Here is a 55866-nt window from a genome sequence, read left to right as displayed (position 1 = left end):
CGCGGAGGCCCTCTCGCATCGCGTCGACAACGCCATCTGGCTCAGCGTCGGCAGCGAGGACAAGCTGCTGCCGTCGGCCGTTGTCAACGACCTGCTGTCGAAGAAATTGGCGCAGATCGAGGAAAAGGAAGGCCGTAAGCTCGGCGGCCGCGCGCGTAAGCGCCTGAAGGAAGACCTGGTGCACGAACTGCTGCCGCGCGCCTTCGTGCGACCCTCGCGCACCGACGCCATGCTCGATCTCGAACACGGGCTGTGCATCGTCGACACATCCTCGCGCAAGAACGCCGAAGCGGTGGTCTCCGACATCCGCCACGCGCTCGGCAGCTTCCCGGCGCTGCCGCTGAATGCGGAGATCGCGCCGCGCTCGGTGCTCACCGGCTGGATCGCCGGCGAGCCGCTGCCGCACGGCCTGTTGCTCGGTGAAGAATGCGAATTGAAGGACCCGGCCGAGCACGGCGCGGTGGTGAAGTGCCAGCACCAGGAGCTGCAGAGCGACGAGATCGCCAAGCACCTGGAAGCCGGCAAGCAGGTGACGCGGCTGGCGCTCACGCTCGATGATCACGTGTCCTTCGTCCTCGGCGAGGACCTGGTGATCCGCAAGCTGAAGTTCCTCGATGGCGCCGTCGATCAGCTCGAAGGCGGTGAACGCGAGGACGTGCGGGCCGAACTGGATGCGCGTTTCGTGCTGATGGCCGGCGAGCTGAAGCGGCTGTTCGAAGTGCTGGAGCCGGCGTTGAAGTTGTCAAAAGCTGAACAGTAAGCCGTCATCCCCGCGCAAGCGGGAACGGCGACGTTCGTTCTTTCGTCACAAATCCGACAGCAAAATTCGGCCGCTCCGGAAACGTGCAACAAGGATGCGAAACAAAGATGAGATTCCTTCGTCGCAACGCGAAGGTTAGGATATCGGCATGTCCGTTCTATCGCGCTTGCTGACGCGCCCACCTCGCAGCCTCGAACGCGATACCGTCCCCTTCGCTCTCGATGACGGCCGCACCGTCGAGGTCCTGCGCGTGCGCGATCCGCGCGCGCGGCGGCTGCGCTTGTCGGTCGACGAGCGCGGCGCACGGCTGACGTTGCCGGTGCGCGCCAGCCTGATCTCCGGTGAACGCTTCCTGCGCGAACATCGCGACTGGCTCGCCAAGCAGCTGGCCGTGCACATCGACGCCGTCCTGCCCCTGGTGCGCGGCGAATCGACATTCCTGCCGCTACGCGGCGAACAGGTGCCGCTGCGCTGGCAGGAAGGCCGCTTCGCGCGCGTGCAGCACGAGGACGGCGGGCTGGTACTGCAATTCCCGGAGCGCGCCACCGATGTCGCGCTGCGTCGCGCGCTGCGCGATTTCTTTGAAGCCGAGGCGCGCGCCGACGTGGGGCGCTGGCTGCCGCGCTATCTGCCGTCGCTGCCGCGCGGGCCTTCCCGCATCCGGCTCAAGACGATGTCCTCGCAGTGGGGATCGCTCGCGCCCAACGGCACGCTGGCGCTCGATCTGGCGCTGGTGCTGGGGCGGCCGGCGGCGTTCGAGTACGTGCTGGTGCATGAGCTCTGCCATCTGATCCATGCCGATCATTCGCGCGCGTTCTGGCGCGAGGTGGAGCATCGCTTCCCGGCCTGGCGCGAGCAGCGCGACTATTTCCACGCCGAGGGCCGCCGCCTCAAGGCCGGATTGCGGCAATTGCTGTCGGTGGCGTGACGTAGCGACCGGATCCTCAAGCCCGTCCTTCTCCGCGGGCGCCATGGGCGCCCGCGCATGTCACGGCGGCGTCGGCAACGCGTAGCGTTCGTTGCGATAGGCCCAGCTGGGCCACAGCGCGTGCGCCAGCGCGGTCTTGGCCAGGATCGGATCGACCGCGACCGGACTGAGTTTTTCGCCTTCGGGGTGATAGCGGAACTGCGCCGGCGCGCGCTCCGGCTGTAGTACCAACAGCTGGTCGCCCTTGAGGTAACCGTAGTTGTCGCCGTACTGCATGATCGCACGGCCGGGATCGCGTTGGGTCAGATCGGCGCCGAGCATCGGGTGGATGCCGCTGACGCCGATCAGCGACAGCAAGGTCGGCGCCAGATCGATCTGGCTGACGAGGCGCTCGTCGCGCCGCACCGGCACGCCGGCACCGAGGAACAGCGCCGGAACATGGAAATGCCGCACCGGCACCAGACTGGCGCCGAACACGCGCGAGTCATGGTCGGCGGCGACCAGGAATACCGTGCGGTTCCAGTATGGCGATTTTTTCGCCCGCGCGAAGAACCGGCCGAGCGACCAGTCCGCGTAACGCACGCTGTTCTCGACACTGGCCGCCGGCGCGCTGGCGCGGATGCGACCGGCCGGATATTCCCATGGCGTGTGGTTGGAAACGCTGAAAGCGAGCGTGAAGTTGGGCGTGTCGCCATCGCGCATCAGGCGATGGTGCAATTCGTTGAACATGTCCTCGTCGGACGCGCCCCAGGAGCCGACGAAGCCCGGTTTCACCGCGAACTTCGGCCGATCGATCACCTCGTCGAACCCGTTGCCGAGAAAGAACGCCTTCATGTTGTCGAAGTGCGCCTCGCCGCCGTAGATGAAGCGCGAGCGATAGCCGGAGCGACCGAGCAGGCTGGCGAGCGTGAAGAAGCCGCGCTGGCTGCGCGGCAGCTTCAGCACCGCTTCGGCCGGCGTCGGCAGGAAGCCCGTGTTGATCGCTTCCAGCCCGCGCGCCGAACGCGTGCCGGTGGCGTAGGCGCGCGCCAGCAGCCAGCCCTGCTCGCCGAGCGCATCCAGCTGCGGCGTGAGGTCGGCGCCGCCAAGGCTGCCGACGTACTGCGCGCCCAGGCTTTCTTCCACGATGATCACCACGTGCAGCGGACTGGCCGGCGTCACGGTCGCCTGCTGGCGATGCAGGCTCGGAAGGTTCGGATCGAGCATCGCGCCCTCGAAGCCGGCCGTCTCGCGCACGATGCGCTGCATCTCGGCCTCCGGCAGACCGCCGTATACCTCCGCCGCCGAACGCTCGCTGCTCATGCCGCGGATCGCGTGCGCCACGTTGTAGAGCGAATTCAGCGGCAGCGTGTTGATCATGCTGTCGCTGCAGAAAGCCACTTGCGCGGCGTTGAGCGGCCGATGCGCGAGCGTGCCGCGAATGGCCAGGAACAACAGCGCGAAAGCCAGCGCCGTCACCAGCGGACGTCCCCACAGCTTCAGCCTGGCGTCGAGCCGCTGCGTCGGCAGCAGGCGCAGACCGATCCAGCCCAGCACCGTCAGTGCGATGACCGCAACCAGCAGCTCGCCCTTGTAGCCCTGCCAGAGCATGGCCGAGATTTCGCGCGGGCTATCGAGGTACTCGACGTAGAGCCGGTTCGGGCGCGTGTCGTACTCGCGGATGAATTGCGGCGTGGAGATTTCCAGCAGCACGAACAACAGCCACCACAGCCGGTACCACCATGCCGTGAATCGCGTCGGCCAGGCCAGGTGTCCCAGCCACGGCGACAGCAGCGTCGGCAGCACGCAGACCATCGCCAGCAGGCTCAGATCGATGCGCCAGCCACCGGACACGACCGGCCAGAGCCCACCGGCATCGCTGACGCGCGGCCACAGCCATAGGCTCAGCGCGAGCCGGCTAAGGCTGAGAAAAATGAGGGTAAGCAGCAAAAACCGCCACGTCAGCTGTCGCAAGTGTCGATCCGGAATGGATTTGATAACACCGCAGCGGCTGTTGGCGGCGCCCGCGTAAACAGGTGGGTGCGCAACGGATGCGCGGCAGTCTAGCGTGCATTGCTTCGCATCCCGTTAATTGATTCGGCGCTGAAACGTTTACATCCCGTTTGCGGGCCCCGCGTTAGCCCTGAGCCTTGGGATGCGGAAAACGTTGCGCCTCGAGCCGCCGCTACTGGGGCGAGCTCAAACAAAGCGGTCGGCGCTAGGCCGGGCGGCTACGGCCCGGACGCCGTGGACTGCGGCGCGTCGATCCCCTGATCCAGACCGCTGTCGAACTCAGGGCCGACGCGAGTGAGGAAATCGCCGATCGCCGCCGCCACCACCGCCGGCTGTTCCATGTGCAGATGATGCGTGCCGGGCAGGATCACCCGTTCCCCGCGCGGCAGCAGCGCGACGTGCTCGCTGCGCAGCGGCTCTGGCAGGTAGGGCTGCGGCGGGTCGGCGTAGATCACTCGCGTCGGGCATTCGATGCCGGCGATCAGGTTCCGCACCTGTTCTTCGGTCATGCGCACCATGGTGGGCAGGGTGAGGCGCGGATCGCTGCTCCATTCGTAGCCGCCCGGCCCTTGTTCGGCATGCACGGCGCGCGCGCCGCGCTCGACCAGCAGCCGCGCCGCCATCTCGCTCACGCCGAGCGCGCCGGCCTGCATGCGCGCGCGCACCGCCGTCTCCAGGCTCGGGAACGTGCGCAGGCGCTTGCCCGCCAGCGCGCGCGTGGCCGCCACCGCCTCGCGCAGGCGCGTGACGGTGCGCTCGGGCGTTTCCGGCAGAGCGCCAAGCGCCTCGATGGCGAGGAAGCGCGTGATGCGCTGCGGACTGGCCGCCGCCACCAGGCTGGCGATGCCGGCGCCCATCGAATGACCGAGCAGGGCAAAACGGTCCCAGCCGAGCGCGTCGGCGATGTCGAGCACACTGTGCATCGCACCGGCGAACGAATAATCCGCGCCACGCGGCAGATGCACGCTGCCGCCGTGGCCGGGCAGGTCCGGCGCGACCAGTTCGATGCCCGACAGATGCGCCGACAACGGCACGAAGCTGGCGGCATTGTCGAGCCAGCCGTGCAGCGCCAGCACGCGCGCCGCGCCCGGCGCGGGCGTGCCGGTGCGCAGACCGGTGATGCGGCCTAGCGGGATGTCGAGGGAAAACTCTTGCATTAGCACCTGCCACAGCCCTTCGCATGGCCCAGGCCGGGAACCGATTGTTCCTGGCGCAAGGAAGAGCGAAGAAGTGTATGTCGATACACGCCTGAGCGATGACGCCGCGCCAGGAGCAAGCAGACCCGGCCTGGGCCATGCGAAGGGCTGCGGCGGGTGCTCATGTCCATGTTTCCAAATGGCGTTGCGCCAGCGCCGCGAGGGCATCGGCATGTTCCGGCACATCGTTGAGGCAGGGAATATAGGCGAGGCGTTCGCCGCCGGCCGCGCGGAAGATTTCCGCATTCTGCATCGCGATCTCTTCCAGCGTTTCCAGGCAATCCACCGGGAATCCGGGACAGACCACGTCCACGCGCTTCACGCCGTCCGCCGCCAGCTGGCGCAGCGTGGCGTCAGTGGCCGGTTGCAGCCAGCGATCGCGGCCGAAGCGCGACTGGAACGTGAGCGTCCAGGCATCCGGGGCGAGATCGAGCGCGTGCACCACCGCCTCGGCCGTGGCCCGGCACTGTCCGGCATAGGGATCGCCGCCATCGACCAGGCGCTGCGGGATGCCGTGGAAGGAGAACAGCAGCCGTTCGCCGCGACCATGCGCATTCCAATGCGTCCGGATCGAAGCGGCGAGGACGGCGATCACGCCGGTATCGGTGGCGTAGTGCTCGATCATGCGCAGCGGCGGCGCGAGCGCGCCTTGCGCCTTGGAGAAGGTGGTGAGCGCGTCGGCGACGGAGAGCGTCGTCGTCGTCGAATACTGCGGATACAGCGGCAGCACCAGCACGCGCGTGACGCCCTCCCGCGTCAGCGCATGCAAGGCATCCGACAGTTTCGGCGTGCCGTAGCGCATGCCGTGCGTCACCCGCAGCGACGGCAGCCGTGCCTGCAACGCCTCGGCCAGGCGTCGCGTGTACACGGCCAGCGGCGAGCCTTCGGCCATCCAGATCTGCGCATATTTGTGCGCCACGCGCGGGCTGCGCAGCGGCAGGATCAGCCCGTACAGCAGCGGCACCCACAGCCAGCGCGTGAGCTGCACCACGCGCCGGTCACTGAGGAATTCGGCGAGATAGCGCCGCACCGCCGATGCCGTGGGCGCATCGGGGGTCCCGAGATTGACGAGAAGGAGGGCGGTGCCGTCGTGGGGCGTTTCGCGGGCAGGAGCTGCTGGCATAGGCGCATAGGATGGCAGTCTTGCGGCCCTGCGTCCTTCACATCGCCACCGCGCAACAGGACCGGCGGCGCGCGCATCGCGATGTCACGGAACTTCGGGACGCCGGCCGAGTCCTGAAAATCAGGCAACGACCCGGCAGATCCCGCCGGCGAAGCCCTTTCGGCCCAAGACAACCCGGGATGCAAGACTCAGAATCGATTCACACCGGCACGCTTAGGGTCTCCCTGATCCCCGCAGGCGCTGCCACATCACGCCTATCCCGCTTACGGAGCCCGTCATGCCTCTTACGAACCGTCCGCTTTCGCTGCGACTCGCCCTGCTCGCCACCGCCCTGACCCTGTCGATGGGCGTGGTCACCTCGGCCTGGGCCGGGGCCGACGAGGACAAGCGCGCGCAGGACGCCACGCGCGTGCTCACCACGATCCAGCAGATTCCCGAATCCGGCATTCCGGACAAGCTGCTCGACGAGGGCCGCGCGATTGTCGTGGTGCCGGACGCACTGAAGATCGGCCTGGTGCTGGGCGGCCGCCGCGGCCACGGCCTGCTGTCGGTCAAGCGGCCTGACGGCACCTGGTCGAACCCCAGCTTCATCAAGCTCACCGGCGGCAGCATCGGCTTCCAGGCCGGCGTGCAGTCGGCCGACATCGTGCTGGTGTTCCGCAACGACCGCAGCCTGGAATCGATCGTCAACGGCAAGGTCACCCTCGGCGCCGATGCCGGCGTCGCCGCCGGCCCGGTCGGCCGCAATGCCGCCGCCGCCACCGACGGCCAGCTCAAGGCCGAGATCTGGTCGTGGTCGCGCGCCCGCGGCCTGTTCGCCGGCGTCGCCCTCGACGGCGCGGTGCTGTCGATCGACGATGCCGCCAACGAATCCGTCTACGGCCGCGACACCACCCCGCGCATGATCTTCGAAGGCCGCGAGCCGCAGCGTCCCTCCGACGCCGTGGTCGGCTTCCGTGATCGTCTCGAGGAGGCCAGCAACATCGCCCGCAATGCGCGCAACGCCCGCGCCAGCGACGAGGCCGCCCGCTACAACGCTCCCGCGCCCGCCGGATCGCAGCCTGCTGGATCACAGCCCGCCGGTGTCACCACCGCGCCCGGCACGGCCACCCAGCCTCTGAATGCGCCGGTGAATGCGCCGACCCAGCAGGGCACGACCACGCAGCCGGCACCGCAGGCCGATCCGCAACCGCAGCCCTTCCAGCCGGTGAACGACAACCCCGCGACCAGCGAGCCCTTGCCGGCCACCCACTGATTCCGCATCCGTGCGTCACAACGGCGCACGGGCGCTGGGGTATCCTGTAGCGACACATTCACCCACAGCGAGGTACGCCATGGGCGGCTTTAGCATCTGGCACTGGCTGGTCGTACTCGCGATCGTATTGCTCGTGTTCGGCACCAAACGTCTCACCAGCGGCGCCAAGGACCTTGGCAAGGCCGTGAACGAGTTCAAGAAAGGCATGCACGACGAGGACAAGCCGACCGGCCAGATCGGCGACCAATCGCGCCAGGACGACAGCAAGTCGGACAGCCAGCAGCGCAACGACAACAACGTTCCGCGCTGATTCGCTTTCCCTTCTCCCGCCGGGAGAAGGTGGCCCGGAGGGCCGGATGAGGGAGGGAAGGTTCTGCGCCTGGAAACTGCAGCAACCGGTCATTCTCCCGCCCTCACCCTACCTCAGCCGCCTGATGCGGCTTCGATCTCCCGGAGGGAGAGGGGGAGTCGGTGCCACGCGAGAGTCACTTCGATCAACCTTGCCGGCATCCGAACCTTCATTACACTCACTGGCTTCTGAATGTTTGGCATCGATTTCCCCGAATTCGTGGTCATCGCCGTGGTCGCGCTGATCGTGCTCGGCCCCGAGCGCCTGCCCAAGGCCGCGCGCTTCGCCGGCCTGTGGGTGCGCCGCGCGCGTGCGCAATGGTCGTCGGTGAAGAACGAGCTGGAGCGCGAGCTGGCCGCCGAGGAACTCAAGCGCAGCATGCGCGACACCGAAACCGCGATGCGCGACCTTGACGCGCGCGTGCGTTCCGTCGATGCCGAGGCGCGCAAGGAATTCGACGAGATCCGCAGCTCCGCCAGCCTCGACCCCGCACGCCCCGACGCGCATCCACCCGAGGAATCACCGGTGGCGGTGACGCCCACCGATCATCGCGATCCACCCGCCGAAACTCCGCTGCCGGAAACCAAAGACGATGTCCGGCACGCCTGAGATCGACGAGAGCGAAACCTCGCTGATCAGCCATCTGATCGAGTTGCGCGCGCGCCTGTTGCGTGGCGTCGTCGGTCTCGTGGTGATCTTGGTGGCGCTGCTGCCCTTCACCAGCAAGCTCTACACTTGGCTGGCCATGCCGCTGATCGCGCGCCTGCCCAACGGGCAGCAGATGATCGCGATGAACCCGGCCGGCGCCTTCTTCGCGCCGGTGAAGCTGACCTTCTTCGTCGCCCTGTTCGTGGCGATGCCGTGGCTGCTGTACCAGCTGTGGGCTTTCGTCGCGCCCGGCCTGTACCAGCGCGAGAAACGGCTGGCCATGCCGCTACTGGCCTCGTCGGTGACGCTGTTCTACGCCGGCTGCGCCTTCGCCTATTTCCTGGTGCTGCCGGCGGTGTTCACCTTCCTGCTGCACTTCAAGCCGGACATCGTTTCGATCACGCCGGACATCGGCGCGTATCTCGACTTCGTGCTGGTGATCTTCTTTGCTTTTGGTGCGAGCTTCGAGCTGCCGGTGGCGCTGGTGATCCTGGTCCTGCTCGGCTGGGTGACCCCGGCGCAGCTGAGCGAATGGCGCGGCTACGCCATCGTCGCGATCTTCGTGCTGGCGGCCGTGATCACGCCGCCGGACGTGGTGTCGCAGCTGTTGCTGGCGATCCCGATGATGCTGCTGTACGAAGCCGGGGTCATGGCCTCGCGTCTGGTGGCGCCGAAGTCCGACGCACCCGCAGACGAACGCGCCCACTGACCCGTCGCCGATGACGCCCGCAGGATTCTGGCGACGTTACGCGGCCTGGTCCCTCGATGCCGCGATCATTGGCGTGCCAACAGTGCTGCTGCTGTGGCGCAAGCTCGGCGCCGCCGCGTCGGCGGTGTCCGCCGACTACATCACCCTGCTGCATCAGATCGTGCGCAGCATGACCGACGCGATCGACGCCGGCGCGCCGCCCACGGAACTGGTCTCGCGCTGGCTCTTCGATCCCACGTTATGGGGCGCGATCCAGACGCTGCGGTACGACGTGTTCGCGCTGCTATGGCCGCCGATTCTCGTCTTCGCGGCGCTCGGCGCGCTGTATCACGTCGCCTTCGAGGCCTCCGCGCGCCAGGCCACGCCCGGGCAGCGCGCGCTGCGGCTGCAGGTCTCCGATGCTTCCGGATTGCGCATCGACGTGCCCCGCGCGCTCGGCCGCCATCTCGCAGGCAGCCTGTCCTGGCTCACGCTCAACCTCGGCCATGCCATGGCGGCACTGCCGCCGCGCTACCTCGCGCTGCATGACCGGATGTCCGCCACGCGCGTGGTGCAGCGGCATCGGGACATGCCGACGTGGGCGGCGCTGTGGATCGGTGCTCAACTCCTGGCATGTGTGCTGCTGACCGTCGCCTTGGTCATCGTGACCAATACGGTCTTTAACGCGGCGATCGAAAGCGCGCTCTAGCTAGACCTCGATTCCGATCGAGCCCCCGGGCCCACGCGCCGGTGGTGGCGCATCGTCCTGCTCACCGAACGTATCGCGCCAAGCGAAATATGCGGCGCCGGTCAGCACCACCAGCAGCACCATCCCCACGATGATCAGGATGACGACGCCAAGCAGACTGCCGAAGGCCGGATGCAGGAGACCGCCGATCCACACCGCGATCAGGACGAAGACCACCGCGAACATCCCCAGCAACAGGGAGCCTCCAAAAAACATCGCCCCTGCCAGGAAATTGGCCGGGAAATTCACCAGCGTGGCGCGCAGGGCCGCGCGCAAGGCCTCCGTCACCGGCAATTTCGAGAACAGGATGAGCGGAACTCCGAGCAGGGTGAGGGCGAAGCTGAAATAGTTGTAGACCATCTGCACCAGCGTCATCAGACCTGGATTGTTGGGCGCCGGCATGGTCTCCGGCATGGCGCCACCCGCAGCGGAACGCAGCGCGGCCAGATAGTTGGTCCAGTATTCACCGCCAGCCAATCCCACCACCAATGCAGTGCTCAGGACCGCCAGCAAGAGCTGGACGAAGCCGAGTAGCGCCAGCTGTCCGGCGCGCCCCTGGCGGAACGGTGCGAACAAGCCGCTCGCCTTCGCCTGGCGCCCGCTTTCGGCTTCGCGGATCACATGCATCAATCCGCCCAGCAACACCGGAAACAACAGGAACAAAACCACATACGCAGGCACCATCCAGGGCAGCACCGCATTGATATCGCTGCCGGCATTCAGCGTGAGCGAGACCGGCGACAGCAACAGCATGACCGACAGGTACAACACCCCCATCATCAACAATGCCGCGCCGAAGATGGCACGCGGACTGCGCGCACCGACATTGATCGCTTGCCGCATCCAGGCAATGGCCTGGGTGATCGGCTGTCTACGGACTTGCATGGAATCTCGTCTGATGTCGTGCGCGCGGCGGTTCAACCCGCGACGGCGAGCGCATGCGCTCGATGGAGGAAGCGCCGCAGCACGCGGCGCGCATGGGGGGTGGCGGAGATATTACGCGACACCGCCTGCGCATCGATGCCTTCGCGCCCCAGCGCATCCGCGCGCGCCCGCACGTAGCCGCGCATGTGCGTGGAACTGAATTCAGGGTGGAACTGCACACCCCAGACCCGATCGCCCCAGCGGAAGGCATGGCAACCATCCTGTTCGGACATCGCCAGCACCGCGGCGCCCTCCGGCGCGCGCAGCACGGTCTGCAGGTGCGTGGTCTGCGCCCGGAAGCGCGCCGGCAGGCCTGCGAACAGCGCGTCCTCGGGCGCCTGCGGCGACAGGCCGACCTCGACCGTGCCCATCTCGCGCCCTTTCGGGTTGTCGCCGACCTCGCCGCCCAGCGCATGCGCAAGCAGCTGATGGCCGTAGCAGATGCCGAAGATCGGCACACCCGCGTGCGCCGCCTCGCACAGCCAGTCAGCGCTGCGTTCACTCCAGTGGTGACGGTCGGTGACCATCGCGGCCGAGCCGGTGACGATCACGCCCGCGAACCCCTCCCGCGCCGGCAACGCGTCGCCACGCTCGACGTCGACCACCACCGCCCGGCCGCGTTCGAGACCCGCGGCGGTGCGGATCCAATGTGGGAAGCCGCCATGGCGGCGCATCGACGGCACAGGCTGGCCGGTTTCGAGGATCAGAAATGGGGCGGACATGGGGGAAATCCGGAAAGGCTTTCGTGATTGCGTCGCTATACTACCCGGCCGTCGTTTTGCGGCACCGCAGGCTATGCCCGGACCTACTTTCCAGGAACTGATCCTCAAGCTCAACGCCTACTGGGCCGCGCAGGGCTGCGTGCTGATCCAGCCGCTCGATCTGGAAGTCGGCGCCGGCACCTTCCATCCCGCCACCTTCCTGCGCGCGCTCGGGCCCGAGCCGTGGAACGCCGCCTACGTGCAGCCCTGCCGCCGTCCCACCGACGGCCGCTACGGCGACAACCCCAACCGGCTGCAGCGTTACTACCAATACCAGGTGGTGATGAAGCCGAACCCGGACAACATCGTCGACCTGTACTTCGACTCTCTCAAGGCACTCGGCATCGACCCGCAGGTCCACGACCTGCGGCTGGTCGAGGACAACTGGGAATCGCCCACCCTCGGCGCCTGGGGCCTGGGCTGGGAAGTGTGGTTGAACGGCATGGAAGTCACCCAGTTCACCTACTTCCAGCAGGCCGGCGGCCTGGAATGCCGACCGGTGCTGGGCGAGATCACCTACGGCCTCGAGCGCCTGTGCATGTACCTGCAGAACGTCGACAACGTCTTCGACCTGGTCTGGACCCACGGCCCGCAGGGCACGGTGACCTACCGCGACGTCTACCACCAGAACGAAGTCGAGCAGAGCGCCTACAACTTCGAACACGCCGACGTGCCCGAACTCTTCCATCGTTTCGACGCCTGCGAGCGCGAGGCCCAGAAACTGGTCGAACTCGGCCTGCCATTGCCGGCCTACGATCAGGTCTGCAAGGCCTCACACAGCTTCAACCTGCTCGACGCCCGCCGCGCCATCAGCGTGACCGAGCGCCAGCGCTACATCCTGCGCGTGCGCGCGCTGGCGCAGGCGGTGGCCAAGCTCTACGAGGGCAAGCGGCTGGAAGCGGTCGCCGCCAAGGAGGCCCGCGCATGAGCGCCAAGCGTCCTCTGTTGATCGAGCTCGGCACCGAAGAACTGCCGGTCAAGGCGCTGCCCGGACTGGCGCAGGCACTGTTCGACGGCGTGCTCGATGCGCTGAACAAGCGCGGCGTCGCCTGCGAACGCGGCGACGCCAAGCCGCTGTACAGCCCGCGCCGTCTCGCGGTGCAACTGCCCGCCGTCGCCGTCGAACAACCCGAACAGCGCTCGGAAGTACTCGGCCCTTACCTCAACGTCGCCCTCGATGCCGACGGCCAGCCGACCAAGGCGCTGCAAGGCTTCGCCGCGAAAGCCGGTGTGGAGTGGACGCAACTCGAACGCGTCAGCGACAACAAGGGCGAACGCTTCGTCCATCGCGCGCTCAAGCCCGGCGCTAAAACCGCCGAACTGCTGCCGGAAGTGCTGCGCGAAGCCATCGCCGCGATGCCGATCCCCAAGCCGATGCGCTGGGGCGATCACGACTATGCCTTCGCACGCCCCGTGCACTGGCTGGTGCTGCTGCTCGGCGACGACGTGGTCGAAGGCGAATTGTTCGGCGTGCGCGCCGGCCGCGACAGCCGTGGCCACCGCTTCCTGCACGAAGGCCCGGTCACCATCGCGCGGCCCGGCGACTATCTCGAAACCCTGCGCGCGGCCAAGGTCCTGGCCGATCCGGACGAACGCCGCACGCGCATCGCCGCCGAAGTCGAACAGGCCGCGCGCGCCGTCGGCGGACACGCCCGCATCGATGCCGACAACCTCGAACAGGTGAACTGCCTGGTCGAATGGCCAAAAGCGGTGACCTGCGCGTTTGAGCCGGAATTCCTGGCCGTCCCGCAGGAAGCGCTGATCGCCACGATGGAAGCCAACCAGAAATTCTTCCCCGTGCTGAGCGAGGGCGGCCGCCTGACCGAACACTTCATCGGCATCGCCAACATCGAATCGAAGAACCCCGAGGAAATCCGCAAGGGCTACGAGCGCGTGATCCGTCCGCGCTTCGCCGATGCCAAGTTCTTCTACGACGAAGATTTGAAGCAAGGGCTGAGCGCGATGAACGCCGGTCTCGCTTCCGTGACCTACCAGGCCAAGCTCGGCAGCGTGGCCGACAAGGCGGATCGCGTCGCTAAGCTGGCAGAAGTCATCGCGCCGCAGATCGGCGTCGATCCTGTGCTGGCACACCGCGCGGCGCTGCTCGCCAAGGCCGACCTGCAGTCGCGCATGGTCAACGAATTCCCGGAATTGCAGGGCATCGCCGGACGCTACTACGCCAGGCACGATGCCGCGCTCGTCGACTTGAACGCCGACGATCGCCAATCGCTCGCCAATGCCATCGACGAGGCCTATCAGCCGCGCTTCGCCGGTGACGACATCGCGCTGTCGCCGCTGGGCAAGACGCTGGCGATCGCCGAGCGGCTCGACACGCTGGCGGGCGGCTTTGCGGCCGGCCTGAAGCCGACGGGCAACAAGGATCCGTTCGCGCTGCGACGTAACGCGCTGGGTCTGGCCCGCTCCTTGATCGAAAGCGGGATCGATGTCGATCTGCACAACCTTCTGTCAGCCGCGGCACTGCAAGCCGTCCTTGCTGTTGCCTCCACGAGCCCGAAGGGCGTGGAGAAGCAAAAGGAACATTCAAAAGGCGTGGCGCCAGTCGCGACAGAGGCCACGGCGATTCGCAGCAGCTTCGCGGCCAAGTTTCTCCGCGACCATGCCGCCGACGAGGGACAGGTCGCCCACATCCTGAATGCCGACGCCATCGCCACGGAAGCTTACGATTTCATTCTCGACCGCCTTCGCGGCTACTACGCCGACAAAGGCGTCTCCGTGCAGCATTTCAATGCGGTGGCCGAGAAACAGCCCGCATCGCTCTACGACTTCGACCGCCGCATCGACGCCATCGGCACCTTCGCCACGCTGCCGGAAGCCGCCGCGCTGGCCGCGGCCAACAAGCGCATCGGCAACATCCTCAAGAAGGCCGAAGGCGACATTCCCGCCACCGTCGACGCCACGCTATTGAAGGAACCCGCGGAAAGCGCCCTCGCCGAAGCCGTCGAAGCCGTCTACGCCGAAACCGGCCACGCGCTCGCCCACGGCGACTACGTCAACGCACTCGCCCATCTCGCCCGCCTGCGTCCGCAGGTCGACGCCTTCTTCGATGGCGTGATGGTCAACGTCGACGACCTGCCGCTGCGCAACAACCGCCTGGCATTGCTAAAGCGCCTCGCCGATCGGCTCGGCAGCGTCGCCGCCATCGAGCACCTGTCTTCCTAAGTTTTCCCAGGCTTGAATAAAACGAAGCCCCGCTTTTCGAGCGGGGCTTCGTTTTTGCATCACTTTTTACGAAAATCAGTCTTTCTTCGCGCCGAACTTGTAGCGCATTTCCAGATACACGGCCCGCCCATAGGCGTCATACATCGCGCTGTTGTACGGCTCGCTTTCCAGCCCATTGAAGTTGTAGGCCTGGTCCGTTGGCATCTTGTTGAAGACGTTGTTGGCCAGCAGCGAGACCTCAAGCGCTTCGATCGGCCTGTAGTTCACACTCAGGTTGTAGGTGGTGTAAGCGTCCCACCAGCCAGCGCCCGGCGCTGTAATGTCGCGATTGGCATAGGCCTGATAGTTGGGCGTCTTGCCGATGCGATTGGCATACAACGTGGTCGTCCACTTGTCGATGTTCCAGCTCACAGAAAAATCCGTACGCGTCTTAGCGTAGGCATCGTAGATCCACATGTTGTACGGGTCGTTCATCAGATCGATTTCCGGCTCGTTCGGCAGCGGCTTGACCTTGTGGGTCAGCACGTTGCTGTACGAGGCCCGGAACAACAGATCGCCAAAACTGCCGATGTCGACTGCGTAATTCACATCAGCCTTGATGGCACTGAGTTTCTGCTGGGCGATATTGACCTTGGGCGTATAGACCTGTTGCAGCTCGCCGTTTTCGTCGCGAGTGATCCAGGACAAGGTTCTCTGGCACCCGGGCGAATTGATGTCCACCTGGCCGGAACGGCAGAAATACTCCGCCAACATCAACTGGTCGACACTCTGCACGTCGATTTCGTTGTTCAGCCCCCAGTGGAAATAATCCACCGACATCGACAGCTTCTCGTTCGGGGCAAAAACCACGCCGAAATTCCAGACATCGGCATTGATGGGCTTCAGCTCCTTGTTGCCTTCCTGCTGCCCAAAGAATTGCTCGTTGTCATAGCTGCAATCACTGGTGTTGCCCGGGAGATATCCATCCTGGGAGCATCGGTAGTAATCGGTCGTGGAGCTGTAATAGCCGCTCAACCCTTGGAACTGATCGGACAAGGTAGGCGCGCGGAAAGCGGTGCCGAACTTGCCGCGCAGCAGCAGGCTTTCCACCGGGCGCAGTTCCACGCCGATGCTGTAGGTGGATTTGTCGATGGTCTCGTCCTGGACATCAAAAGCATCGTAGCGTCCGGATGCGGTCACCGTGAGCCACTCCCAGACCGGAAGACGCAGTTCGGTCGTCAATGCATAGCGCGAACGATGGCCGGCACCGCTGACCGAGGTGAGCCCCCAGACATTCGATTCCAGCGTCACCGGATCAGGAACCAGATTGGCATCGGGCGAGTAATCCCAGCCCTGGCTGCCACCTTCCACCACCACGGCCAGGCCCGCATCGCCGCCAGGCAGGCTGAACAGCGAGGCATTGGTGACCTGCGCACGGAGCATGTTGTCCCAGGTCTTGCTCTTGTTGGTGACATGGCCCGTGAAGCTGGCGAAATCATCCGGGGAAATCGGCGTATAGAACGCCTCGTAATTCGGCGTGAAGACAGGATATGCGTCGAAATACGGATCCCACCCCTGTTGCGGCCCGAGTACGCGTTCTTCGAAGTAGTTGTTGATCGGGTCCTTCCAGCGCACGAAGCTCTTCTCGTCGAGACGATATTCGTTGCGTGTGAAGCTGACGTCGTAATCCCAGTTGCTGCTGCCGAACGTTCCCTTGCCACCAAAGGTCACGGCATACGAGCGATTGGTGTCCTCGCTGTTCGTGTCACCGAACCTTCCGCCGACGTCTTCCGGCGAGAAGGCACGCTGCAGGTTGACCAGATCATCCAGATTGGGATCGTAATAGGCACCCCACTTGCTGCCGGTTCCCCACCACAGGAAGTTCGCGCCCGAGTTGTACTCCACCTTCTCGCGCATGTAGAGCACATCGCTATAAAGCTGCAGGTTGTCGTTCACATCGAAGGACGCATGCGTATAGATCTGCGCGCTTTCCTTGCCATTCCTGAGAGTGCGATAGCCCGGCGTATAGAACGAGCCGCAATAATCACCGCGCCCTGCGCGGGTCTGCAGCCCCTCGGTGCCACGGAATTGCCCGGTCACATTGGCGCAATTGTTCGGGTCCATGAAATAGTACCCGCCCGTGATCGCCGAGTAGACCAGATAGTCACGGCTGGCCACTGGCGGCGAGTATTCCGCGATCTCCCTGCCGTTTTCGTCCCGGCTGTATTCCCTGCCCCGGATGTTGTATTGCTTGGTCAGATCGCGCTCCGATGCCCAGATCGGATTCCTGTGTTCGAATTGCACGCCAGCGAGCAGATTGAACCGACCATCGGCGCTGCTGAATCCATCGGCGATGCTGACGCGATAGCTCTCGCCGCCGCCCTCGGTGTAGGTGCCGACGCGAACATTGACGACTCCGCCGTCCATCTGCTTCTTCAAGATGATGTTCACCACGCCGGCGATCGCATCGGAACCGTACAGCGACGACTGGCCGCCTGGCAGGATTTCAATACGATCGACGAGATCGACCGGGATGCCGCTGATGTTGTTGAACGTATCGCTGCCGTTGTACAGGGCCGGATAATTCGCCATCGGACGGCCATCGATCAGATATTTGGTATAGGCGGGATCGAGACGGAACATGCTGACCGTCTCGGCACCTTGCGTGAAGCCGCCCGAAGCTTGTCCACCCTGCACACCGCCGGTGGAAAGGCTCGATTGCTGCAGGACGTCGGCAACGCTCGTGAAGCCGCGCGCCTTGATGTCTTCCGCCGAAATCGTTACCACCGGGGTTGCCGTTTCAAGTTGTGTTTGCGGGATCAGAGAACCCGTCACGACGACCTTATTGAGTTCCGTGGGCTGGGCCGGCTGCGTCGATTCCGCAGGCTGGTTCTGGGCTTGTTCTTGCGCGACAGCGTCGGCGACTGGGATCAGCCCCACTAAAACGGCGCAAATGGCCGTGGCCAAAAGTTTCTTCTTCGTCATGTTGTGATTCCCCAACCTATAGTGTGTAGATGCGCTCGCGCGCTTCGGAAAAGCAGTCGGTGGCAGCGGCCGCCCATCCACAAAAGATGAACCAGCGCTGCTTGCGCAGTACTTCGACGTCTTCTGTATTGCCCCTCGAATCACCGCGCCTTGACGCCGAATCTGCTTCGGATCAGGAGCGGCAAATTCGAAATTACGACTTCTTAACGGGCTATGCAAGTGACCGCCATTGTTCGTGACGGTTATCGAAACCGACCTTAGCCTTTATGCTTCACGGCAATGCGCCTTTCCCCCGTCCTCCTCACGCTCGCCGCCCTCACTGCGTCGCTTCCCGCAGGCGCAGCAAAAATTAACAAAGTAGACATCCATGGCCTCGACGAGGCGATGACCGCGAACGTCCGCGGCGCGCTGTCGCTGGAGGACGCCATCGGCAAGGAGATTCCGGGCCGGCGGCTGGGATATCTGATGCGTGTGGCCGAGGATGAGGCGCGCGAGGCCCTGGAGCCATTCGGCTACTACGCGCCTGAGATCAAGGTGGATCGCACCCGCGGTGACAACGGGACGGCGGTCACCATCACGGTGAAACCCGGCGAACCGGTGCGGGTACGCAATTCCGACATCGCGATCCTCGGCGCAGGCGGCGACGACCGCTATCTGAAGGAAGACCTCGCCGCCTTCACCCCGCACAAGGGCGACATCTTCAATCACGCGGTCTACGAGGCCAGCAAGACGCGGATCACGCGCCGGCTGGCCGAGCGCGGCTATTTCGACGCCGATTTCAACTCGCGCCGGGTCGAGGTGACGCGCGCCGACCACGCCGCCGACATCGATCTGGTCTGGACCAGCGGCGACCGCTACAACATGGGGCCGGTCAGCTTCTCGCAGACGCCGAAGCGGATCATCAGCGACAGTTTGCTGAACAAGCTCATCTACTGGAAGGAAGGCCAGTACTACCACCAAGGCCGTCTCGATCGCCTGCGCAAGTCGCTCTCGTCGCTGGACTACTTCAGCCGCATCGACATCGAGCCACAGACGGACAACGCGATCACCGGGCCGGAGGGCGACAAGCGCGTGCCGGTGCAGGTCACGCTGACGCCCGCCAAGCGCAGCATCTACACCGCCGGCGTGAGCTATGGCACCGACAGCGGCGCCGGTATCCGCCTGGGCGTGGAGCGCCGCTACCTGAACATGCGTGGCCACAAGGCGCTGGCCCAGGTCGACTGGGCGCAGAACCGCAAGACGGCGACGGTGCAGTACCGCATCCCGGCCTTCGCCTGGCTGGACGGCTGGTACACGATCAGCGCGCAGCTGGCCGACGAGCAGACCGACTACATCGACACGCGCCGCATCGAATTCGTCGGCAGCCGCAGCGGGCAGTACAGCCGCAATCTCAACCTGATCGCCTCGCTGCACCTGCTGCGCGAGCGCTGGGCCTACGCTACCGACGACGACGGTGACGACAGCACGCCGATCCAGTACCGCTACGCCACGTTCTTCTACCCGTCGCTGCGCGCCGAGTACGTCGACGTCGACGACCGCCTGTTCCCGCGCAAGGGCATCGGCGGCTTCCTGCTGCTGCGCTCGGGCGTGGAAGGCGTGGGCTCCGACGCCACCTTCGCGCAGCTGCATGCGCGCGCGTCGTGGTTCAAGGGGCTGGGCGATCGCAATCGCCTGATCGTGCGCGGCGAGTTCGGCCACACCTTCACCAACGCGCTGGTCGACATGCCGCCGAGCCTGCGCTTCTACGCCGGCGGCGACCGCAGCATCCGTGGTTACGAATATCGCGAGGTCGGGCCACGCCTCGAAAAGATCGAGATCACCAGCTCGGGCCGGCAACGCCGTGTCGACTCGTTCGCGCTCGGTGCCAAGAACGTGATCACCGGCAGCGTCGAGTTCGAACGCTACTTCACCGACACGCTGGGCGGCGCGGTGTTCGTCGACAGCGGCGATGCCTTCGACGGCACCACACCGGACTGGCGCACGGGCGTGGGCATCGGCGTGCGCTACAAGTCGCCGGTGGGGCCAATCCGTTTCGACATCGCGCGCGGCCTCAACGATCCGGACTCGTCGTTCACGATCGGCCTGAACATCGGAGCGGAGTTCTAACGGATGGTAGACACGCGCGAACCGACTCCAGAAGAACGCGACGCCCGCATCGCCGAGCTGCGCGCGCGACGGCGCGCGCGCATGCGCACGCTCGCGATCCGCAGCGCGCTCGGCACGCTGGCGCTGGTATTGCTGGCGGCCTTCGCCGTGTACTGGCTGCTGTGGACACTGGGCGGTCGCGATTTCCTGATGTCACAGATCGTCGCGCGCCTGCCCGCCGGCACGCGCCTGACTTGGGAAAAAGCCGAAGGCCCAGTCGTCGGCTCGCTGGTATTGAATGGTCTGCGTTTCGAGATGCAAAGCTGTCCCGACAAGGATGGCGAACCCGTGCCCTACGGCCAGTGCGCGAAGCCCGGCACGCTGGTGTTCACGGCCAAGCGCGTGATGATCGATCCAGACATCCGCCCGCTGCTCGGCAAGCTGCTGCGGCTGGATGCGCTCGACATCGAAGGCGCGACGCTGGAATTGCCCAAGAGCGACGAGCCATTCGAACTGCCGCGCTGGCCGGAAGTGCTGCCGAACATCGATCTGCCGCTGGCGATGCAGGCCGACAAGATCCGCATCGACGGCTTCAAGGTGTCGCAGGCGGGCGAATCGCTCATCGACATCCGCAGCGCGCGCGGCGGCGTCGATGCGCGCCAGGGCAAGCTGCACATCGAGCAGTTGGTCGTCGACAGCGATCGTGGCCACTTCAGCGTGCACGGCGATTACGTCCCGCGCGACGACTACCGCATGTCGCTCACCGCCAGTGCGCTGCTGCCGGCGCCACCGGCGCGCACAAGGCCGCGCATCGGCCTCGCCGCGCGCGGCGATCTGTCCAAGCTCGACATCGCCATCTCGGGCAACGTGCCGGACAAGCTGCGCGCTTTGCTCACGCTGCGTGGCAAGGACGATCCGCGCTGGCATTTCACCACCAGCACAACGGCGCTCGATCCAGGGTTGATCATCGGCAGCGGCGAGCCGGGAACACCGCTCGCCTTCGATCTCAAGGCCGACGGCATCGGCGGCGAAGCCAATCTGCAAGGCAAGCTGCGACAGGGCGATCTCGATGTCGTGCTGCAGCCGTCGAAAGTGAAACTCGAACAGCAGGTGCTGGAATTCAAGCCGCTGGCGGTGGACGTGTTCGGCGGACACATCATTGCGCGTGGACGCGGTGATTTCAGCAAGCCGGAAGACGCGAACTTCAAGTTCACGGTCAACGCTCGTGATCTTTCCTTCGGCGCCGATCCCAAGGCCGCCAACGCGAAAGATGCAGCCCCCGCGATCGGTGCCAACGCCGATTTCGACATCGCCGGCACCACGAAGGACTGGACCGCCGTGGGCAAGGCGACGCTCACCCGCGAACAACAACGCGCGAATGTGGATTTCGACGGGCGTGGCAACGCCGAGAAGCTCACGCTGAAGTCGCTGCGCGCGACGATGCCGACCGGCACGCTGAACGCAACGGGCGAAGTCGGCTGGACGCCGTCATTGTCGTGGACCATCGATGCGAAGCTCGCCGGCTTCGACCCCGGCTATTTCGCGCCCGACTGGAAGGGCGCGGTGAACGGCACGCTCGCCAGCCAAGGGCGCACGCGCGACGATGGCGGCCTGGAGATCGACGTCGATGCCGAACAACTCGGCGGCACGCTGCGCGGCCGCAAGCTCGCCGGTCGCGCTGTCTTCGCGATGCATGGCCCGGCCACCGGCAAGACGCAATCGAATTTCGATGGCGAAGTCGCGCTCAGCCTCGGCGAGAGCCGCATCGATGCCAAGGGCAAGGTCAGCGACGTGCTGGCGATCGATGCGAACCTGTCGCCGCTGCAACTCGCCGATCTGCTGCCAGGCGCAGCCGGCGCGCTGCACGGCACAATGCGATTGACCGGGGCGCGCACCGCGCCGAACGTCGAGGCCGATCTCACCGGCAGCGGCCTGAAGTACGACGACTACACGGCGGCGAGCCTGAGCGTGAAAGGCATGATGCCGTGGAAAGGCTCGAACGGTGCGATCGCCGTCACCGCGCAAGGCGTCAACGCCGGCATCGCGCTCGAAAGCCTGCAGGTGAACGCGCGCGGCGCGATCGAAAATCTGCAGCTCGAGGCCAGCACACGCGGTGAGATCGGCGCGCTCGATCTCGCCGGACATGCCGAACGCGATCGCAACGGCAACTGGCTGGGCACACTGGCCTCGCTGCATCTGGCGCCATCGAAAGGCGCGGCATGGCGGCTGCAGTCGCCCGCGCGTTTCGCGCAGAATGGCAGTCGCTGGACGCTCTCGGAAAGTTGCTTCTCCTCCGGAACATCCTCCTCTGGAGCCGGCGCGCTGTGCGCGAGCGCCGACTGGCCGCAACAAGGCCTGCGCATCCGCGGCAACGGCCTGCCGCTGACGCTGGCCACGCCCTACTTGCCCGAACGCGAGGATGGCCGTCCCTGGATCCTGCGCGGCGAGATTGCGCTCGAAGGCCAGGTACGTCCGGCCGGCAACGCTTACCAGGGCAATCTGAAGCTGACCTCCACCAGCGGCGGCCTGCGCATGAGCGAGCGTGCGCGCAACGACGTGATCAGCTATGACAACCTCGTGCTCAACGCCGACTTCGACGCGCGCCAGCTGCGCGCCACGCTTGGCAGCGCTTTCAACGGCGGCGGTCGCATCGATGCGAACATCGCGACCGGCTGGGATACGTATTCGCCGCTATCGGGCACGGTGTCGATCAATACCGAGGAACTCACCTGGCTGGAGCTGTTCTCGCCCGATATCGTCGAACCCACCGGCAAGCTCGACGGACGCATCACCCTGTCCGGCACGCGCTCGCAACCGGCGCTCGGCGGACAGGCGCAGCTGAGCAACTTCGGCACCGAACTGCCTTCGCTCGGTATCGTTCTGCAGGAAGGCAACGTGCGATTGAACGCACTCGCCGACGGCAGCGCGCGCATCGATGGCAGCATCCGTTCCGGCGAAGGCACGCTCAACATCAATGGCAGCCTCGGCTGGCAGGGCGAGGAGACGCCGCTGCAATTGCAGTTGCGCGGCAACAACGTGCTGGTGTCCGACACGCGCGATCTGCATGCGGTCGCCAATCCCGACATCACCGTGCGCTACGCCGCGAAGCAGCCGCTCAACGTGACCGGCTCGGTCACCGTGCCGAGCGCGACGATCGATCTGGAACGCCTCGATCAAGGCGTGTCCGCCTCGCCCGACGTGGTGGTGCTCGATCCCGAAGACCCGGAAGACACCGGCGATTCGCCGCTCGAACTCGACCTCACGCTGGTGATGGGCGATGACGTGAAACTGAAGGGCTTCGGCCTGGACGGCACCCTCGGCGGCCAACTGCGCGTGCGCGCACGGCCGGGGCGCGAGATGACCGGCAGCGGCCAGCTCGAGGTCGGCGGCAAGTACGCCGCCTACGGCCAGAAACTGCAGATCACGCGCGGCATGCTGTCGTGGTCGAACGGTCCTGTGTCGGATCCAATTCTCAACATCCGCGCCGAACGCAAGATCGAGGCCGAGAGCATCACCGCCGGCATCGACGTCACTGGTCGCGCATCGCAACCGCAGGCCAACGTGTGGACGGATCCGGCCACCGACGATTCCGAAGCGCTGTCGTACCTCGCGCTCGGCCGCTCCACCTCGCATCTTTCGAGCGACGAAAGCAATCAGCTCAGCGCCGCCTCGGCTGCGCTCAGCGCTGGCGGCAGCGTGCTGGCCTCGCAGATCGGCAGCAAGATCGGCCTCAGCGATGCCGGCATCAGCGAATCGCGCGCGCTTGGTGGCAGCGTGCTTGGTGTCGGCAAGCAGCTGTCGCCGCGGTTGTATGTCGGCTTCGGCGTGTCGCTGCTCGGTACCGGGCAGGTGCTCACGCTCAAATACTTGCTGAGCAAGGGCTTCGACATCGAGATCGAATCGAGCACGCTGGAGAACCGCGGCTCGATCAACTGGCGCAAGGAAAAGTAAGCCGATGCATGAGATGAGCGCACGCGAGCTGCTGCAATGGCGCCTGCATCGGCATGGCATCGCCGCGCCGCGCTTCGAACATGCCGCCGACGTCGTCGCCTGGATGGGTGCGATGCAGGCGCAGGACTACTACGGCTCGCTATGGGCGGTGGGCTTGCGCATGCGCGATGCGGCCGAGGCCGACATCGAGCGGGCGATCGCCGATCGCAGCCTGATTCGCACCTGGCCGATGCGCGGCACACTGCACCTGGTTGCGGCCAGCGATGTGCGCTGGTTGTTGCAGCTGACCGCCGTGCGCACCATCTCCGGCAATGCGAACCGCCTGGCGCGCGACTATGGACTCGACGATGCCGTGCTCAAGCGCTGCCGCAAGATCGTCGAGAAGACGCTGCGCGACGGCGCGGTGTTGCGCGGCGATCTGTATGCGGCATTCGAGAAGGCCGGTATTTCCACGTCTGGTCAGTGCGGTGTCAACCTTACCGGGCGTCTGGCACAGGAAGGACTGATCTGCTGCGGCCCGCGCGTGGGCAAGCAGCCGACCTTCGTCCTGCTCGACGCCTGGGCACCCGCCACGCCCGCGAAATCGCGCGAGGAGGCGCTGACCGAACTGGCCTGGCGCTATTTCAATGCCCGCGGGCCGGCGACCGCGCAGGATTTCGCCTGGTGGTCGGGATTGACGGTGAAGGATGCGCTGGCGGGACTGGCGATGAACGCGGACCGGTTATCGCAGATCAACTTCGATGGACGCCCGCACTGGCACGCGCGCGGCGATGCACCGGCGCTGGAGAAACGCCTGTTCCTGCTGCCGCCGTTCGACGAATATCTGGTGTCCTACAAGGACCGTGCCGCGGCGGTCGATCCCGCCAGCAATCGCCAGGTGATCGGCATCAACGGATTGGTCAACGCCAGTGTCGTCATCGACGGTCGTGTGGCCGCGCTGTGGAAGCGCGTTCTGGACAAGCGTGGCGCCACGCTCTCGTTGCAGGAACTGCGCACGCTTCGGAAAGGCGAAGCCACGCAGGTCCGCAAGATCGCCCGCGAGTACGCGCGCTTCCTGGGCATGGATGTCGCGATCGCTTGAGCGCGCGCGTTGCGTTCGCATCCTGTGAACGATCCGGTCCCCGCCGGGCGGGGATCGGATCCTCATCCAATCGCCTCAGCGCTGCGGACCACCTTGCTGCGCCGCCAGTTCCTGACCCTGCGGCTGGTTCTGCCGCAGCAGCGCCAGATTCTGCGACTGCGACTGTTGCGCCGCCTCGCCCTTGTCGATGTAGCTGCGAACAGTCGCGATGGAGGTCATCTCGCCCTGCAAGGCGATCAGGCCCTGGCCGTTCGTACTCTTCACCACCGAGTCGATACGGCTCAGACCATCGCCCTGCGCCTTCACCGCCATCGCCGCGGCAACCGCGCCAAGTTCCTCGCGACTCTTGATGCCGGAATCCGCGCCGAGCTTCTCCAGGGCAGTGACCGCCTGCGTGTAGAGCGGCGGGCCGGACAAGGGTTGCGGCGAAGCCTCGACGCGCTGACGCTTGTTGGACTCGGGCTCGACGCTCGCTTCGATCGGATGCTTCTTGGCGGCGGCATCGGTGTAAGGCAGCCCGGTATTAAGCACCGCCTTGTCGAGACCGAGCGATTTCAGATCGACCTGAATTACTGGCGCGACGGCCTTGGGATCAGCCTTCTTGGCCTCGGCTTGCACACGCTTCTCGATGGTGTCGATGCGCTTGAGCGCGTTGTCACCGTAATAGTTGGTGTAATCCTGATCCTTGTCCGGCCCGAACCCGTTGCCCGGCGTCTTCTTCTTGCCGAAGTAATACTTGCCCATGGCCTCGACGTTCTCTTTCGTCTCGGGCATGTGCTGGTCCTTGTCCACGCTCAGGCCGGCCTTGAGCGCATAGCTGAATTTCGGCGCGGTGCCGCTGCGCTCGATGAAATCCCCCATGCGGCCGGGATGGGCGTTGTAGAAATCCTCCAGCGTCGCCTTCGGTTTGTCTTTCTGCACCTGCGAGACGATCGCGTTGTATCCGCCGATGTGGGCGCTGGCCTCGTTCTTGCGGTAGCTGTCGATGTAGCCTCGCACCGCCTCCGTGTAGTCGTGTGGCGACGGGCCCTTGGCGATCGCCTCGACCTGCTTCGTGAAGGTTTCGGTGGTCTTGACGCTGGCATTGCGGTTGAAGGAATGCTGGATCTCGTGCCCCATCACGAAGATCAGCTCGGACGCGGCACCCTTGTCCTTGTCCGCCTTGTTCAAATAATGCATCGGCAGCTCGATGGTCTTGCTGCCGGCGTTGTAGGTGCCGCCCGCGCCGGTTCCCGCCGGAAGCGGATTGAATTTCTCGAGATTGCCCTTGTCGACCGAATCGAGGATGCGCTGCTTCAGATCGGGCGACTTGTCGAGCAGGTCGCGCAGCTTCTGTCCTGGATTTTCCTTATCCGTCTTGGTGCGAGACTCGAAGTCCTTGAGCATCGCATCCAGTTTTTCCTGTGGCGTGGACATATGCGTCTCCGTTACGCATTGATGATCAGGCTGGTCACGCAGGTGTGTCCGGCCTTGGCGTCGCTTTCACCGCGCACGTATACGTGCACCGAAACATCGCCGCGCGAGAAGTCCCAATAGCGCGTGCTGTTGCGCTCGCCTGGCGCCGGCTCGGACTTGAACCCGGCCTGCTTCAGCGCCTTGGCGTAGGCGTCGAAGTCGAGGCCGCAGATCGCCGACATGTCGGCATCGTCGTCGTGGTTCTGCTCGTCAAAGGAGAACATCAGCCGCGTCGGCTTGGAGCCGTCCGCCTCGGTCAGCGAGACGAGGTTGTACGACCACGTGTCGGTGAGCTTTCCGCCGAAGCCGTACTGGTTCTTGTCCGACGGATTGAAGTCGACCTTGATGCCGGTGACTTTCTCGATCTGCGTGGGCGCGATGTCGTCGGCGCTGCGGATGCTGTCGATCAGCTTCAGCACGCGTTTTCCGATGTCTTCGGCGGTGATGGATGTTGCGGTGGTCATGGGTCGCTCCTGCGAATCTGACAAAGTTGCTTGCGTAGCGGTAGCTTGGGCGGAGACGGCGGGCCGTTCAGCATGTTCGGAAGCCGCACAGCCACCGAGCGCGAGGCCGAAGCCCGCGATCAACGGCAACAGGAAGGCGCCCGGCGAAACGCGCACGGACGACACATCGCGGACGATGGCCGATCGCGGGCGTTCAATGACAACGGGCAAATGCGTAGAAGTCACTCGGCATCCTGTCCTTGGCGAGTGCACGAACATCTGGCTGGCCGGAAGGTCTCGGCCGTTGACTATATCCTTAGTCAACGCGATCAGTATCCTCTCACGCTTTCGTGAAAGGCAAGGGGCGAGAGCGCAAATATGGCGAATTTCCCGGCTTTTTACGCTTGTCCAGACCATAAACGCGGCAGCCTCGCTGTCCGCGCAGCGTTGCTAACCGGCCGCCTTGATTCGCGCGCCATGCAATTGCGGCACACCGTTGACGACGTCGGTCCACAACAGGAACGCCTCGCCGCTGCGCACGGCGAGCTTCGGGAATCCGGTGCCGCGACCGCGACCTTGCAACTTCGCGATTTCGATGCGCGCCAGTTCGCGCGACAGATCCGGTGCGTAGCGCGCCAGCCACAGCGACTGTCCCTTGGCGTCTTCGCGCAGCCAGGCCACCCATGCATGCCTGGCATCGAGCGCGACGTCGACACGGCCTTGCACCGCCTCGCCTTTGTCGACCACAACTGGTGCGGCGAAACTGTCGCCGGCATCCTGGCTGCGCGCGATCTGCAACAGCGGCATGTCGTTGGCGGCAGTGAACCAGGCCACCACCGCCTGTTCGCCCGCGGCGGCGACGGCGGGCCCGTTCACCGGACAGGCCGCGATCTTCCAGCCATCGGCGTGCACCGCCGCCGGCGTGCGCCAGGCGCCATCGTCGAAGCGCGTGGCGTAGATGTCACGGATCTCGTCCGCGGTGCGATCGCGATACACGAGCAGCGGGCCGCGCGCGGTCATCGCGACATCGGTGCCGCAGCAATCGCAGACCGACGCATCGGCCTCAACGGAATCCTGCACGCGCGAGGCCGCATCGATCGTGGCCGCGCGCAGCGACATCATCCCTGCGCCGTGCCCATCGTGGCCGGCGGCACCGCCACCTGCGATCGTGTTGCGTCCATCGAGCCAGGCGATGCCGATACGATCGCGCGCCGCCGGCCAGAACGATACGAAACCATGTTCGACCGGCTTGCCGTCATCGTGCGCACGCACCGGCGCGCTCCAGATCATGCCGTCGTCGCCGGAGCGGCTGACGATGACATCGTAGGAATGCCCTTCCCCGTCGGCACCGCGCGTCTTCTGCAGCCAGTGCGCCCACAAGGCACCATCGGCGGTGGCGGCGATGTGCGGCGTGTCGGCCCAGTTGATCACCATCGACGCGCCGACGGCGATCGTCTTCGGCGCCCATTGCCACTGCCCATTGCGGTCGAAGGTGGTGAACTGCAGCACGTAGCGGGACTTGTCGAACGGCTTCACCCAGCTGAGCAGCAATCGCCCGTCCGGCGCCAGGAACAGGTCCGGCTCGGCCGTGCCCGCGGCGGCGGGGACGCGCCATTCGGTCACGGTGTCGCCGCTGGCCTCGGAATGACTGGCCGGTGGCTCCACTTTCTGGCAGCCCCCCAGCAGGACGGCAGCGGCAAGCGCGGCCATGGGAACGGCGGCGGCAAGGGTGCTTTTCATGGCCGGAAGCGTACTCTAGGACGGGTTAATGCTATCCGAGCGGTACGCACGGCGCATATTTCCAGGCATGTTCACCACCATCGCCCACTACACCGATCCGATCGAAGCGCATCTGGCGCGCGGCCGGCTGTTGTCGGAAGGCATCGAGGCGCACCTGGACGACGAGCATCTGGCCTACGCCAATTGGGAATGGCGGCTGGCGACCGGTGGCGTGAAGCTGCGCGTGCTCCACATTCACGCCGAACGCGCCCGCGCGGTGCTGCGCGCGATGGAAGCGGGCGACTATGCGCTCGACGAGGACGGCGACGCGCAAGATCCCGGGCTGCAATCACCCTATCGCGAAAGCTGGTCGAGCCGGCTGGCCTGGCTGGCGCTGATGCTGTACGGCATTCCGCTGCCGTGGCGCCGCCGGCTCAATGACGAGGATGCGGCGCGCGTCGAGCGCAAGGTCTGAACGCAAGACAATCCCGCCGCGCTTGTCAACGGGTTTCGGGCACGCCGTCACATTGCGACAATCGGTGATTCGCGGCGATGGGCCGCACAGCTGACGGATGCAATGCAAGACCACAACGTCGTCGCGCTCACGCGCAAGATCGCCCACACCATCGCCGAGGAAATCGGCGCACGCGCCGAACAGACCACCGCCGCGATCGCGCTGCTCGACGAAGGCGCCACCGTGCCCTTCATCGCCCGCTACCGCAAGGAAGTCACCGGCGGCCTCGACGACACGCAGCTGCGCACGCTGGAAACCCGCCTGACCTATCTGCGCGAACTGGAAGACCGCCGCGCGGCGATCCTGGCCAGCATCGAGGAACAGGGCAAGCTCACCGACGAACTGCGCGGCGAGATCGAAGCGGCCGACAGCAAGGCACGACTGGAAGACCTCTACCTGCCCTACAAGCAGAAGCGCCGCACGCGCGCGCAGATCGCGCGCGAGGCCGGGCTGGAACCGCTGGCCGACGGGCTCCTCGCCGATCCGACGCAAGTGCCGGAGACCCTGGCGGCCACTTTCGTCGATGCCGAGAAAGGCATCGCCGACGTCAAGGCCGCGCTGGAAGGCGCGCGCGCGATCCTGATCGAACGCTGGAGCGAGGATGCCGCTCTGCTCGGCGAACTGCGCAACTGGCTGACCGACGTCGGCGTGATCCGCGCCCGCGTCACCGAAGGCAAGGAAGCGGCCGGCGAGAAATTCCGCGACTACTTCGATCATGCCGAACCGCTGGCGAAGATTCCGTCGCATCGTCTGCTGGCGCTGTTCCGCGGCCGTCGCGAGGAATTCCTGCAACTGGAACTGGACCCGGGCAGCGACGCCGACGCCGGCCATCTGCATGGCGAGGGCCGCGTCGCGCGCCACGCCGGCATCGAAGATCGCGGCCGTGCCGCCGACGCCTGGCTGAAGACCGCATGCAAATTGGCGTGGAAGGCCAAGCTGCATCTGCACCTGATGATCGATCTGTTTGCGCAGGCGCGCGAAAAGGCCGAGGCCGAAGCGATCGACGTGTTCGGCGACAACCTGAAAGACCTCCTGCTGGCCGCACCCGCCGGCCCCAAGACCGTGCTCGGTCTCGATCCCGGCATTCGCACCGGCTGCAAGATCGCCGTGGTCGACGCCACCGGCAAACTGGTGGCGACCGACACCATCTACCCGCACGAACCCAGACGCCAGTGGAACGAATCGCTGCAGACGCTGAAAGCCTTGTGCACCAAACACAAGGTCGAACTGATCGCCATCGGCAACGGCACCGCCAGCCGCGAAACCGACAAGCTCGCCGGCGAGGTGATCAAGGCCTGCCCTGAATTGAAGTTGCAGAAGATCGTCGTCAGCGAAGCCGGCGCTTCGGTGTATTCGGCATCCGAACTGGCGGCGAAAGAGTTCCCGGGGCTCGACGTGTCACTGCGCGGCGCGGTCTCCATTGCGCGCCGCTTGCAGGATCCATTGGCGGAGCTGGTGAAGATCGAACCCAAGGCGATCGGTGTCGGCCAGTACCAGCACGATGTCGACCAGTTCCGCCTCGCGCGCGCGCTCGACGCAAAGGTCGAGGATTGCGTCAACGCGGTCGGCGTCTACGTCAATACTGCCTCCAGCGCGCTGCTGGCGCGCGTGTCGGGCCTGTCACCGTCGGTGGCCGAAAACATCATCGTGCATCGCGATGCCAACGGCCCGTTCAAGTCGCGCAAGGATCTGCTCAAGGTGCCGCGCCTGGGCGAGAAGACGTTCGAACAGTGTGCCGGCTTCCTGCGCATCGCCGACGGCGAACAGCCGCTCGACGCTTCGGCCGTGCATCCGGAAGCCTATCCCGTGGTCGAGCGCATCCTCGCCAGCAGCGATCGCGACGTGAAGCAGCTCATCGGCGACGCCAGCTTCGTGCGCACCCTGAAGCCGGAACAGTTCACAGACGAGAAATTCGGTGTGCCCACCGTGCGCGACATCCTCAAGGAGCTGGAGAAACCCGGTCGCGACCCGCGCCCTGAATTCAAGGCGGCGCGATTTGCGGATGGCGTCGAGGACATCAAGGACCTGCGCGAAGGCATGATCCTGGAAGGCGTGGTCAGCAACGTCGCCGCGTTCGGCGCCTTCGTCGACATCGGCGTGCATCAGGATGGCCTGATTCACATCTCCGCGCTGTCGGACAAGTTCGTGAAGGACCCGCGTGACGTGGTCAAGGCCGGCGACATCGTCAAGGTGAAGGTGCTGGAGGTCGACGTCGCGCGCAAGCGCATCGCCCTCACGCGCCGGCTGGATGACGCGCCGGCACCGCGCGAGGAGCGCAATGCGCAACGCGCAAATCGCGACAACCGTGATGCGCGCCCGCGTCAGAACGCCCCGCAAGCACGCCCGGCACAACCGGCATTCAACAGCGCGCTTGCCGATGCCTTCGCCAAGGCGCGCGGCGGATCGTAACGGCACAGGCGGCGCCACTGGCGAAGTCGCGCCGCCCTTCGTTCACCACCAGACCATCAATGTGATGCGGATTCCTCCGGCAGGACCGTGAACTCCACCGCCTGCGCATCGATGACACGGTGCGTGGGATCGGCCAGCTCCAGCAACAGCTTATGCCTGCCGGACGCGAAGCCCCTGATCTGGATCGCCTCACTGGTGGTATGCACCCAGTGCCATGCCAGATCGTCGACGGTGACGTGCAAATGCCCGAGGCGAGGCCTTGCCTCCAACGCCTCGCGCCCGAAGATCGGCGACATCGTGATGTTCTCCACGCGGAACGCGACCACCGCGCCTTGCTTGGCCAGCGAACCAGGCGTCGGATCCATCACGATGATCCTGGGTTTCGGCTCGTCAGAGTTGGATGCCGGTGACGGTTTTGGTGGCTGCGCGAATGCCCACACCGCACCAAGAATAAAAGTAATGAACAAAACAAACGCCAGGAGGGGCTTCATCGAAGTCACTCCGGCGCTTTCTTCGACGCAACCCCCTGCGCAGCGGTTTCGATCAGGCGGACCACGTCGTCCGGATGCGCGAGCATGACCACGTGACTGCTGTCGACAGTGACCGGAGTGATCTTCGCGCGCTTGGCGGTCCAGGCCTGCAGTTCAGGACTGATCGAATGATCCTGTTGGGGGATGATGCTCCAGCTCGGCTTGCTCTTCCACGCGGGGGTGGTGATCTTGTCGCCTAGCGTCTTGCCGGCCAGCGGGCCTTGCGTGGCGGTGATCAGGGCCACCTTGTCCGCAGGAAGATCGGCCGCGAACGCATCCTTCAATCCGGCCGGATCGAGCCAGAAATAACCCGTGGCATCCGGTTGCAGGCTCTTGGCGCCGGAAGGCGGCGCGAACTGCTCCAGATGCAGCAGATCGCCAAGCGATTCACCCGCTTCAGGCTGCACGCTCGAAACATAGACCAGGCCGGCCACCTGTTCGGCGTTGCCTGCTTCGGTGATGACAACACCGCCCCAGGAATGCCCCACCAGGATCGTCGGGCCCTTGACCCGCGCCAGTGTGCGCGCGGTCGCGGCCACGTCATCGGCCAGCGACGACCGCGGCAATTGTGCAGCGAGCACTTCATATCCCTTTTTCTGCAATCGCGGAATCACCTCGCTCCAACTCGACCCGTCCGCCCATGCGCCATGAACGAGCACGATGCTGGGTTTCGCCGATACCGTCTTGTCCGTCATGGATTGCGCCTCCGCACGTGGATGGATTGCGATGCTCATCATCAGCACGAACGTCGCTGCGAGAAGCGGCTTCATTGTTTTTGTACGAACAATCTTCTTCATATCGATTCCTCCGGGCACCGCCATGCGGCTGCAAAGCAAATGGCAGCATCGACAACATGCTCGCGAGCGAGTCGCTTAAACGAATCCTCGCGAAGCGTTCAATTTCATCGATGACGTCATGCCAAATGTCGTATCTTCCCCGGCACTAGCGATGACGACGATCGATGCCGTCGTAACTTAGGGGGCGCTATGAAGAAGGTCCATGCTCGAAAAGACAGATTTCTTGCTCAGAACACCAATACAGCGATGGAGATGGACCTTCTCTCGCGCGTACTGCAGCTGGTGCGACTGAGCGGCTACAGAATTCACATCCGCGATCTGCACGAACACTCGGCACTGCAGCTGGAACCTGGCTTCGGATATTTCCATTACGTCGAGAAAGGCAATGCCTGGGTGTGGTATGGCGATTGCGATCCCATCGCGATGTCGGAGGGCGATCTGATCCTGTTGCCGCACAGCAAGGGACATTGCATCAGCGCTTGCGCGCAGCATCCTGCGGCCAAGCACGGTCTCGACGAGGAGACGCCCTCCGAAGCGAACAAAGGCAGGAAATCGCGAGAACGCGAGCCTGTCACGAAACTCAACACCGGCTTGTTCGGCGTCGACCCCAGCGCCGTCGCTTCGATCACGGGACGATTACCGGAGATCATCAACGTCCGAAAGAACGACGGTGATGCCAGCCAATGGCTCGATCTTCTCGTTCACTTCATCATGATCGAAGCGCATGACCCCAAGCCGGGCGCAACCTTGATGATCTCGCGGCTGATCGATGTCCTGGTCATCCGTGTGCTGCGTTTCTGGTCGCAGTATGAGCAGAAGGATGGAAAATGGCTGGCCGTGCTGCAGGATGAGCGCATCGGCAGGGCGCTCAGTGCCTTCTACGGCGACCCCGCCGGCTCATGGAGCGTGACGACGCTGGCGCGGATCGCGGGCATGTCGAAATCCGCATTCGCCGAACGCTTCACGCGTTTGATCGGAACATCACCGCAGAAATACCTCACGCACTGGAGGCTGCAACTGGCGGCGGATCTGCTGCGCAGCGGCAACCTCAAGGTTGGCGAGGTTGCCTATCGCGTCGGTTTCGCATCGGAAGCGGCATTCAGCCGGGCGTTCAAGCTTTCGATGGGCATTACGCCGCATCAGGCGAAGTCCGCCCCGTCATGAAGAGTGGTTCGACGGTTATGGCTGGGACGACAGCGCGCGACGCAAGAACGCATCGAGTTCATCCGGGTGGCCGATAGGGCCGCCCAGCTCGGGTGAAGCCGTTTCGAGTTCTGCCAAAGAACTTTCGAGAAAATCGCTGATCTCGGGAATTCTCGGGCCGTCCGCGACTTCGGCGCTGCGGCGTTTGACTTCCAGCAACCGGTCTATTGCTTCCCGAAGATCGCCCGACGGCAACAATCGCTCGAGCAGTTCCTCGAACGCCATTGGCGGTGGACTCGTGGATTGCCGTATCCATAAACAAGCCAGCACCGGCCGCAACACATACAAATATTTCTTGGTGCGCACCTGCTCTCCGCGCAGATAACCACGGAAATTCCCTTTCGCCATGCTCAGGTAGTGATACCAGGCGCCGATCGGCGAATAAAAACGCTCCACAAGCTGTCTGAGTTCTTCCGCCCATACATCGTCCTCACGATAGACGACGGGCGAACGCAGCCATTCATTGAGCGTCGGATTGGATTTCGACAACAAGCGCAGTGCTTTTCGGAGATCCCATCCGCTTATGTCGAGTTCGGCGTCGATCGGCACCTCGATGACGTCGCGCTGCGGCTGCCCCGGCCGCGTTCTCTCGTTGACGGTGAGATACCAGTCACGCCGATGCACGTAGACGAAGCGTGCGTCGTAGTCGCTGTCGGGAGAGGAGAATCCCCAGCCACGACTTCCGGATTCGCACGCGAATAGCACGCGCACGTCGTGGGCACGCTCGATGTCCTCCAATGCCGTCAACACTGCCTGGCGTTTTTCCGGGGCGATCGGATGGATGGTGTCGGAACCCACCGCCTCGCTCATGCCACCTGCGCCCGACGCGCGCGGGTGAGATGCACCAACAGCAGCGAGATCGCCGCCGGCGTCATGCCGGGAATGCGCTGCGCCTGGCCGATGGTCTGCGGGCGCACGCGTTCGAGTTTCTGCTGCACTTCGGCGGAGAGGCCGCGCACGCCGGCGTAGTCGAAATCCGCGGGAATCGCGGTGTCTTCGTGGCGTTGCTGGCGTGCGATTTCCTCGCGCTGCCGATTCAGATAGCCCGAGTACTTGGCTTCGATCTCCACTTGTTCGGCAACCGCGTCATCCACGCGCGAACCTTCTGGCGTGGGCACGAAGGCGGAGACCGTCATCAGCTTGGCGTAATCAAGTTCGGGACGGCGCAGCAGGTCGAGCACGTTGGTCTCGCGATTGAGCTCGATGCCGAGCGTGGCCACCGCTTCGCGACCGACGAGGTTGTTGGGCGCCGCCCACAGGCCGCGCAGGCGCTGGGTTTCGGCGGCGACGGCATCGCGCTTGCGCGCGAATGCGCGCCAGCGCGCTTCGTCGACCAGGCCGAGTTCGCGGCCGGTTTCGGTCAGACGCAGGTCGGCGTTGTCCTCGCGCAGTTGCAGCCGGTATTCGGCGCGCGAGGTGAACATGCGATACGGTTCGTTGGTGCCGTGGGTGATCAGGTCGTCAATCAGCACGCCGATGTAGGCCTGGTCGCGGCGCGGCGACCAGGCGTCGCGCTCCTGCGCATGGCGCGCAGCGTTCAGGCCGGCGATCAGGCCCTGCGCGGCCGCTTCCTCGTAACCGGTGGTGCCGTTGATCTGGCCGGCGAAGAACAGGCCGTTCACCGCCTTGGTCTCCAGCGAGGCCTTCAGGCCACGCGGGTCGAAGAAATCGTATTCGATGGCGTAGCCGGCGCGGGTGAGGTGCGCATGCTCGAAACCGCGGATCGAGCGCACCAGTTCCAGCTGCACATCGAACGGCAGCGAGGTGGAGATGCCGTTGGGGTAGATCTCCGCCACGTCGAGCCCTTCCGGCTCGACGAAGATCTGGTGGCTGGCCTTGTCGGCGAAGCGCACCACCTTGTCCTCGATCGAGGGGCAGTAGCGCGGGCCGATGCCTTCGATCTGGCCGCTGTACAGCGGCGAGCGATGCAGGGCGCCGCGGATGATCTCGTGGGTGCGCTCGGTGGTATGGGTGATCCAGCACGAGACCTGACGCGGATGGTCGGCGGTGCTGCCCAGGAAGGAGAACACCGGACGCGGATCGTCACCCGGCTGTTCGGCCATCACCGAGTAGTCGAGGGTGCGGCCATCGATGCGCGGCGGGGTGCCGGTCTTCAGACGATCGATGACGAATGCCGGGCGTTCGCGCAACCTGGCCGCCAGTGTCGCGGCCGGCGGATCGCCGGCGCGGCCCGCGGCGTACTGGGTTTCGCCGACGTGGATCTTGCCGGCGAGGAAGGTGCCGGCGGTGAGCACCACCGCGGGCGCTTCGAAGCGCAGGCCGGTCTGGGTGATGGCGCCGCACACGGTGTCGCCATCGATGATCAGGTCATCGACGGCTGACTGGAAGATGGTGAGGTTCGGCTGCGACTCCACCGCGCGACGGATGTAACCGCGATAGAGATTACGATCGGCCTGGCAGCGCGTGGCACGCACGGCCGGCCCCTTGGAGGCATTCAGGCGCCGCCACTGGATGCCGGCGGCATCCGCGGCCTTGGCCATGACGCCGCCAAGCGCGTCGATCTCCTTCACCAGGTGACCCTTGCCGATGCCGCCGATGGCCGGATTGCAGCTCATCGCGCCCACGGTTTCGATGTTGTGGGTGAGCAGCAGCGTGCGGCTGCCGGCGCGCGCGGATGCGAGCGCGGCCTCGGTGCCGGCGTGACCACCGCCGATCACGATGACGTCGTAATGGTGGAAAGAGTTCTTCATGTCAGTGACCAAAACGGCGCCTGCGTGAAGGCGCCGTCGTGAATTCTATTCGCTTCGCGCGGAACGGACCCAATGCGTCAGAAGTTGGCACGCTTCCTGCATGCTCTATCGATGCACCCGGTGTGGCAAGCGCACAAGGGGGCGCTGGCTGGGAATGGAACAGGGCCGGCCACGCGCACACTGGGGTAGCCACGGGGGCCGAATGTCGGGGGACATTCGGCCCCTATTCTTTTGCGCGCCGCCCTGGGCAAGGGGTTGACCGCGCACAGGCCTGGGGAAGGCCTTCCTGGCGTCAGTCCGAGGAGAGGCGCCGACGCCCGACGGGGAGCGGAACAGGGGGGATCCGGATTACCCCGCCGGGAGTCGACATAGATTGGCCCGATTGCGTCCAAACCCGACGCTCTCGGTCACAGACGTCTAGCTTGCGGCCATCCGGCCTCGGAAGCAAGCACCCTCAGCGCTCGAGATCGCGACCACGGTCGCGGAGTTGAATTCTGGGAGCCGCTCTAGGCGCGGCCGGCGGCCGTGGGGCGGCCTGAGGCGGCGCTACGGGGCGCGGACGCTCGATCCCGGGCATGGGGCGGCTCGGCATCGCCGGCATCGGACGACCGATTCCGTTGGAGACCGGTGGACGCTCCCCGCCCCGCCAGGGAGTGGGGCGCGACATGATCGGGGCCCGGCGGAACCCATCCGAACCACCCGGACGCGCCGGATTCCCCGGCAACGGCGGACGGACGCTCGGTGGCAGCTGGCCCGAGCTGGGCGGCCGGATCGGGCGGACGCCACGGTTCGGCGGCAACGGGTTGCTCATGATCGGTCCCGGACGCGAGGTCGTCGGTGGCGGGCGGTCCGGCCGATGCGGATGGTGGTGGCGCCAGTAGTACGGCGGGTAGTAGTACGACGGATAGCCGTAGTAATTGGGATAACCGTAATAGCCCCATCCGCGCGGGTAATAGCCGTAGCTGAGGCTGCCGTAGGGCGCGCCGCCGTAGTAGTAATCGTCGTAGCCGTAGTACTCGACAGAGGGGCGGCCGTAGTAATAGTCGCCCGCGCCGCTACGGTAACCGTAGTCGGTGACGCAGCCGCTGAGCGCAGCGGCGGCGAGCAGGGCGAGGGAAATTCGGCGAAGCATGGCACGTCCCCTGTGGACAACTGCGGCCAGCATCGTCTTCCCGTTTTGAATCCGTGCTTAATTGAACCGGCTTGGCACAGATTCGCGACACGGCGTTCCAGGCCGCGACAGATTCCGGCGAACGCAGGTTCATCTGCGCACCGCGCCTCCGGTGTCTGGACAGGCCACGCGGGCAGACGCCAAGCTGGACGCATGGATCCCACCACACTCACCTACCCCGATCTGCTCGCGGCCGCCGCGCGCATCGCCGGACATGCGCACGTCACGCCGATGCTGCATAGCGCTTCGCTCGATGCGATCGCCGGCGCCACGCTCTCGTTCAAGGCCGAACACCTGCAGCGCGCCGGCGCCTTCAAGTTCCGCGGCGCCTGCAACGCGGTGTGGTCGCTGTCCGAGGCGCAGGCCGCGCGCGGCGTGGTCACGCATTCTTCCGGCAACCACGGCGGCGCGCTGGCGCTGGCGGCGCGCACGCGCGGCATTCCCTGCCACGTGGTGGTGCCCGAAGGCGCGGTGCAGGCCAAGCTGGCGGCGATCGAAGCCTACGGCGCGATCCTGCATCGCTGCGCACCGAGCATCGCCGCGCGCGAGGCTGCCTGCGCGCGCGTGCAGGCGGAGACCGGCGCCGAACTGGTGCATCCCTACACCGATGCGCGCGTGATCGCGGGACAGGGCACGGCGACGCTGGAATTGCTCAACGCCGGCGGACCGTTCGACGCGCTGGTGGTGCCGGTCGGTGGCGGCGGTCTCGCCTCGGGCACCGCGCTGGCGCTGGAGGCGGTGTCGCCACGGACGCGGCTGTTCCTGGCCGAGCCGGCCGGTGCCGCCGAGACCGCGGCATCGCTTCGAAGTGGCGAGCGCGTCGTCGATTTCGTGCCCGACACGATCTGCGATGGCCTGCGTGGCACGCTCGGCGCGCCGAATTTCTCGCTGCTGCGCGCGGCGCGGGCGGAAGCGCTCGTTGTCGACGATGCCGCGACCACGGCCGCGATGCGCCTGCTGTGGCAGCGCGCGAAACAGCTGGTGGAGCCTTCCTCGGCGATCACGCTGGCCGCGGTGCTCGCGAATCGCGAACGCTTCGCGGGGCAGCGCGTCGGCCTGATCCTCTCGGGCGGCAACGTCGATCTCGACGCCTTGCCGTGGTCCATCGCCACGGCATGAAACCGAAGCGTTCGCTAGCGCGCCGTCTGTTCGGCTTCCTGCAGAAACTAATCATGCTAGCCGTGCTGTGGCTGGTCGGCGTCGCGGCGTGGATCATCTATGTCGGCGAACGCGATCAGGCCGCGCGATCCGACGTGCATGCCGATGCGGTCGTGGTGCTGGGCGCGGCCGCCTACGATGCCGTGCCCTCGCCCGTGCTGGCTTCGCGCGTGGATCACGGCATCGCGCTGTATCGCGCGGGCAATGCTCCCATGCTGATCTTCACCGGCGGTTTCGGCACCGGCGCGCGCTTCGCCGAATCGGAAGTATCGCGCCGCTATGCGATCAAGCACGGCGTGCCCGCGAACGCGATCCTGATCGAGAAGCGCTCGCGCACCACCTACGCCAATCTGGTCGAAACCCGCGCGCTGATGCGCGAGCACGATCTGCATCGCGCGATCATCGTCAGCGACCCGCTGCACATGGCGCGCGCGCTGCGCCTATGCCGCGAACTCGGCATCGATGCGCTCGGATCACCCACGCCGAGCAGCCGCTTCCGCAGCTTCCGCACGCGCTGGCAGTTCCTGTTGCGCGAGGTCTACTTCTTCCATCGCGATCTGCTGACGGACAAGCGCTAGCGCGGCGCGAGTTGCTGCAACCCTTCGTTGAGCATCAGGCGCGTCGCCGCGGCGCGCTGCGGCCGCGGCACGTCCTTGAGCGCATCGAGCATCCAGCCGAAGGAACGACAGCGCGCGTCGCGGCTGGGCTGGTCGGCACCGGAGGCGGTCATGCCAAGCATGAAATCGTCGTGCAGCAGCATCGCCGTGACGCCGGCCTGCTTGAGCGTCTTGGTGGCGGCCGCGGCATCGAAGGGCTGGCGCGGCGCCTGCAAGCCGACGGCGGCGATGTTGAGCAGGGCCGTGCCGAAGCGTTCGCGGCTGGCTTGTCCGAGCCGGTTGGCGGTGGCGGCCAGCGCCTCGAAGCTGCGATCGGCGTGCGGATCGAACAGCGCGCACAAGGTCGATGCGTCGCGCGGCGATTGCGAGGCCTGATGGGCGGCCTGGAACAGGTCGTCGATGGCGCTGTCCGGCGCGCGCATCAGCACGTCGCCGGCACTGGCCAGGATCGCGGTGGGGTCGACCTGCGAGAGATCGACCACGTAATTCTGCGCGGCGGCGGTCGCCGGGACCGCGCACGCGGCCAACAGAGCCCCCATCATTCGCAAGGATTTCCGCATCGCCGCGCCGCTCGTATCGACTGAAGACACGGCGAGTCTACGCAGACCTCGATGAACACACTTCGGCCGGCGCCGCGCCGATGCGTGGCGCCTCCGCTTACAGTTTTTCCACTTCCAGGTAGGCGTAGAGCACACTGCCGTCGGGCAGCGGCTGATGGGCCATGGTGACGCCGACGTAGCGCGGCCGCAGCATGCCGATCTTCCACACATCGACCGCGGTGAAACCGGGGATGTCCGGCTCGCCGTGCTCGTCGTATTCCGGCGAACCGCCCATCTTGTCCTGGACGTGATTGCTCACGAACTTGTCCAGGATCACCCACTTGGCCGGCGCCGGATAGACGAAGAAGCGCTGTCCCACGACCCGATACTTGCCCTGCCAGTGCTGTTCCAGCGCCTGGATCAATGCGGTCTTCTGTTCGGTGTACTGCCCTTCACCGATCGGGTTGCCCGCCGAGAAGAGAGGAATTTCGTCAATCAACATGGTGGTGTCCTTTGCCGTCGTACAACCTGCCGCGCACAGCAGCAGGGCTATCGCGATGCTCTGCCAGAAGAGGAGTCTCCGGCAGAAGAGGATCGGGCTGTTCTTCGTGGAACGGGTCATCTCAACTCCTCAAGCGCCCGGCGCATGAACGAACAATCGTTCACATACGCATCGCCGGTGTGGTTTGCGTCGGTGCCGGCTCGACCGGCTTCACTTCCGCTGCCTGCTGCTTGTCGGCTTGCGCGCGACCATCCGCGACGAACGCCTGGGCGTCGGCCGAGGCAGCCAGCGTTTTCATCGATTCCCTCATCGCCGCCGGATTGTCCAGGCTCGCCAGCATGGCATCGACGTGACGGTCGCCGGTCGACGCCTGTGCAAGGGTCGGCTTCTCGCTCGGCTTGGGCCCGATGTCGAACATCTCCAGGCCGCCGCCGTCGACGATGTCCTTCAGCTTCACCGTGATGCTCGCATTGGGCGTGTCGTGGCCTTCGCCGACGCCCGCGTTGCTGTTCCAGGGATTGCGCACCTGCACCTGCACGTCGCCGTTCGTATCCTTGTAGATCTTCTCGACCATGTAGACGTGGTTGTCGACGAGGCCGTCCTGCGGCGCATCCGTCCCGACCAGGCCGAAGAGGCTCGAGGTCTTTTCCGGATCCGTGGAGAGCGAGACCGGACGATGCTCCTTCATGGCGCCGTCGATCTTCTTCAGCGCTTCGTCCATGCCCATGCTGTCGATGCTGGAGGCGCTGACGGTTTCGCTCTTGATACCGGTGAGCGCGAAGTTGGCGTTGTAGGACTTGCCGCCTTCGATCGCATCGAAGCCTTCCTTCAAGCCGTCCTTCGGATCGCTGTCGTGCATCTTGGCAAAGGCGGTTTCCATCACCGCCGGCCAGATCGGGCCGTTGGTGCCGGGATTGTTGTCGACCGTGCTGCCGCCGCCGCGCTTGAGGTTGTATTCGAGTTCGGCCTGCGTCACTTCGATCTTGACCGGCTTCACCTCACTGCCGAACAGGCCGAGCGGACCGGTGCCCTCTTCCTTGTACAGCGTGACGGTGAAGGTGTTCTTGTCGGCGTTGTACTGGATCGCGTTCTCGACACGGCTGGGCTGCTGTTCGGCCAGCGCGCCGAGCGGCGCCACGAAATAACAGTCGCCGATCGAGTCCTGATTGATGTCCGACATGCGCGGATGCCCGGACGCGCCATACAGGGTTTTGTCGGTGAAACGGGGGTCTGCCATCGTTGCTCTCCTTAGTCTTAGTCGTTGGGTGATGACGGCGCGAATCGATCCTGAATGCGCACGGGGTGGATTTTAATCTTTTTCGACCTCGAAATACCCGAACAGGGTACCGCCGTCCGGCAGGGCCGTGTCGGCCATCGCCACGGCGACGCGGTGGGTGCGGAACGTGCCGATCTTCCAGACCACCGCCGCGGACACGCCGGGGAGGTTCTGCTCGTCGTATTCACGTTTGCCGCCAAGCTTGTCCTGCACGTGGTTGTCCACGAACTTGTCCAGCACCACCCACTTGGCCGGCGCCGCGTAGACGAACAGGCGCTGGCCGGTGATGCGGTACTTGCCCTGCCACTGCCGGCCCAAGGCGTCGACGAACGCGGCCTGCTGCTCGGCATGGTCCTGCGCGGATACCGGCTGCGCTACGGAGAAAGGCGGGATTTCGTTGATCGACATGGTGTCCTCTGCTGCTGGTGTGCAGCCTGCCGCGCACAGCAGCAGGAGCATCATGATGTTGTTTGCGGAACGCGGTTTGAATCCAGTCGCGGCGCTCCTCTGACCGATGTTCCGCGCCCGGCGCGGAACATCGGGAAGGAGGCGATGCGCAGCTTCAGCCATGCCTCATCGGACTGCGTGTCGCGTTCTGCGTCGCTTCGTCCGGCTGTACGGTAAGCGCGGCTTGCTGCTCGCGGTTCTGCTGTTCCTGGAACTGCTCGCGGCCGCTGGCAGCGAACTGCTGGCCCGCGGGCGAGGACGCCAGGTTCTGCATGGACTGCTTCAGCCCCGCCGGATCGCTCAGGCTCGCCAGCATCGTGTCGACCTGCGGGTCGCCGGTCTTCACGTCCGCCTGCGCGAGCGTGGGTTTCTGCGAGGGCGCCGGACCGATGTCGAAACGGCCCAGGCCGCCGCCATCCATGATGTCCTTCAGCTTGACGGTGAAGCTGGCATTGGGCGTGTCGTGGCCTTCGCCGATACCCATGTTGGTGCCCCAGGGGTTGCGCACCTGCACCTGCACGTCGCCGTTCTTGTCCTTGTAGACCTTCTCGACCATGTAGGCGTGGTTGTCGGCGAGACCGTCCTGCGGCGCATCCTTGCCGATCAGGCCGAAGAAGCTGGCCGTGTTTTCCGGCGTCGTGGACAGCATGACCGGGCGATGATCCGCCAGCGCGCCACCGAGCTTCTTGAGAGCGTCTTCGGTGCCCATGTCCTTCACGTCGGAGGCCATCACCGTCTCGCCCTTCACGCCGGTGAGCGTGAACAAGGCATCGCGCGGCCAGCCGCCATGACGGATCGCCTCGAAGCCTTCTTCCAGGCCGTTCTTCGCATTGGAGTCGTGCATCTTGGCAAAGGCGGTTTCCATGACAGCTGGCCAAACCGGGCCGTTGCTGCCTGGATTGTTGTCGACGGTGCTGCCGCCCTGGCGCTTGATGTTGTATTCGAGCTCGGCCTGCGTCACTTCAATGCTGACCGGCTTGGTCACCTTGTCTCCCAGCCCCAGGAAGCCAGTGCTCTCTTCCTTGTACAGGGTGACGGTGAAAGTGCCCTTGTCGGCGTTGTATTTGATCGCGTTTTCGAGCCGCCCCGGCTGCTGTTCGGCCAGCGAACCGAGCGGGGAAACGAAGTAGCAGTCACCGAGCTTATCCTGCTCGATGTCCACCGAGCGCGGGTGTCCACTCGCGCCATAGAGGGTTTTATCGGTAAAACGGGGCTCTGCCATCGTTACTCTCCTTAGTCTTTGGATGGTGGCGGCGGAATCTACTCCCGTTAACCGCGGGAAACAACCGATTTTCTCGGACTTTGGGATGAATACCGGATAATCTCGGCCACCGGACCGAGGGACTGGCGATGGATCAGGAATTTTCGACACTTGTAGAAACTGCCAAGCGGCTGGCCCTGCTGGCCGAAACCCTGGAGCGGCGCTCGGAAGCCACCGTCCAGGAGCACAAGCAGGCGGTGACGGCGCTGGAAGAGGCGATTTACCAGATTCGCCACGATGTTGACCAAGTGGTCAGCAATGCCGGCACCCGGGTCTCCCAGCTGGTGCAGGAAGGCATGGATTCGGCCATGACCGAGGGCACGGCCAAATACGACCAGGCCATCACCGCCGCCTCGTCCAAGCTCGGCAACGCGAGCAAGGCCATGGCCCAGAGCCAGGAAACCGCGGCCGCGCACGTGCGGCGGCTGATCTGGCTGGCGTATGCCGCCGTCGGCGGCGTGCTGGCGTTGCTGTTGCTCGGCGGCGGCCTGCTGACCTGGTTCCAGTGGCAGCAGTATCACGAAGCGCGCGAACGCGCCGCGGCGGTGCGCATGCAGGCGGAAGTGCTCGAGGCTTATTCGCGCGTGGGCATCACGTCCTGCGGCGGGCGTCCTTGCGTGAAACTGGATACGCAATCGCCGCATTGGGGCCGCGATGGCGAATATGTCCTGCTCGATACCAACACCGGCGATAAAAAAACCTCTCCCGAAAAAAAATAATACGGCAATGAATCGGGACAATGCCATTCCATATTTGGCTTTAGGATTTCTGATTGCTGCAGGTGGCTATTTGTGGCTCATTTCCGGTCAGCCTCGCATGACTGATGGCGTCCTTGCCGGCAGTGAAATGAACTTATGGGAAAAGGTTTTTGTCCTTGTTCTCCCTCTGCTCGTGTTTGCAACCATGTTTGTGGCGATGCGGCGCGCCTACTTTGCAGGCAGCTGGTTTTGGTTTTTGAGTTGCCTATTTGTATGGCCGATGGCGTTCACCTACACGCTACTGGTCAATCGCACCAACGAGCACTAACAGCCCGTCCAAACCACATCAGCGCCGCCGCACCGGAATACCGGATGCCGGCACCGACACCACGTCGTATCCGCCTTCGCGAATCGGCGCCCCCGGTTGTGGCGCCCAGGCCTGGGCGTAAATCACTTCCCAGGTCGCTGGCAGGCGGCCGTCATCGGTGCGCATCTCGTCGTAGGCGGCACTCGCCTTAGCGAAGCGCGATTTCCCGGTGAGCGTATGCCGGCGCGTGGCCAGCGCGTTGGTGGCGCCGATCGCGCGCAGCTCGCGCATCAGCGCGGGCAGATCGTCGTAGCCGCTGACGAAGTCGTCGCGATCGAGCACCGGATTGCGGAAGCCGGCGTGCATGAGCGCATCACCGAACTCCGCGATCGAGGCGAACGGACTGACATGCGGCACGGCGTCGGCCTGCGCGAAAGCCTCGCGCAGCTCGTACAGCGTGTCCGGGCCGAAGGTGGAGCACAGCAGCAGCCCGTCGGGCTTGAGCACGCGCCGGAAGCCTGCGAATACGGCGCCGAGATCGTCGACCCATTGCAGGCACAGATTGCAGAACAGCACGTCGACGCTGCCGTCCGCAAGCGGCAGCACGCGCACATCGGCGTTGATGCGATCGATGGGTTTCTGCAAGGGATTCCAACTGGTGCGCGGTTTCGCCTGCTGCAACATCGGCAGCGCGAGATCGATCGCGATCACGCGCGCACGCGGCCAGCGCTTGCGCATGTGCGCGGCCGCGCGCGCGGGGCCGCAGCCGAGATCGACGACGACCTCCGGGACGCGATCGTCGAGATAATCGAGCGATTCCAGCAACCGGCTCTCGACCTCGTGCTGCAACTGGGCGGCCGCGTCATAACTGGTCGAGGCGCGCGAAAAGGCGCGGCGGACGTGGCGGTGGTCGAAGACGTCGTTCATGGCTTTGCCCCCTCCCCACCTTCCCCTGCAATCGCAGGGCGAGGAGCGAAAAGCGATGCGCGCAGAAATTCTTCGATCAATGCCGCGACTTCATCGGCTTGAGTGAGGAACGGCGCATGTCCGCCATGCTCGATCTGCGTGAAGCGCGCGTGCGGCGCGAGTACGGCCGCCTCGCGCATCGCGCGCGGATCGACGAGACGATCGCGGCGACCGGCGATCCACAGGCTAGGTTGCGTCAGTCTCGGCAGTTCCGCGCGCAGATCGGCGGTTTCTAGCAGTTCGAGCCCATCGGCCAGGATGTGCGCCGCGGGCTCGCCGCGCGTGAACAGTTCCGCACGCAGCGCGCGCAGTTCACCCTTGGCGTCGGTGGAACCAAATGCCTCAAGCGCGATGAAGCGATCGAGCGTGCCGCGATAATCCTCGCGCAGACCGGTGGCGAAATCGCGGAAGATCTCCGGTGACATGCCGTAGCGCCAATTATCGCCAGATGTTTCTTCCGCACGCACAAAACGCGGACTTGCACACAACATCGCCAGCGCCGGCACCGAAGCCGCGCGCGTGGCCGCGGCATGCAGCGCCATCAGGCCGCCCAGCGACCAGCCGCACCAGGGCGCCACAGGCACCTGCTTGATGATCGCGGCGACGCAATCCTCCGGCGTCAATGGCACCGCACTGTCACGGCTGTTCCCATGCCCCGGCAGATCGACGATGTGCAGTGTGTAGTGTGCGCGCAGGCGCGCGACCAGCGGCGCAAACACGCCGCCGTGCATCGCCCATCCATGCAGCAGCACCAGCGGCGGGCCTTCGCCCGTGATTTCGATGTAAAGGGGCGCGCTCATGCCGATGTCCGCGCGGTGATCACCAGCGGCTCCAGCTTGTTCCACTGTTCCCGGACAAAACCGCGCATCGCCGGATACACATGCAACCATCGCAGCCACACCGGCCGCGACAGACGCCGCTCGATCCTCGCGGACAGCACGCCCTCATCGAAGCCGGCCCACTCGCCGGCGACCGAAAGCAAGTTGAAACACACCACCGGATGCACCTCGTTCTGCAGAATGTCCCGCAGCGTTTCCAGGGAATAGGGCGAACGCGCCAATGCGTCGGCGATGCTCGGATAATGCGCCTCGTTGTCGAGATACAACTCGGAGAACGCGAGCCAGGCCTTGCGCCGGACGGCGAGTTCGTTCTGATCGAATGACGAGCGCGACTGCATGGAAGAATCAGACCGCGTCGTGCTGCTGTAATTCCGCCAGGGCCGCCAAAGCTTCGTCGCGGCGTTCGGAGGGCACCAGCAGATGATCGTGATGAAAACCGGCGAGCACGTTGCACGCAATGCCGCGTGCGGCCAGCGCCGCCGACACCGCCGCGGTCAAACCGACGGCGTGCAGCGCGGAATGCACGCCGAGCGTGAGCCAGGCGGCGCGAAAATCGTAGGGCAGCCCGTGCGCGTCGGCATCGGCGCGCGACAGCACGTAGGCGACGCCCTCGTCTTCCCGCACGCTCGCCTGTGCCCGCGATGCCAGCGCCGCATCCGCGTCGGCGCGCGTGACGAAGACGTACTCGCCTTCACGCACGCGCACCTGCAAGCCGGCCAGCAGACGGGCGAGATCAGTTTCTGGCGACATCGTGTTCCGGGTGCCCTGCCATCCCGAGGCGCGTTGGCTCGGACGCGTCGCCGCTGATGTCGACACCGCGAACCGTATCGTTCGCGCGCGCCAGCGCCTCGACCAAACCTTCGATATCGGCAGTGGTATGCAGCGCGGACAAGGCGACGCGCAGGCGCGCGCGGCCTTCCGGCACCGTGGGCGGACGAATCGCGGCCACCCAATATCCCTGCGTTTCCAATGCCTGCGCCATCGCGACGGCGCGGGTGTCGCTGCCGCACAGCAGTGGCTGGATCGGCGTGTCGGAAGGCAGCAGTTCAAGGCCATGCCTGACGGCGAGACGGCGGAAGTGCGCGATGCCCGTTTGCAGTTTGTCGCGGCGCCAGTGTTCGGTGCGTGCGAGTTTCACCGCCGCCAGCGACGCCGCCGCCTGTGCCGGCGGCAGGGATGTGGTGTAGATGTAGGGGCGGGCGGTTTCGGCCAGATGTTCGATCACGTCCTGCGCGCCGAGCACCACCGCGCCGTAGCCGCCGAGCGCCTTGCCGAGCGTGGCCAGTTGCAGCACACCATCTTGGCCCTTGGACAGTTTCGCGTCGGCGACGCTGCCGCGTCCGTCCGGACCGAGCACACCGATGCCATGCGCGTCGTCGACGTAGAGCAAGGCGCGCTGCGTGCGCGCCACCAGCGACAGTTCGCGCAGCGGCGCGACATCGCCATCCATGCTGAAGACACCATCGGAGACCAGCATCGCCGCACCTTCCGGCACCGTGCGCAGTTGTCGCAACGCGCCTTCGGCATCCAGATGCGGATAGCGGCGCATCCGGCAACCCGACAGGCGCGCGGCATCGATCAGGCTGGCGTGGTTGAGGCGATCCTGCACGCAGACATCGTCCTCGCCGAGCAGCGCCTGCAGCACGCCGAGATTGGCGGTGTAGCCGCTCCCGAACAGCAGCGCGCGCGGTGCGCCGATCCAGTCGGCCAGTTCGCGTTCCAGCGCCTCATGCAGCGCGTGATGGCCGCAGACCAGGTGCGAGGCGGTGCCGCCGGCGCCGTGGCGCGAAGCGGCTTCCTGCAACGCGTTCACCACCGCGAAGTGTTGCGAGAGCCCGAGATAATCGTTGCTGCAGAAATTCACCAGCCAGCGCGACTTGCCATCGCGATCGAGCACTTCGCAGCGCACGCCGTCACGGCGCGCCACCGTGCGGCGGACGCGTTGACGGCCGGCGTCGATGCGCTGCGCGCGCGCCTGGGCAATGCGGGTGTGCAGGTCTGGCCGCGGCATGATCGGATCGGCTGGCTGAGCGGGAAGGTCAGTGTGTCATTCCGACCGTGACAGGGAGTTGTTCACGGTCGTAATTCGGAAGGCACGCCACCCAGTCGGTCACGCCGCGCAGGGGCGTGCCTTGGATTCAAGGGTGCTGGGTTCCAGGATCTCGAGTTCCAGGATCTCCGCATGCACCGTGCCGGCATGGTCATGGCCATCCGCGTCCACGGTCACCTGCATCGGCCGCAGGCCGAGGCGCGCGAACAGGGCGAGATCGCGCTCGGTGTCGGGATTGCCGGTGGTCAGCAGCTTCTCGCCGTAGAAGATCGAGTTGGCACCGGAGGCGAAGCACAGCGCCTGCAGTTCGTCGCTCATGCTTTCACGACCGGCCGACAGCCGCACCATCGACTTCGGCATCAGGATGCGGGCGATCGCGATCGTGCGCACGAACTCGAACGGATCCAGTTCCACCGTCCCGTGCAGCGGCGTGCCTTCCACCTGCACGAGGCGATTGATCGGCACCGAATCCGGATGCGCTGGCAGCGTCGCCAGCGTCTGCAGCAACCCGGCGCGCTGGCGGCGCGACTCGCCCATGCCGACGATGCCGCCGCAGCAGGTCTTCATGCCGGCGTCGCGCACGTGCGAGAGGGTGTCGAGACGATCCTGCATCTCGCGGGTGTGGATGATCGAACCGTAGTACTCGGGATCGGTGTCGATGTTGTGGTTGTAGTAGTCCAGGCCAGCGGCCTTCAACGCGCCCGCCTGTTCCTGGCTCAGCATGCCGAGCGTGGCACAGGTCTCCAGGCCCAGCGCCTTCACCTCGCGGATCATCGCGGCGACCTTGGGGATGTCGCGATCCTTCGGCGAACGCCAGGCCGCGCCCATGCAGAAGCGCGAGGCGCCGGCCGCCTTGGCCTGGCGCGCCTTCTCCAGCACGGTTTCCGTGCTCATCAGCTTCTGCGCCTCGACACCGGTGTGGTAGCGCTGCGCCTGCGGGCAGTAGGCGCAGTCTTCCGGGCAGCCGCCGGTCTTCACCGAGAGCAGCGTGCTGACCTGCACCTCGGCCGGGTCGAAATGCTGGCGGTGCACCGTCGCCGCGCGGTGCAGCAGTTCGGTGAAGGGCAGCTCGAACAGGGCCTCGACTTCGCTGCGGGTCCAGTCGTGGCGCAGCGCGCCCGCATGGTCAGGTTTGTGGTCGTGGCTGCTGGCGGCGTCGATGGCTGGCATGGGTGGGCGAGGCGATGGAACGAAGCCGGCAGTCTGGGAAGCGGGGATAGGGGCTGTCAACCTGAATGCCCCTGTCTAAGTTGACATCGCCGCGGCCAAGCCCCGCCTTCCGAGGGGATAGGCCACTTGCAAAAAGTCCCTATTGGGACTATAAATGCAACAGAGTGCTCATTTGGCACTTCTGGAGGATCGCATGAATGCGAACGCTGTCCACCTCTCCCTGCCGGCCCGCCGTGACCTGGCCGGCCCGGCCCTCAAGGCGTTCTTCAACATCGCCGATCGCTGGCGGCTGAGCGCCGAGCAGGAACGGCGATTGCTCGGCACTCCCGGCCGATCGACGTTCTTCCGCTGGAAGCGCGACCGTGCCGGCTCGGTGCCCGCCGACGTGCTCGAGCGGATCAGCTACCTGCTGGGCATCTACAAGGCCCTCCACATTCTCTTCCCGAATGACGATCAGGCCGATGCCTGGGTGCGTCGCGCCAACGCTGCGCCGCTGTTCGGCGGCACGACCGCGCTGGATCGCATGCTCGGCGGCCGCGTGTCGGACTTGTATGTGGTGCGCGAATACCTCGACGCGGAGCGAGGCTGGAACTGAATGCCGATCCCCCTCTCCGCCGTCGCCTGGCGGCCGAGCCATCGCATCGTGTCCAGTCGTTTTCCGGCGGTGGGTGTCTTCGACACCATCGCCGATCCCGAAGACATGGAGGCGCTCTACGAACTGGAGAGCATGACCAACCCCCGTCTTCGCGAGGCGTGGGGAGAAATCAGCCTGGTGCCGGCGAATCGTCGCATCGTCGGGCCCGGCACCACGCCGATCATGGCGGCGTTCACGCATCCGCATCGCGACGGATCGCGCTTCACCGACGGCACCTACGGTGTGTATTACGCGGCGCAGGAGCGGGATACCGCCATCGGCGAGACTGTCCACCATCGCAAGCGCTTCCTGGCCTACACGCAGGAACCCGCCTGCGTTCTGGAGATGCGTTGCTATCTGGCCGACATCGCGGGTGATTTTCACGATATTCGTGGCGGCTGGCAGGAACTCCACGACCCCGACAGCTACGTGGCCAGCCAGCGCACCGCCGTCGAGCTGCGCATCGGCGGCAGCAATGGGTTGGTGTACAACAGTGTCCGGAAAGCGGGAGGCCAATGCGTCGCGGTCTTTTATCCGGACCTGATCGCGCCGGCGCGACAAGGGCCGCATCTGCTCTACCACTGGAACGGCGAAACGATTACGCATGTGACAGTCGGGACCGAAGTGGTGAGGCCCACCGCCTGACGCGGGCGGTTTTTTCACTCGACTTTTTTCACTCGATGTCCGAGTGCGGAGTTCTCCGACACGCGGCCATCGAGTGCTCCGACAGACACCGTGATGCCGTGCCGGCACTCTGGGGACCATGTCCTTCGCCAACATATTGCACAGGCATTTCCGACTGGAAGGTGGCTTCATCGGCACTTTGCACCGCCTGTGGCCCGCGCATTGCCTGGTGTGCCGCGAACCCGCGCGCGCCGGCCGCGATCTATGCGCGGCCTGTACGGAGGCCCTGCCCTGGAACCGGCAGGCTTGTCCGCACTGCGCGATTCCCTTGCCATCGTCCACCGACATCTCCGCTCCCGCCTCGATCTGCGGCGATTGCCTGCGACACCCGCCGCCGCTGCATGCCGCGCGCGCCGCATGCCGCTATGACTTTCCACTCGATCGCCTGCTGCCGCGCTTCAAGTTCCACGGCGATCTCGCCGCCGGCCGCCTGCTCGCGCAACTCATGCACGAAGCGTTCGCGCAGGCCGAACGGCCGGATGCGCTGATCGCCATCCCGCTGCATCGCACACGCCTGCGCCAACGCGGTTACGACCAGTCGCTGGAACTGGCGAAGCCGCTGGCCCGCGCACTGCGATTGCCGCTGTTGCCTGGCCTTCTCGCCCGCCACCGCGACACCGCGCCGCAATCGCGACTCGACGCGGCGCAACGCCGACGCAATCTGCGCCACGCCTTCACCGTCACCGCGAAATCCGAACCGCCGGCGCACGTCACCCTGATCGATGACGTCATGACCACCGGCGCCACGCTGCACGCCGCGGCGCACGCCCTGCACCGCGCCGGCGTCGCGCGCGTGGACGCCTGGGTCTGTGCGCGCGTGCCGGCTCCCTGATCGGAACCGATGTCAGGTTTCCTGCGTTTCCTTCGATCTTCTTGATGCCCGCCTGCGCACGGAAGTGATCCGCATGCGCGCAAGCGATTCCGGATCCCAACAAGTCAGGAGAGACTTTCATGTTCGCGTACAAATCTTCTTCCGCCCACGCCTGCGCGGGCATCTGCGCACTGGCGCTGTCCGGCCAGGCCGCGGCGCTCGATCGCTCACAGGGCGTGTACCGCATTCCCTACACCAACGGCACCGAGGTCGAAGTCAGCAACGACCACATCGATCACAACCCGCCCGGCCGCATCGACATGCATGGCGAGAGCGGTGGTCCGTACAAGATCGTGGCCGCCGCCGACGGCGTCGTCCGTTTCGTCGTCGACGGTTTCGACAAACGCCTGGACTGCGATGACCTCGCGGCCAGCGAGAAGAAGAACAACTACGTCTGGATCGAACATCCCAACGGCGAGTGGACCAAGTACACGCACATGCGCAAGGGTTCCTCCAGCAATAAGGCCAAGCTGTTCGCGGGCAAGTCGGTCAAGGCCGGCGACTATCTCGGCGACGAGGGCGAAGTCGGATGCGCCAGCGGCGAGCATCTGCATTTCGAGGTCGGCGTGCCCAAGAACAGCACCGCGATCACCACGGTCGGCGGCTATCTCACCGACAACGCGGGGAGCAAGCGCAATCGCATTCCGCGCATCTGCGGCATCGCGGGCGGCATCTTCGTCAGCGACGAAAGCTACACCGCGCGCAAGGTGCCCGGCCGCATCGAACCCGGTTCCGGCGAAGTGGCGCGCCATGGCGTGCCGGCGCGCGACTACCAGTGCCTGTTCGATCAGGCCATCAATGGCGGCTACATGCCCGACTGGATCGACGGCTTCGACGTCGACGGCAAGATCTACTACAACGTGGTCTTCCGCCCGAACACGGGCGTTGCCTGGCAGGCGTTCCATGGCGTCACCGCGACGCAATACCAGCAGCGCTTCGACGAATACACCGACAAGGGCTATCGCCCGTACCTGGTCGAAAGTTATCGCGGCGACGATGGCGTGCGCTATGCCGCGATCTTTCGCAAGGAATCCGGGCCTTCGTATTCGGCGTATCACGGGCTGACGGCCACCGAGCATCAGAACCGCATGGATACGCTCAGCGAAAGCGGTTTCCGGCCGCGCAACGTCTCGGTCGTTTCCGTCGATGGCCAGCGCCGCTACACCGCACTGTACGAAAAGAAGGACATCGGCAGCTGGCAATCGAAATCGCAAATGACTACGAGCCAATACCAGCAGCTGTTCGACACTAATGCGCAGGCCGGCCGCCAGGTGGTCTATCTCAACGCCTATCGCCACGACGGCCAGGCGTACTACTCGGCGATCTGGAGCTCGAAGGCGAGCGGCGCATGGAGAGCGCGTCACGGCCTCACCAGCGCGCAGTATCAGACCGAATGGGAAAGCGCGACCGGCGCGGGCCTGTCGACGCGCAACGTCACCGCCTACGGACAAGGCGACAGCGCGCGCTACGCCGGAATCTGGCGCTGAACCCAAAAATCCCGCAGCCGGAATGTGCCGGCTGCGGGACTTCGCCTTTACATCAGGTCGCTGGCTGCGCCGCCTCGCGCTTGCGTCCCACGAACCACAGCGCACCACCGACCACGATCAGGCCGACACGGATCGCGATGCCGACCGTCGGCCCCCAACTGTCGATCCAGCTCAACAGCTTGAATTCCATGCTCATCAGATTCAGCAAGAACGAGCCGACTCCGAGAATGAACAACAGACCGCCGAAAGATTTCATGCGTATCTCCCCTAAAAAAGAAAAATAGTTGTAAGCCGGTTCCCCTCCGGCCCGGGGAGTCTAGCAAGCCATCGCAGTGCAGCAGGGCCTAGGGCATGACCGGCGGCTGGTAGGTCAGCGTCAGCCCCAGCAGCCATAGCAATCCCAGCACCAGCGGGATGTGCACCAGCAACTGCAGGAAGGTGAAGCCGACGATGTCGCGCGCCTTCAACCCCAGCACGCCCAGCAACGGCAGCATCCAGAACGGATTGATCAGGTTCGGCAGCGCCTCGGCTGCGTTGTAGATCTGTACCGCCCAGCCCAGATGCACCTTCAACTCGTTGGCCGCCTGCATCACATAGGGCGCCTCAATGATCCACTTGCCGCCGCCCGACGGCACGAAGAAACCCAGCACCGCCGAGTACGTCCCCATCACGATGGCGAACGTGTCGGTGGAAGCGACATGCACGAACAGGCTGGACAACCGGTGCGCCAACGTTTGTCCGTCGCTGCCCGCCGCCTTGGTCAGCATCAGCGCGATGCCGCCGTAGAGCGGGAACTGGATCAGCACACCTGTGGTGCTCGGCACCGCCTTCGCCACCGCGTCGAGGAAGCTGCGCGGCCGCCAGTGCAGCAGCAACCCGAGCGAGAGGAACAGGAAGTTGTAGGTATTGAGACTGGCGATGGCCACCACCGCCGGCTTGGACGCGAATTCCGAGAACAGCCAGCCGAAGGCGAGCAGCGACAGCAGCACGGTCAGCAGCGGGCTGTATTCCAGCCACTCGCCCGGCCGGCTGCGCGGCGGCAAGATGTGGGCGCGATCCTCGCCGACGTCGACGAACTCCGCCGCCTTGCGCGCCGCGCCACCCGAGGGCGCGGTGAGGAAGGCGATCAGCAGCGACACCGCGATCAGGACCGCTGTCAACGCGATCGACTGCCACAGCAAGATCGTCTGCGAGAACGGCAGCACGCCGGTGATCTCGACCAACCCCGGCGGCATGCTCGCCGGATTGGCCTGCAACTGCGCCGCCGAAGACGACAATCCCATCGCCCAGACCGCGCCGAGGCCGAGATACGCGGCGGCGCCCGCGGCGCGATAGTCCATGTCCAATTCTTCGCGGCGCGCCAGCGCCCTCACCAGCAGACCGCCGAACACCAGCGAGAAGCCCCAGCTCAACAACGAGGTCAACATGCTCACCAAGCCGACGTAGCACACCGCGCCGCGTCCCGTGCGCGGCGCGCGCGCGAGGAAGTCGATGAAGCGCGCCATCACCGGCGCGGTCGCCACCACGTAGCCGCCGATCACCACGAACGCCATCTGCATGGTGAAGGGGATCAGGCTCCAGAACCCTTCGCCGAACGTCGCCGCCGTCGTCTTCGGCCCGGCACCGGCCGCCATCGCGCACACAGCCACGACCACCACGCCGAGCACGGCGAAGACATAGGCATCGGGAAACCAGCGTTCGGCGAATGCGGCGCAGCGCAACGCGGCACGCACGGGCCAGGACTGAGGGGCGGAACGCACGGCGTCGTTCATGGACCGATCTCCGGCATGAAAGTCGGCATTGTGGCGGCGTTGCCATCGCCGCGGCAGCTATCCCTTGGTCTAGGCCCGCGCTAGGCCCCCGCTCCCAGCAGGTAATCGAGCGCGATGCCCGCGAAGATCGCCAGCCCCACCCAATGGTTGTGCAGGAACGCACGGAAGCAGGCTTCGCGATCGCGATGACGCACCAGCACGAACTCGTAAACGACCAGCCCCGCGGCGACGGCGAGACCGATCCAGAAATACAGCCCCAGCTCCGCGCGCCAGCCCACCAGCGCCAGCGCCAGGAAAACCAGCGCGTACAGCACGCCCTGGATGACCAGATCGAATCTGCCGAACAGGATCGCCGTCGACTTCGCGCCCGCGCGCAGATCGTCCTCACGATCCACCATCGCATACCAGGTGTCGTAAGCCGTCGACCACAGAATGTTGGCCGCGTACAGCACCCACGCCACCGCCGGCACCGTTCCCTGCACCGCAGCGAACGCCATTGGAATGCCCCAGCCGAACGACATCCCGAGATAGACCTGCGGCAGATGCGTGTAACGCTTCAGATACGGATAGCTCGCCGCCAGGAACACACCGACGAAACTCATCCAGATCGTCAGCCGGTTCATCGTCAGCACCAGTGCGAACGCCGCCAGCATCAGCACCGCGAACACCGCCAGCGCCTCGCGCCCGCGCACCGCGCCGGTCGCCAGCGGGCGCCCGCGCGTGCGCTCGACCTGCGGATCCAGCCAGCGGTCCGCGTAATCGTTGATCACGCACCCGGCCGAACGCGTCAGCCACACCCCGGCGCTGAATACGAACAGCGTCCACAGCGGCGGAATCCCGTCCGCGGCAATCCACAGCCCCCACCAGGTCGGCCACAGCAGCAGCAGCCACCCGATCGGGCGGTCACCGCGTACCAGTTTCCAGTACTGCCCCAGGCGTTCGCGCCAGCGCGGCTGCACCAAAGGGGGCTGCGACAAGGGGAGATGACGTTCGTGGGGCATCC

Annotated in this window: 52 protein-coding genes (1 of these 52 cut by a window edge); 24 read left to right on the top strand and 28 right to left on the bottom strand. The window is 65.4% G+C overall.

Features of this window, described 5'->3' with window-relative positions; all coding sequences use genetic code 11:
- Together AC1RNP_RS02690 and AC1RNP_RS02685 are read left to right on the top strand one after the other, a co-directional pair.
- Positions 1-760 carry the 3' portion of a recombination-associated protein RdgC gene (locus AC1RNP_RS02690; RefSeq protein ID WP_493049691.1) on the top strand. It extends 146 nt beyond the left edge of the window, so the window shows 760 of its 906 coding nt (coding positions 147-906); the start codon falls outside the window, past its left edge; the stop codon is at positions 758-760.
- 148 nt (positions 761-908) lie between these two features.
- A complete protein-coding gene (locus tag AC1RNP_RS02685) occupies positions 909-1688 on the top strand; it encodes a M48 family metallopeptidase (RefSeq protein WP_493049689.1) in 780 nt (259 codons plus the stop codon).
- A 60-nt stretch (positions 1689-1748) separates the two neighbouring features.
- Here the strand turns inward: AC1RNP_RS02685 and AC1RNP_RS02680 are convergent, their stop codons facing one another.
- From AC1RNP_RS02680 to hemH, 3 genes are all read right to left on the bottom strand, one after another.
- Positions 1749-3641 (bottom strand): LTA synthase family protein, encoded by a 1893-nt coding sequence (locus tag AC1RNP_RS02680; protein ID WP_493049688.1) that lies wholly within the window; start codon positions 3639-3641, stop codon positions 1749-1751.
- 257 nt (positions 3642-3898) lie between these two features.
- Positions 3899-4837, bottom strand: coding sequence for an alpha/beta fold hydrolase (locus AC1RNP_RS02675; protein ID WP_493049687.1), 939 nt, complete (start codon positions 4835-4837; stop codon positions 3899-3901).
- Between the two features lie 160 nt (positions 4838-4997).
- Positions 4998-5999 (bottom strand): ferrochelatase, encoded by a 1002-nt coding sequence (gene hemH / locus AC1RNP_RS02670; protein ID WP_493049685.1) that lies wholly within the window; start codon positions 5997-5999, stop codon positions 4998-5000.
- 277 nt (positions 6000-6276) lie between these two features.
- Between hemH and AC1RNP_RS02665 the strand changes: the two genes are divergently transcribed.
- From AC1RNP_RS02665 to AC1RNP_RS02645, 5 genes are all read left to right on the top strand, one after another.
- Positions 6277-7254, top strand: coding sequence for a lipid-binding SYLF domain-containing protein (locus AC1RNP_RS02665; RefSeq protein ID WP_493049683.1), 978 nt, complete (start codon positions 6277-6279; stop codon positions 7252-7254).
- Between the two features lie 79 nt (positions 7255-7333).
- Positions 7334-7564: a Sec-independent protein translocase subunit TatA gene (gene tatA / locus AC1RNP_RS02660; RefSeq protein WP_226467241.1), complete on the top strand. Its 231-nt coding sequence runs from the start codon at positions 7334-7336 to the stop codon at positions 7562-7564.
- A 231-nt stretch (positions 7565-7795) separates the two neighbouring features.
- Positions 7796-8212 carry a Sec-independent protein translocase protein TatB gene (tatB, locus tag AC1RNP_RS02655; RefSeq protein WP_493049682.1) on the top strand — a complete coding sequence of 139 codons (417 nt, stop codon included), beginning with the start codon at positions 7796-7798 and terminating at the stop codon, positions 8210-8212.
- Positions 8196-8960, top strand: coding sequence for a twin-arginine translocase subunit TatC (gene tatC / locus AC1RNP_RS02650; RefSeq protein ID WP_226467243.1), 765 nt, complete (start codon positions 8196-8198; stop codon positions 8958-8960). The genes tatB and tatC overlap by 17 nt, the downstream gene beginning before the upstream one ends.
- 10 nt (positions 8961-8970) lie before the next feature.
- On the top strand, positions 8971-9648 hold the full coding sequence (locus tag AC1RNP_RS02645; RefSeq protein ID WP_493049681.1) for an RDD family protein: 678 nt from the start codon (positions 8971-8973) through the stop codon (positions 9646-9648).
- Here AC1RNP_RS02645 and AC1RNP_RS02640 read toward each other — a convergent pair whose 3' ends face one another.
- Together AC1RNP_RS02640 and AC1RNP_RS02635 are read right to left on the bottom strand one after the other, a co-directional pair.
- Positions 9649-10572 (bottom strand): hypothetical protein, encoded by a 924-nt coding sequence (locus AC1RNP_RS02640; protein ID WP_493049680.1) that lies wholly within the window; start codon positions 10570-10572, stop codon positions 9649-9651.
- A 32-nt stretch (positions 10573-10604) separates the two neighbouring features.
- Positions 10605-11333: a glutamine amidotransferase gene (locus AC1RNP_RS02635; RefSeq protein ID WP_493049679.1), complete on the bottom strand. Its 729-nt coding sequence runs from the start codon at positions 11331-11333 to the stop codon at positions 10605-10607.
- A 73-nt stretch (positions 11334-11406) separates the two neighbouring features.
- On the opposite strand from AC1RNP_RS02635, the gene glyQ reads away from it, so the two are divergent.
- Both glyQ and glyS read left to right on the top strand, forming a co-directional pair.
- Complete coding sequence (glyQ, locus tag AC1RNP_RS02630) at positions 11407-12300, top strand: glycine--tRNA ligase subunit alpha (RefSeq protein WP_493049677.1); 894 nt, start codon at positions 11407-11409, stop codon at positions 12298-12300.
- Positions 12297-14552: a glycine--tRNA ligase subunit beta gene (glyS, locus tag AC1RNP_RS02625; protein ID WP_493049676.1), complete on the top strand. Its 2256-nt coding sequence runs from the start codon at positions 12297-12299 to the stop codon at positions 14550-14552. The genes glyQ and glyS overlap by 4 nt, the downstream gene beginning before the upstream one ends.
- 75 nt (positions 14553-14627) lie before the next feature.
- On the opposite strand, the gene AC1RNP_RS02620 is transcribed toward glyS, so the two are convergent.
- The gene (locus tag AC1RNP_RS02620) at positions 14628-17516 is read right to left on the bottom strand and encodes a TonB-dependent receptor plug domain-containing protein (RefSeq protein ID WP_493049674.1); all 2889 of its coding nucleotides are present in this window, start codon (positions 17514-17516) and stop codon (positions 14628-14630) included.
- Positions 17517-17545: 29 nt separating this feature from the next.
- On the opposite strand from AC1RNP_RS02620, the gene AC1RNP_RS02615 reads away from it, so the two are divergent.
- Genes AC1RNP_RS02615 through AC1RNP_RS02600 form a run of 4 tightly spaced genes read left to right on the top strand, consistent with a single transcriptional unit; the run spans position 17546 to position 24633 of the window.
- Positions 17546-17755: a hypothetical protein gene (locus AC1RNP_RS02615; RefSeq protein ID WP_493049673.1), complete on the top strand. Its 210-nt coding sequence runs from the start codon at positions 17546-17548 to the stop codon at positions 17753-17755.
- Between the two features lie 40 nt (positions 17756-17795).
- Complete coding sequence (locus tag AC1RNP_RS02610; protein ID WP_493049672.1) at positions 17796-19622, top strand: autotransporter assembly complex protein TamA; 1827 nt, start codon at positions 17796-17798, stop codon at positions 19620-19622.
- 3 nt (positions 19623-19625) lie between these two features.
- A complete protein-coding gene (locus AC1RNP_RS02605; protein WP_493049671.1) occupies positions 19626-23552 on the top strand; it encodes a translocation/assembly module TamB domain-containing protein in 3927 nt (1308 codons plus the stop codon).
- Between the two features lie 13 nt (positions 23553-23565).
- Positions 23566-24633 (top strand): winged helix DNA-binding domain-containing protein, encoded by a 1068-nt coding sequence (locus tag AC1RNP_RS02600; protein ID WP_493049669.1) that lies wholly within the window; start codon positions 23566-23568, stop codon positions 24631-24633.
- A 75-nt stretch (positions 24634-24708) separates the two neighbouring features.
- Here the strand turns inward: AC1RNP_RS02600 and AC1RNP_RS02595 are convergent, their stop codons facing one another.
- From AC1RNP_RS02595 to AC1RNP_RS02585, 3 genes are all read right to left on the bottom strand, one after another.
- Positions 24709-26049, bottom strand: coding sequence for an XVIPCD domain-containing protein (locus tag AC1RNP_RS02595; RefSeq protein ID WP_493049668.1), 1341 nt, complete (start codon positions 26047-26049; stop codon positions 24709-24711).
- 11 nt (positions 26050-26060) lie between these two features.
- A complete protein-coding gene (locus tag AC1RNP_RS02590; protein WP_493049666.1) occupies positions 26061-26552 on the bottom strand; it encodes a hypothetical protein in 492 nt (163 codons plus the stop codon).
- Between the two features lie 429 nt (positions 26553-26981).
- Positions 26982-28271, bottom strand: coding sequence for a hypothetical protein (locus AC1RNP_RS02585; protein WP_493049665.1), 1290 nt, complete (start codon positions 28269-28271; stop codon positions 26982-26984).
- Between the two features lie 28 nt (positions 28272-28299).
- On the opposite strand from AC1RNP_RS02585, the gene AC1RNP_RS02580 reads away from it, so the two are divergent.
- Both AC1RNP_RS02580 and AC1RNP_RS02575 read left to right on the top strand, forming a co-directional pair.
- Positions 28300-28725 carry a putative signal transducing protein gene (locus AC1RNP_RS02580; RefSeq protein WP_493049664.1) on the top strand — a complete coding sequence of 142 codons (426 nt, stop codon included), beginning with the start codon at positions 28300-28302 and terminating at the stop codon, positions 28723-28725.
- Between the two features lie 102 nt (positions 28726-28827).
- Positions 28828-31173, top strand: a complete 2346-nt coding sequence (locus AC1RNP_RS02575; protein WP_493049663.1) for a Tex family protein — start codon at positions 28828-28830, stop codon at positions 31171-31173.
- 56 nt (positions 31174-31229) lie between these two features.
- Here AC1RNP_RS02575 and AC1RNP_RS02570 read toward each other — a convergent pair whose 3' ends face one another.
- Both AC1RNP_RS02570 and AC1RNP_RS02565 read right to left on the bottom strand, forming a co-directional pair.
- On the bottom strand, positions 31230-31664 hold the full coding sequence (locus AC1RNP_RS02570) for a DUF6130 family protein (protein ID WP_493049661.1): 435 nt from the start codon (positions 31662-31664) through the stop codon (positions 31230-31232).
- A 5-nt stretch (positions 31665-31669) separates the two neighbouring features.
- On the bottom strand, positions 31670-32398 hold the full coding sequence (locus AC1RNP_RS02565; protein ID WP_493049660.1) for an alpha/beta fold hydrolase: 729 nt from the start codon (positions 32396-32398) through the stop codon (positions 31670-31672).
- A 348-nt stretch (positions 32399-32746) separates the two neighbouring features.
- Between AC1RNP_RS02565 and AC1RNP_RS02560 the strand changes: the two genes are divergently transcribed.
- Positions 32747-33664, top strand: a complete 918-nt coding sequence (locus AC1RNP_RS02560; protein WP_493049659.1) for an AraC family transcriptional regulator — start codon at positions 32747-32749, stop codon at positions 33662-33664.
- 15 nt (positions 33665-33679) lie between these two features.
- Here the strand turns inward: AC1RNP_RS02560 and AC1RNP_RS02555 are convergent, their stop codons facing one another.
- The 3 genes from AC1RNP_RS02555 to AC1RNP_RS02545 form a co-directional block, all read right to left on the bottom strand.
- Complete coding sequence (locus AC1RNP_RS02555; RefSeq protein WP_493049658.1) at positions 33680-34513, bottom strand: nucleotidyltransferase domain-containing protein; 834 nt, start codon at positions 34511-34513, stop codon at positions 33680-33682.
- Positions 34510-36414 carry a tRNA uridine-5-carboxymethylaminomethyl(34) synthesis enzyme MnmG gene (gene mnmG, locus AC1RNP_RS02550; protein ID WP_493049657.1) on the bottom strand — a complete coding sequence of 635 codons (1905 nt, stop codon included), beginning with the start codon at positions 36412-36414 and terminating at the stop codon, positions 34510-34512. The genes AC1RNP_RS02555 and mnmG overlap by 4 nt, the downstream gene beginning before the upstream one ends.
- Positions 36415-36868: 454 nt before the next feature.
- Positions 36869-37546, bottom strand: a complete 678-nt coding sequence (locus AC1RNP_RS02545) for a hypothetical protein (RefSeq protein ID WP_493049656.1) — start codon at positions 37544-37546, stop codon at positions 36869-36871.
- Positions 37547-37738: 192 nt separating this feature from the next.
- Between AC1RNP_RS02545 and AC1RNP_RS02540 the strand changes: the two genes are divergently transcribed.
- Positions 37739-38704 (top strand): pyridoxal-phosphate dependent enzyme, encoded by a 966-nt coding sequence (locus tag AC1RNP_RS02540; protein WP_493049655.1) that lies wholly within the window; start codon positions 37739-37741, stop codon positions 38702-38704.
- On the top strand, positions 38701-39321 hold the full coding sequence (locus tag AC1RNP_RS02535) for a YdcF family protein (RefSeq protein ID WP_493049654.1): 621 nt from the start codon (positions 38701-38703) through the stop codon (positions 39319-39321). Before AC1RNP_RS02540 ends, AC1RNP_RS02535 begins: the two co-directional genes overlap by 4 nt.
- Here AC1RNP_RS02535 and AC1RNP_RS02530 read toward each other — a convergent pair.
- The 5 genes from AC1RNP_RS02530 to AC1RNP_RS02510 all read right to left on the bottom strand — a co-directional run bounded on the left by AC1RNP_RS02530 (position 39318) and on the right by AC1RNP_RS02510 (position 43346).
- The gene (locus tag AC1RNP_RS02530) at positions 39318-39950 is read right to left on the bottom strand and encodes a hypothetical protein (protein WP_493049653.1); all 633 of its coding nucleotides are present in this window, start codon (positions 39948-39950) and stop codon (positions 39318-39320) included. The genes AC1RNP_RS02535 and AC1RNP_RS02530 overlap by 4 nt on opposite strands.
- Before the next feature lie 67 nt (positions 39951-40017).
- Positions 40018-40521, bottom strand: coding sequence for a hypothetical protein (locus tag AC1RNP_RS02525; protein ID WP_493049652.1), 504 nt, complete (start codon positions 40519-40521; stop codon positions 40018-40020).
- Positions 40522-40561: 40 nt separating this feature from the next.
- Positions 40562-41638: a C2 family cysteine protease gene (locus AC1RNP_RS02520; protein WP_493049651.1), complete on the bottom strand. Its 1077-nt coding sequence runs from the start codon at positions 41636-41638 to the stop codon at positions 40562-40564.
- Positions 41639-41710: 72 nt separating this feature from the next.
- Positions 41711-42085, bottom strand: coding sequence for a hypothetical protein (locus tag AC1RNP_RS02515; protein ID WP_493049650.1), 375 nt, complete (start codon positions 42083-42085; stop codon positions 41711-41713).
- A gap of 154 nt (positions 42086-42239) precedes the next feature.
- Complete coding sequence (locus AC1RNP_RS02510; RefSeq protein WP_493049648.1) at positions 42240-43346, bottom strand: C2 family cysteine protease; 1107 nt, start codon at positions 43344-43346, stop codon at positions 42240-42242.
- A 128-nt stretch (positions 43347-43474) separates the two neighbouring features.
- On the opposite strand from AC1RNP_RS02510, the gene AC1RNP_RS02505 reads away from it, so the two are divergent.
- Both AC1RNP_RS02505 and AC1RNP_RS02500 read left to right on the top strand, forming a co-directional pair.
- Complete coding sequence (locus AC1RNP_RS02505) at positions 43475-44104, top strand: hypothetical protein (protein WP_493049647.1); 630 nt, start codon at positions 43475-43477, stop codon at positions 44102-44104.
- Positions 44105-44111: 7 nt separating this feature from the next.
- Entirely contained in the window at positions 44112-44411 is a 300-nt protein-coding gene (locus tag AC1RNP_RS02500; protein ID WP_493049646.1) for a hypothetical protein, read from the top strand.
- A gap of 18 nt (positions 44412-44429) precedes the next feature.
- Here AC1RNP_RS02500 and bioC read toward each other — a convergent pair whose 3' ends face one another.
- From bioC to bioB, 6 genes are all read right to left on the bottom strand, one after another.
- A complete protein-coding gene (bioC, locus tag AC1RNP_RS02495) occupies positions 44430-45317 on the bottom strand; it encodes a malonyl-ACP O-methyltransferase BioC (protein ID WP_493049645.1) in 888 nt (295 codons plus the stop codon).
- Positions 45314-46156, bottom strand: coding sequence for a pimeloyl-ACP methyl ester esterase BioH (gene bioH / locus AC1RNP_RS02490; protein ID WP_493049644.1), 843 nt, complete (start codon positions 46154-46156; stop codon positions 45314-45316). Before bioH ends, bioC begins: the two co-directional genes overlap by 4 nt.
- Complete coding sequence (locus tag AC1RNP_RS02485; protein ID WP_493049643.1) at positions 46153-46533, bottom strand: DUF7079 family protein; 381 nt, start codon at positions 46531-46533, stop codon at positions 46153-46155. The genes bioH and AC1RNP_RS02485 overlap by 4 nt, the downstream gene beginning before the upstream one ends.
- Positions 46534-46540: 7 nt before the next feature.
- Positions 46541-46945: an ACT domain-containing protein gene (locus AC1RNP_RS02480; RefSeq protein WP_493049642.1), complete on the bottom strand. Its 405-nt coding sequence runs from the start codon at positions 46943-46945 to the stop codon at positions 46541-46543.
- Positions 46929-48206, bottom strand: a complete 1278-nt coding sequence (bioF, locus tag AC1RNP_RS02475; RefSeq protein WP_493049641.1) for an 8-amino-7-oxononanoate synthase — start codon at positions 48204-48206, stop codon at positions 46929-46931. Before bioF ends, AC1RNP_RS02480 begins: the two co-directional genes overlap by 17 nt.
- A 99-nt stretch (positions 48207-48305) precedes the next feature.
- Positions 48306-49415, bottom strand: a complete 1110-nt coding sequence (gene bioB / locus AC1RNP_RS02470; protein ID WP_493049640.1) for a biotin synthase BioB — start codon at positions 49413-49415, stop codon at positions 48306-48308.
- Between the two features lie 193 nt (positions 49416-49608).
- Between bioB and AC1RNP_RS02465 the strand changes: the two genes are divergently transcribed.
- The 4 genes from AC1RNP_RS02465 to AC1RNP_RS02450 all read left to right on the top strand — a co-directional run bounded on the left by AC1RNP_RS02465 (position 49609) and on the right by AC1RNP_RS02450 (position 53091).
- Positions 49609-50010 (top strand): MbcA/ParS/Xre antitoxin family protein, encoded by a 402-nt coding sequence (locus AC1RNP_RS02465; protein ID WP_493049638.1) that lies wholly within the window; start codon positions 49609-49611, stop codon positions 50008-50010.
- Positions 50011-50694 carry an RES family NAD+ phosphorylase gene (locus AC1RNP_RS02460; protein ID WP_493049637.1) on the top strand — a complete coding sequence of 228 codons (684 nt, stop codon included), beginning with the start codon at positions 50011-50013 and terminating at the stop codon, positions 50692-50694.
- A 118-nt stretch (positions 50695-50812) separates the two neighbouring features.
- Positions 50813-51565 carry a double zinc ribbon domain-containing protein gene (locus tag AC1RNP_RS02455; protein ID WP_493049636.1) on the top strand — a complete coding sequence of 251 codons (753 nt, stop codon included), beginning with the start codon at positions 50813-50815 and terminating at the stop codon, positions 51563-51565.
- A 119-nt stretch (positions 51566-51684) separates the two neighbouring features.
- Positions 51685-53091, top strand: coding sequence for a peptidoglycan DD-metalloendopeptidase family protein (locus AC1RNP_RS02450; protein WP_493049635.1), 1407 nt, complete (start codon positions 51685-51687; stop codon positions 53089-53091).
- Positions 53092-53143: 52 nt separating this feature from the next.
- Here the strand turns inward: AC1RNP_RS02450 and AC1RNP_RS02445 are convergent, their stop codons facing one another.
- The 3 genes from AC1RNP_RS02445 to ubiA all read right to left on the bottom strand — a co-directional run bounded on the left by AC1RNP_RS02445 (position 53144) and on the right by ubiA (position 55864).
- Complete coding sequence (locus AC1RNP_RS02445; protein WP_493049634.1) at positions 53144-53347, bottom strand: hypothetical protein; 204 nt, start codon at positions 53345-53347, stop codon at positions 53144-53146.
- A gap of 88 nt (positions 53348-53435) precedes the next feature.
- Positions 53436-54863 carry a short-chain fatty acid transporter gene (locus AC1RNP_RS02440; protein ID WP_493049633.1) on the bottom strand — a complete coding sequence of 476 codons (1428 nt, stop codon included), beginning with the start codon at positions 54861-54863 and terminating at the stop codon, positions 53436-53438.
- An 80-nt stretch (positions 54864-54943) separates the two neighbouring features.
- Complete coding sequence (gene ubiA / locus AC1RNP_RS02435; protein WP_493049632.1) at positions 54944-55864, bottom strand: 4-hydroxybenzoate octaprenyltransferase; 921 nt, start codon at positions 55862-55864, stop codon at positions 54944-54946.
- Between the last annotated feature and the right edge of the window lie 2 nt (positions 55865-55866).

The organism is Luteimonas sp. GW821-FHT14E02, from assembly GCF_058803905.1.
This window is presented reverse-complemented; position numbering and strand designations above follow the sequence as displayed.

Coding starts and splice junctions, on each gene's coding strand:
- AC1RNP_RS02685 (WP_493049689.1), top strand. CDS start 909: ATGTCCGTTCTATCGCGCTTGCTGACGCGCCCACCTCGCAGCCTCGAA.
- AC1RNP_RS02675 (WP_493049687.1), bottom strand. CDS start 4,837: ATGCAAGAGTTTTCCCTCGACATCCCGCTAGGCCGCATCACCGGTCTG.
- hemH (WP_493049685.1), bottom strand. CDS start 5,999: ATGCCAGCAGCTCCTGCCCGCGAAACGCCCCACGACGGCACCGCCCTC.
- AC1RNP_RS02665 (WP_493049683.1), top strand. CDS start 6,277: ATGCCTCTTACGAACCGTCCGCTTTCGCTGCGACTCGCCCTGCTCGCC.
- tatA (WP_226467241.1), top strand. CDS start 7,334: ATGGGCGGCTTTAGCATCTGGCACTGGCTGGTCGTACTCGCGATCGTA.
- tatB (WP_493049682.1), top strand. CDS start 7,796: ATGTTTGGCATCGATTTCCCCGAATTCGTGGTCATCGCCGTGGTCGCG.
- tatC (WP_226467243.1), top strand. CDS start 8,196: ATGTCCGGCACGCCTGAGATCGACGAGAGCGAAACCTCGCTGATCAGC.
- AC1RNP_RS02645 (WP_493049681.1), top strand. CDS start 8,971: ATGACGCCCGCAGGATTCTGGCGACGTTACGCGGCCTGGTCCCTCGAT.
- AC1RNP_RS02640 (WP_493049680.1), bottom strand. CDS start 10,572: ATGCAAGTCCGTAGACAGCCGATCACCCAGGCCATTGCCTGGATGCGG.
- AC1RNP_RS02635 (WP_493049679.1), bottom strand. CDS start 11,333: ATGTCCGCCCCATTTCTGATCCTCGAAACCGGCCAGCCTGTGCCGTCG.
- glyQ (WP_493049677.1), top strand. CDS start 11,407: ATGCCCGGACCTACTTTCCAGGAACTGATCCTCAAGCTCAACGCCTAC.
- glyS (WP_493049676.1), top strand. CDS start 12,297: ATGAGCGCCAAGCGTCCTCTGTTGATCGAGCTCGGCACCGAAGAACTG.
- AC1RNP_RS02620 (WP_493049674.1), bottom strand. CDS start 17,516: ATGACGAAGAAGAAACTTTTGGCCACGGCCATTTGCGCCGTTTTAGTG.
- AC1RNP_RS02615 (WP_493049673.1), top strand. CDS start 17,546: ATGCGCTCGCGCGCTTCGGAAAAGCAGTCGGTGGCAGCGGCCGCCCAT.
- AC1RNP_RS02610 (WP_493049672.1), top strand. CDS start 17,796: ATGCGCCTTTCCCCCGTCCTCCTCACGCTCGCCGCCCTCACTGCGTCG.
- AC1RNP_RS02605 (WP_493049671.1), top strand. CDS start 19,626: ATGGTAGACACGCGCGAACCGACTCCAGAAGAACGCGACGCCCGCATC.
- AC1RNP_RS02600 (WP_493049669.1), top strand. CDS start 23,566: ATGAGCGCACGCGAGCTGCTGCAATGGCGCCTGCATCGGCATGGCATC.
- AC1RNP_RS02595 (WP_493049668.1), bottom strand. CDS start 26,049: ATGTCCACGCCACAGGAAAAACTGGATGCGATGCTCAAGGACTTCGAG.
- AC1RNP_RS02590 (WP_493049666.1), bottom strand. CDS start 26,552: ATGACCACCGCAACATCCATCACCGCCGAAGACATCGGAAAACGCGTG.
- AC1RNP_RS02585 (WP_493049665.1), bottom strand. CDS start 28,271: ATGAAAAGCACCCTTGCCGCCGCCGTTCCCATGGCCGCGCTTGCCGCT.
- AC1RNP_RS02580 (WP_493049664.1), top strand. CDS start 28,300: ATGCTATCCGAGCGGTACGCACGGCGCATATTTCCAGGCATGTTCACC.
- AC1RNP_RS02575 (WP_493049663.1), top strand. CDS start 28,828: ATGCAAGACCACAACGTCGTCGCGCTCACGCGCAAGATCGCCCACACC.
- AC1RNP_RS02570 (WP_493049661.1), bottom strand. CDS start 31,664: ATGAAGCCCCTCCTGGCGTTTGTTTTGTTCATTACTTTTATTCTTGGT.
- AC1RNP_RS02565 (WP_493049660.1), bottom strand. CDS start 32,398: ATGACGGACAAGACGGTATCGGCGAAACCCAGCATCGTGCTCGTTCAT.
- AC1RNP_RS02560 (WP_493049659.1), top strand. CDS start 32,747: ATGGAGATGGACCTTCTCTCGCGCGTACTGCAGCTGGTGCGACTGAGC.
- AC1RNP_RS02555 (WP_493049658.1), bottom strand. CDS start 34,513: ATGAGCGAGGCGGTGGGTTCCGACACCATCCATCCGATCGCCCCGGAA.
- mnmG (WP_493049657.1), bottom strand. CDS start 36,414: ATGAAGAACTCTTTCCACCATTACGACGTCATCGTGATCGGCGGTGGT.
- AC1RNP_RS02545 (WP_493049656.1), bottom strand. CDS start 37,546: ATGCTTCGCCGAATTTCCCTCGCCCTGCTCGCCGCCGCTGCGCTCAGC.
- AC1RNP_RS02540 (WP_493049655.1), top strand. CDS start 37,739: ATGGATCCCACCACACTCACCTACCCCGATCTGCTCGCGGCCGCCGCG.
- AC1RNP_RS02535 (WP_493049654.1), top strand. CDS start 38,701: ATGAAACCGAAGCGTTCGCTAGCGCGCCGTCTGTTCGGCTTCCTGCAG.
- AC1RNP_RS02525 (WP_493049652.1), bottom strand. CDS start 40,521: ATGACCCGTTCCACGAAGAACAGCCCGATCCTCTTCTGCCGGAGACTC.
- AC1RNP_RS02520 (WP_493049651.1), bottom strand. CDS start 41,638: ATGGCAGACCCCCGTTTCACCGACAAAACCCTGTATGGCGCGTCCGGG.
- AC1RNP_RS02515 (WP_493049650.1), bottom strand. CDS start 42,085: ATGTCGATCAACGAAATCCCGCCTTTCTCCGTAGCGCAGCCGGTATCC.
- AC1RNP_RS02510 (WP_493049648.1), bottom strand. CDS start 43,346: ATGGCAGAGCCCCGTTTTACCGATAAAACCCTCTATGGCGCGAGTGGA.
- AC1RNP_RS02505 (WP_493049647.1), top strand. CDS start 43,475: ATGGATCAGGAATTTTCGACACTTGTAGAAACTGCCAAGCGGCTGGCC.
- AC1RNP_RS02500 (WP_493049646.1), top strand. CDS start 44,112: ATGAATCGGGACAATGCCATTCCATATTTGGCTTTAGGATTTCTGATT.
- bioC (WP_493049645.1), bottom strand. CDS start 45,317: ATGAACGACGTCTTCGACCACCGCCACGTCCGCCGCGCCTTTTCGCGC.
- bioH (WP_493049644.1), bottom strand. CDS start 46,156: ATGAGCGCGCCCCTTTACATCGAAATCACGGGCGAAGGCCCGCCGCTG.
- AC1RNP_RS02485 (WP_493049643.1), bottom strand. CDS start 46,533: ATGCAGTCGCGCTCGTCATTCGATCAGAACGAACTCGCCGTCCGGCGC.
- AC1RNP_RS02480 (WP_493049642.1), bottom strand. CDS start 46,945: ATGTCGCCAGAAACTGATCTCGCCCGTCTGCTGGCCGGCTTGCAGGTG.
- bioF (WP_493049641.1), bottom strand. CDS start 48,206: ATGCCGCGGCCAGACCTGCACACCCGCATTGCCCAGGCGCGCGCGCAG.
- bioB (WP_493049640.1), bottom strand. CDS start 49,415: ATGCCAGCCATCGACGCCGCCAGCAGCCACGACCACAAACCTGACCAT.
- AC1RNP_RS02465 (WP_493049638.1), top strand. CDS start 49,609: ATGAATGCGAACGCTGTCCACCTCTCCCTGCCGGCCCGCCGTGACCTG.
- AC1RNP_RS02460 (WP_493049637.1), top strand. CDS start 50,011: ATGCCGATCCCCCTCTCCGCCGTCGCCTGGCGGCCGAGCCATCGCATC.
- AC1RNP_RS02455 (WP_493049636.1), top strand. CDS start 50,813: ATGTCCTTCGCCAACATATTGCACAGGCATTTCCGACTGGAAGGTGGC.
- AC1RNP_RS02450 (WP_493049635.1), top strand. CDS start 51,685: ATGTTCGCGTACAAATCTTCTTCCGCCCACGCCTGCGCGGGCATCTGC.
- AC1RNP_RS02445 (WP_493049634.1), bottom strand. CDS start 53,347: ATGAAATCTTTCGGCGGTCTGTTGTTCATTCTCGGAGTCGGCTCGTTC.
- AC1RNP_RS02440 (WP_493049633.1), bottom strand. CDS start 54,863: ATGAACGACGCCGTGCGTTCCGCCCCTCAGTCCTGGCCCGTGCGTGCC.
- ubiA (WP_493049632.1), bottom strand. CDS start 55,864: ATGCCCCACGAACGTCATCTCCCCTTGTCGCAGCCCCCTTTGGTGCAG.